At 59.9% G+C, this 55,528-nt stretch carries 59 protein-coding genes (1 of these 59 cut by a window edge); 39 read left to right on the forward strand and 20 right to left on the reverse strand.

Annotation, left to right across the window (positions count from 1 at the left end):
* Positions 1-323 precede the first annotated feature (323 nt).
* The 4 genes from F451_RS0108040 to F451_RS0108055 all read right to left on the reverse strand — a co-directional run bounded on the left by F451_RS0108040 (position 324) and on the right by F451_RS0108055 (position 6,711).
* Positions 324-1,826: a CoA-acylating methylmalonate-semialdehyde dehydrogenase gene (locus F451_RS0108040; protein WP_020680846.1), complete on the reverse strand. Its 1,503-nt coding sequence runs from the start codon at positions 1,824-1,826 to the stop codon at positions 324-326.
* Between the two features lie 47 nt (positions 1,827-1,873).
* Positions 1,874-2,773: a myo-inosose-2 dehydratase gene (gene iolE, locus F451_RS0108045; RefSeq protein ID WP_020680847.1), complete on the reverse strand. Its 900-nt coding sequence runs from the start codon at positions 2,771-2,773 to the stop codon at positions 1,874-1,876.
* 132 nt (positions 2,774-2,905) lie between these two features.
* A complete protein-coding gene (gene iolD, locus F451_RS0108050; protein WP_026291603.1) occupies positions 2,906-4,756 on the reverse strand; it encodes a 3D-(3,5/4)-trihydroxycyclohexane-1,2-dione acylhydrolase (decyclizing) in 1,851 nt (616 codons plus the stop codon).
* Positions 4,757-4,776: 20 nt separating this feature from the next.
* Positions 4,777-6,711 (reverse strand): bifunctional 5-dehydro-2-deoxygluconokinase/5-dehydro-2-deoxyphosphogluconate aldolase, encoded by a 1,935-nt coding sequence (locus F451_RS0108055; RefSeq protein ID WP_020680849.1) that lies wholly within the window; start codon positions 6,709-6,711, stop codon positions 4,777-4,779.
* Positions 6,712-7,867: 1,156 nt separating this feature from the next.
* Between F451_RS0108055 and F451_RS0108060 the strand changes: the two genes are divergently transcribed.
* The 3 genes from F451_RS0108060 to F451_RS0108070 all read left to right on the forward strand — a co-directional run bounded on the left by F451_RS0108060 (position 7,868) and on the right by F451_RS0108070 (position 10,873).
* Positions 7,868-8,710 carry a MurR/RpiR family transcriptional regulator gene (locus F451_RS0108060; RefSeq protein WP_020680850.1) on the forward strand — a complete coding sequence of 281 codons (843 nt, stop codon included), beginning with the start codon at positions 7,868-7,870 and terminating at the stop codon, positions 8,708-8,710.
* Positions 8,711-9,007: 297 nt separating this feature from the next.
* Entirely contained in the window at positions 9,008-9,814 is an 807-nt protein-coding gene (iolB, locus tag F451_RS0108065) for a 5-deoxy-glucuronate isomerase (protein WP_020680851.1), read from the forward strand.
* Between the two features lie 315 nt (positions 9,815-10,129).
* Positions 10,130-10,873: a dienelactone hydrolase family protein gene (locus tag F451_RS0108070; protein WP_020680852.1), complete on the forward strand. Its 744-nt coding sequence runs from the start codon at positions 10,130-10,132 to the stop codon at positions 10,871-10,873.
* A gap of 99 nt (positions 10,874-10,972) precedes the next feature.
* Here F451_RS0108070 and F451_RS0108075 read toward each other — a convergent pair whose 3' ends face one another.
* The 3 genes from F451_RS0108075 to F451_RS0108085 form a co-directional block, all read right to left on the reverse strand.
* Positions 10,973-12,586 carry a BCCT family transporter gene (locus tag F451_RS0108075; protein WP_020680853.1) on the reverse strand — a complete coding sequence of 538 codons (1,614 nt, stop codon included), beginning with the start codon at positions 12,584-12,586 and terminating at the stop codon, positions 10,973-10,975.
* A gap of 236 nt (positions 12,587-12,822) precedes the next feature.
* Positions 12,823-13,239 (reverse strand): universal stress protein, encoded by a 417-nt coding sequence (locus F451_RS0108080; RefSeq protein WP_020680854.1) that lies wholly within the window; start codon positions 13,237-13,239, stop codon positions 12,823-12,825.
* 201 nt (positions 13,240-13,440) lie between these two features.
* On the reverse strand, positions 13,441-13,737 hold the full coding sequence (locus F451_RS0108085; RefSeq protein ID WP_020680855.1) for a SemiSWEET transporter: 297 nt from the start codon (positions 13,735-13,737) through the stop codon (positions 13,441-13,443).
* Positions 13,738-14,068: 331 nt separating this feature from the next.
* Here F451_RS0108085 and F451_RS0108090 point away from each other — a divergent pair, with 331 nt between their 5' ends.
* The 4 genes from F451_RS0108090 to F451_RS0108105 all read left to right on the forward strand — a co-directional run bounded on the left by F451_RS0108090 (position 14,069) and on the right by F451_RS0108105 (position 16,998).
* Complete coding sequence (locus tag F451_RS0108090) at positions 14,069-14,521, forward strand: NfeD family protein (protein ID WP_020680856.1); 453 nt, start codon at positions 14,069-14,071, stop codon at positions 14,519-14,521.
* A gap of 35 nt (positions 14,522-14,556) precedes the next feature.
* A complete protein-coding gene (locus tag F451_RS0108095; RefSeq protein WP_020680857.1) occupies positions 14,557-15,417 on the forward strand; it encodes an SPFH domain-containing protein in 861 nt (286 codons plus the stop codon).
* 126 nt (positions 15,418-15,543) lie between these two features.
* Positions 15,544-16,440, forward strand: a complete 897-nt coding sequence (locus tag F451_RS25065) for a LysR family transcriptional regulator (RefSeq protein WP_083928380.1) — start codon at positions 15,544-15,546, stop codon at positions 16,438-16,440.
* A gap of 96 nt (positions 16,441-16,536) precedes the next feature.
* Positions 16,537-16,998 carry a methyltransferase family protein gene (locus F451_RS0108105; RefSeq protein ID WP_026291605.1) on the forward strand — a complete coding sequence of 154 codons (462 nt, stop codon included), beginning with the start codon at positions 16,537-16,539 and terminating at the stop codon, positions 16,996-16,998.
* A 155-nt stretch (positions 16,999-17,153) separates the two neighbouring features.
* Here F451_RS0108105 and ptsP read toward each other — a convergent pair whose 3' ends face one another.
* The 3 genes from ptsP to F451_RS0108120 form a co-directional block, all read right to left on the reverse strand.
* Positions 17,154-19,562 (reverse strand): phosphoenolpyruvate--protein phosphotransferase, encoded by a 2,409-nt coding sequence (gene ptsP / locus F451_RS0108110; protein ID WP_020680860.1) that lies wholly within the window; start codon positions 19,560-19,562, stop codon positions 17,154-17,156.
* A 244-nt stretch (positions 19,563-19,806) separates the two neighbouring features.
* Positions 19,807-20,865, reverse strand: a complete 1,059-nt coding sequence (locus F451_RS0108115; protein WP_020680861.1) for a PA0069 family radical SAM protein — start codon at positions 20,863-20,865, stop codon at positions 19,807-19,809.
* Positions 20,866-21,465: 600 nt separating this feature from the next.
* Positions 21,466-22,185 carry a Crp/Fnr family transcriptional regulator gene (locus F451_RS0108120; RefSeq protein ID WP_020680862.1) on the reverse strand — a complete coding sequence of 240 codons (720 nt, stop codon included), beginning with the start codon at positions 22,183-22,185 and terminating at the stop codon, positions 21,466-21,468.
* Between the two features lie 293 nt (positions 22,186-22,478).
* On the opposite strand from F451_RS0108120, the gene F451_RS0108125 reads away from it, so the two are divergent.
* Positions 22,479-22,697: a glycine zipper 2TM domain-containing protein gene (locus F451_RS0108125; protein WP_020680863.1), complete on the forward strand. Its 219-nt coding sequence runs from the start codon at positions 22,479-22,481 to the stop codon at positions 22,695-22,697.
* 250 nt (positions 22,698-22,947) lie between these two features.
* On the opposite strand, the gene F451_RS27130 is transcribed toward F451_RS0108125, so the two are convergent.
* From F451_RS27130 to F451_RS0108140, 3 genes are all read right to left on the reverse strand, one after another.
* Entirely contained in the window at positions 22,948-23,112 is a 165-nt protein-coding gene (locus F451_RS27130) for a DUF1328 domain-containing protein (protein ID WP_020680864.1), read from the reverse strand.
* Positions 23,113-23,174: 62 nt separating this feature from the next.
* Complete coding sequence (locus F451_RS0108135) at positions 23,175-23,486, reverse strand: BON domain-containing protein (RefSeq protein ID WP_020680865.1); 312 nt, start codon at positions 23,484-23,486, stop codon at positions 23,175-23,177.
* 248 nt (positions 23,487-23,734) lie between these two features.
* Positions 23,735-24,448: a Crp/Fnr family transcriptional regulator gene (locus F451_RS0108140; protein WP_020680866.1), complete on the reverse strand. Its 714-nt coding sequence runs from the start codon at positions 24,446-24,448 to the stop codon at positions 23,735-23,737.
* A gap of 614 nt (positions 24,449-25,062) precedes the next feature.
* Between F451_RS0108140 and F451_RS25070 the strand changes: the two genes are divergently transcribed.
* The 19 genes from F451_RS25070 (at position 25,063) to F451_RS0108230 (ending at position 40,129) form a co-directional block, all read left to right on the forward strand.
* Positions 25,063-25,617, forward strand: coding sequence for a glycine zipper 2TM domain-containing protein (locus F451_RS25070; RefSeq protein ID WP_020680867.1), 555 nt, complete (start codon positions 25,063-25,065; stop codon positions 25,615-25,617).
* A gap of 122 nt (positions 25,618-25,739) precedes the next feature.
* Positions 25,740-25,919, forward strand: a complete 180-nt coding sequence (locus F451_RS0108150; protein ID WP_020680868.1) for a hypothetical protein — start codon at positions 25,740-25,742, stop codon at positions 25,917-25,919.
* Between the two features lie 94 nt (positions 25,920-26,013).
* Entirely contained in the window at positions 26,014-26,154 is a 141-nt protein-coding gene (locus F451_RS27135; RefSeq protein ID WP_205623991.1) for a hypothetical protein, read from the forward strand.
* Positions 26,155-26,288: 134 nt separating this feature from the next.
* Complete coding sequence (locus tag F451_RS0108155) at positions 26,289-27,083, forward strand: transglutaminase domain-containing protein (protein ID WP_020680869.1); 795 nt, start codon at positions 26,289-26,291, stop codon at positions 27,081-27,083.
* A 47-nt stretch (positions 27,084-27,130) separates the two neighbouring features.
* The gene (locus F451_RS0108160; protein ID WP_020680870.1) at positions 27,131-27,976 is read left to right on the forward strand and encodes a transglutaminase family protein; all 846 of its coding nucleotides are present in this window, start codon (positions 27,131-27,133) and stop codon (positions 27,974-27,976) included.
* A 522-nt stretch (positions 27,977-28,498) separates the two neighbouring features.
* On the forward strand, positions 28,499-28,678 hold the full coding sequence (locus tag F451_RS0108165; protein ID WP_020680871.1) for a hypothetical protein: 180 nt from the start codon (positions 28,499-28,501) through the stop codon (positions 28,676-28,678).
* A gap of 94 nt (positions 28,679-28,772) precedes the next feature.
* On the forward strand, positions 28,773-29,093 hold the full coding sequence (locus F451_RS25075) for a hypothetical protein (RefSeq protein ID WP_026291607.1): 321 nt from the start codon (positions 28,773-28,775) through the stop codon (positions 29,091-29,093).
* A gap of 146 nt (positions 29,094-29,239) precedes the next feature.
* Positions 29,240-30,721, forward strand: coding sequence for a F0F1 ATP synthase subunit beta (gene atpD, locus F451_RS0108175; RefSeq protein WP_020680872.1), 1,482 nt, complete (start codon positions 29,240-29,242; stop codon positions 30,719-30,721).
* Positions 30,711-31,103, forward strand: coding sequence for a F0F1 ATP synthase subunit epsilon (locus F451_RS0108180; protein ID WP_020680873.1), 393 nt, complete (start codon positions 30,711-30,713; stop codon positions 31,101-31,103). Before atpD ends, F451_RS0108180 begins: the two co-directional genes overlap by 11 nt.
* Positions 31,093-31,428: an AtpZ/AtpI family protein gene (locus F451_RS0108185; protein WP_020680874.1), complete on the forward strand. Its 336-nt coding sequence runs from the start codon at positions 31,093-31,095 to the stop codon at positions 31,426-31,428. Before F451_RS0108180 ends, F451_RS0108185 begins: the two co-directional genes overlap by 11 nt.
* Positions 31,421-31,735 (forward strand): ATP synthase subunit I, encoded by a 315-nt coding sequence (locus F451_RS0108190; RefSeq protein ID WP_020680875.1) that lies wholly within the window; start codon positions 31,421-31,423, stop codon positions 31,733-31,735. Before F451_RS0108185 ends, F451_RS0108190 begins: the two co-directional genes overlap by 8 nt.
* Positions 31,725-32,432: a F0F1 ATP synthase subunit A gene (locus tag F451_RS0108195; protein WP_020680876.1), complete on the forward strand. Its 708-nt coding sequence runs from the start codon at positions 31,725-31,727 to the stop codon at positions 32,430-32,432. Before F451_RS0108190 ends, F451_RS0108195 begins: the two co-directional genes overlap by 11 nt.
* Positions 32,433-32,455: 23 nt before the next feature.
* Entirely contained in the window at positions 32,456-32,737 is a 282-nt protein-coding gene (locus tag F451_RS0108200; protein ID WP_020680877.1) for a F0F1 ATP synthase subunit C, read from the forward strand.
* Positions 32,738-32,740: 3 nt separating this feature from the next.
* The gene (locus F451_RS25080; RefSeq protein WP_020680878.1) at positions 32,741-33,613 is read left to right on the forward strand and encodes a F0F1 ATP synthase subunit delta; all 873 of its coding nucleotides are present in this window, start codon (positions 32,741-32,743) and stop codon (positions 33,611-33,613) included.
* The gene (locus F451_RS0108210; RefSeq protein ID WP_020680879.1) at positions 33,610-35,256 is read left to right on the forward strand and encodes an alternate F1F0 ATPase, F1 subunit alpha; all 1,647 of its coding nucleotides are present in this window, start codon (positions 33,610-33,612) and stop codon (positions 35,254-35,256) included. The genes F451_RS25080 and F451_RS0108210 overlap by 4 nt, the downstream gene beginning before the upstream one ends.
* Complete coding sequence (locus F451_RS0108215; protein ID WP_020680880.1) at positions 35,253-36,140, forward strand: F0F1 ATP synthase subunit gamma; 888 nt, start codon at positions 35,253-35,255, stop codon at positions 36,138-36,140. The genes F451_RS0108210 and F451_RS0108215 overlap by 4 nt, the downstream gene beginning before the upstream one ends.
* Before the next feature lie 124 nt (positions 36,141-36,264).
* Positions 36,265-36,639 (forward strand): SpoIIAA family protein, encoded by a 375-nt coding sequence (locus tag F451_RS0108220; protein ID WP_020680881.1) that lies wholly within the window; start codon positions 36,265-36,267, stop codon positions 36,637-36,639.
* Between the two features lie 12 nt (positions 36,640-36,651).
* Positions 36,652-37,887: a cardiolipin synthase ClsB gene (clsB, locus tag F451_RS0108225; protein WP_205623993.1), complete on the forward strand. Its 1,236-nt coding sequence runs from the start codon at positions 36,652-36,654 to the stop codon at positions 37,885-37,887.
* A 403-nt stretch (positions 37,888-38,290) separates the two neighbouring features.
* Positions 38,291-40,129: a PHA/PHB synthase family protein gene (locus F451_RS0108230; RefSeq protein ID WP_020680883.1), complete on the forward strand. Its 1,839-nt coding sequence runs from the start codon at positions 38,291-38,293 to the stop codon at positions 40,127-40,129.
* Positions 40,130-40,219: 90 nt separating this feature from the next.
* Here F451_RS0108230 and F451_RS0108235 read toward each other — a convergent pair whose 3' ends face one another.
* Positions 40,220-40,411: a Thivi_2564 family membrane protein gene (locus F451_RS0108235; protein ID WP_020680884.1), complete on the reverse strand. Its 192-nt coding sequence runs from the start codon at positions 40,409-40,411 to the stop codon at positions 40,220-40,222.
* 143 nt (positions 40,412-40,554) lie between these two features.
* Positions 40,555-41,115, reverse strand: coding sequence for a lipid-binding SYLF domain-containing protein (locus F451_RS0108240; protein ID WP_020680885.1), 561 nt, complete (start codon positions 41,113-41,115; stop codon positions 40,555-40,557).
* A 400-nt stretch (positions 41,116-41,515) separates the two neighbouring features.
* Here F451_RS0108240 and F451_RS0108245 point away from each other — a divergent pair, with 400 nt between their 5' ends.
* Positions 41,516-41,719, forward strand: coding sequence for a CsbD family protein (locus F451_RS0108245; protein WP_020680886.1), 204 nt, complete (start codon positions 41,516-41,518; stop codon positions 41,717-41,719).
* A 186-nt stretch (positions 41,720-41,905) separates the two neighbouring features.
* On the opposite strand, the gene F451_RS27140 is transcribed toward F451_RS0108245, so the two are convergent.
* Positions 41,906-42,232 carry a transposase gene (locus F451_RS27140; RefSeq protein WP_083928381.1) on the reverse strand — a complete coding sequence of 109 codons (327 nt, stop codon included), beginning with the start codon at positions 42,230-42,232 and terminating at the stop codon, positions 41,906-41,908.
* A gap of 154 nt (positions 42,233-42,386) precedes the next feature.
* Between F451_RS27140 and F451_RS0108255 the strand changes: the two genes are divergently transcribed.
* Positions 42,387-42,590 (forward strand): CsbD family protein, encoded by a 204-nt coding sequence (locus F451_RS0108255; RefSeq protein ID WP_020680888.1) that lies wholly within the window; start codon positions 42,387-42,389, stop codon positions 42,588-42,590.
* 110 nt (positions 42,591-42,700) lie between these two features.
* Positions 42,701-42,892, forward strand: a complete 192-nt coding sequence (locus tag F451_RS28790; RefSeq protein WP_420835273.1) for a SpoIIAA family protein — start codon at positions 42,701-42,703, stop codon at positions 42,890-42,892.
* A gap of 59 nt (positions 42,893-42,951) precedes the next feature.
* On the opposite strand, the gene F451_RS0108265 is transcribed toward F451_RS28790, so the two are convergent.
* The gene (locus tag F451_RS0108265; protein WP_338040025.1) at positions 42,952-43,224 is read right to left on the reverse strand and encodes an SPL family radical SAM protein; all 273 of its coding nucleotides are present in this window, start codon (positions 43,222-43,224) and stop codon (positions 42,952-42,954) included.
* Between the two features lie 24 nt (positions 43,225-43,248).
* Positions 43,249-43,593, reverse strand: coding sequence for an APC family permease (locus F451_RS0108270; protein WP_020680891.1), 345 nt, complete (start codon positions 43,591-43,593; stop codon positions 43,249-43,251).
* Here F451_RS0108270 and F451_RS27655 point away from each other — a divergent pair.
* The 7 genes from F451_RS27655 to F451_RS25095 all read left to right on the forward strand — a co-directional run bounded on the left by F451_RS27655 (position 43,580) and on the right by F451_RS25095 (position 47,425).
* Positions 43,580-43,732 carry a hypothetical protein gene (locus F451_RS27655; protein ID WP_020680892.1) on the forward strand — a complete coding sequence of 51 codons (153 nt, stop codon included), beginning with the start codon at positions 43,580-43,582 and terminating at the stop codon, positions 43,730-43,732. The two genes, F451_RS0108270 and F451_RS27655, sit on opposite strands and share 14 nt — an antisense overlap.
* Positions 43,725-43,979 carry a helix-turn-helix domain-containing protein gene (locus F451_RS25085; RefSeq protein WP_083928383.1) on the forward strand — a complete coding sequence of 85 codons (255 nt, stop codon included), beginning with the start codon at positions 43,725-43,727 and terminating at the stop codon, positions 43,977-43,979. The genes F451_RS27655 and F451_RS25085 overlap by 8 nt, the downstream gene beginning before the upstream one ends.
* A gap of 75 nt (positions 43,980-44,054) precedes the next feature.
* On the forward strand, positions 44,055-44,372 hold the full coding sequence (locus tag F451_RS25090; protein ID WP_240476457.1) for a VOC family protein: 318 nt from the start codon (positions 44,055-44,057) through the stop codon (positions 44,370-44,372).
* Positions 44,324-44,521 (forward strand): VOC family protein, encoded by a 198-nt coding sequence (locus F451_RS28370; protein ID WP_240476458.1) that lies wholly within the window; start codon positions 44,324-44,326, stop codon positions 44,519-44,521. Before F451_RS25090 ends, F451_RS28370 begins: the two co-directional genes overlap by 49 nt.
* A gap of 55 nt (positions 44,522-44,576) precedes the next feature.
* On the forward strand, positions 44,577-45,557 hold the full coding sequence (locus F451_RS0108290; RefSeq protein ID WP_051103920.1) for a Vgb family protein: 981 nt from the start codon (positions 44,577-44,579) through the stop codon (positions 45,555-45,557).
* A gap of 174 nt (positions 45,558-45,731) precedes the next feature.
* On the forward strand, positions 45,732-45,944 hold the full coding sequence (locus F451_RS0108295; RefSeq protein WP_020680896.1) for a hypothetical protein: 213 nt from the start codon (positions 45,732-45,734) through the stop codon (positions 45,942-45,944).
* Positions 45,945-45,946: 2 nt separating this feature from the next.
* Positions 45,947-47,425, forward strand: coding sequence for a purine-cytosine permease family protein (locus tag F451_RS25095; RefSeq protein ID WP_020680897.1), 1,479 nt, complete (start codon positions 45,947-45,949; stop codon positions 47,423-47,425).
* Positions 47,426-47,795: 370 nt separating this feature from the next.
* Here the strand turns inward: F451_RS25095 and F451_RS25100 are convergent, their stop codons facing one another.
* Positions 47,796-48,752 (reverse strand): LysR family transcriptional regulator, encoded by a 957-nt coding sequence (locus F451_RS25100; RefSeq protein WP_020680898.1) that lies wholly within the window; start codon positions 48,750-48,752, stop codon positions 47,796-47,798.
* A 254-nt stretch (positions 48,753-49,006) separates the two neighbouring features.
* On the opposite strand from F451_RS25100, the gene F451_RS0108310 reads away from it, so the two are divergent.
* A complete protein-coding gene (locus F451_RS0108310; RefSeq protein WP_020680899.1) occupies positions 49,007-52,435 on the forward strand; it encodes an adenylate/guanylate cyclase domain-containing protein in 3,429 nt (1,142 codons plus the stop codon).
* A gap of 288 nt (positions 52,436-52,723) precedes the next feature.
* On the opposite strand, the gene betA is transcribed toward F451_RS0108310, so the two are convergent.
* The gene (gene betA / locus F451_RS0108315; RefSeq protein ID WP_020680900.1) at positions 52,724-54,403 is read right to left on the reverse strand and encodes a choline dehydrogenase; all 1,680 of its coding nucleotides are present in this window, start codon (positions 54,401-54,403) and stop codon (positions 52,724-52,726) included.
* A gap of 358 nt (positions 54,404-54,761) precedes the next feature.
* Between betA and F451_RS0108320 the strand changes: the two genes are divergently transcribed.
* Positions 54,762-55,528 carry the 5' portion of an aldehyde dehydrogenase family protein gene (locus F451_RS0108320; RefSeq protein WP_020680901.1) on the forward strand. It continues 745 nt past the right edge of the window, so the window shows 767 of its 1,512 coding nt (coding positions 1-767); it begins with the start codon at positions 54,762-54,764; the stop codon falls past the right edge of the window.

The following is a 55,528-nucleotide window of genomic DNA, read 5'->3' on the forward strand; positions in this document are numbered from 1 at the left end:
AACGGTTGATGCATCGTTGGGCTACGCCCCTTCGGGCCTGCGCCCAATCGACCAATCACGCCCGCGGCATACCGTACATCCTGTACATCGCCGCTCCTGCGCATCCCTGCGCCCGCGGCATACCGTACATCCTGTACATAAACCCTGCTCACGTGCATCCATGCACTCGCAGGATAAGTACCTCCATGTACAAAAAAGGGAGCCGCGAGGGCTCCCAAGTGGGTCTCAGGAAGCAACCGCCTGAGTTCATGCGCACTTGAGCCCTGTTAGCGCATCTGCATGCGATAACAGGGCCCAGGGTTCGGGGCCCCTGCAGTGTTTTTTTACTTCATCGTCGGCATCGAGAACTCGGAGCCGGCGCGCAGGCCTGTCGGCCAGCGTGCAGTGATGGTTTTCATTTTGGTGTAGAAACGAACGCCATCCGGGCCGTGCATGTGCAGCGGGCCAAACAGGGAGCGCTTCCAGCCACCGAAGCTGTGGAACGCCATGGGAACAGGGATGGGCACGTTCACGCCGACCATGCCCACCTGGATCTCTTCGCAGAACTGACGGGCGCTGTCGCCGTCACGGGTGAAGATAGCCGTGCCGTTGCCGTATTCGTGCTCGTTGATCAGTTTGACTGCATCTGCGTAGGACTTGACCCGAACCACGCACAGTACCGGCCCGAAGATTTCCTCGTCGTAAATACGCATGCCGGGGCTGACCTGGTCGAACAGGGTCGGGCCAACGAAGTAGCCGTTCTCGTGATTCTTGGCGACAAAATCGCGGCCGTCGACCACGAGCTTCGCACCCTCTTCGACACCGGAGTCAATGTAGCTTTTTACCTTGGCGGCGTGTTCCTTGGTGATCAGCGGACCCATGTGTGCTTCTTCAGGCAGGCCGATACCGGGGCCGACGCGCATGGTGGCGATTTCTTCACCCAGGCGCTTGATCAGGTTGTCTGCAACGTCGTCACCAACACAGACCGCTACCGAGATCGCCATGCAGCGCTCGCCGGCAGAGCCGTAGGCCGCGCCCATCAGGGAGTGAACCACCTGCTCGGGGTCGGCATCCGGCATCACGACCATGTGGTTTTTGGCGCCGCCCAGGGCCTGTACGCGCTTGCCGTGCTCGCTGGCTGTTTTGTAGATGTACTCGGCAATGGGGGTCGAGCCGACAAAGCTGACTGCACCGACACGCTCGTCGGTCAGCAGTACGTCGACGGCTTCCTTGTCGCCGTTAACGATATTGAACACGCCCTTGGGCAGGCCGGCTTCGGCCAGCAGTTCCGCCAGACGGTAAGTGGTGCTCGGGTCCTTCTCGGACGGCTTCATGACAAAGGTGTTGCCGCAGGCGATGGCGACCGGGAACATCCACATCGGCACCATGGCCGGGAAGTTGAACGGGCTGATACCCGCACAGACGCCGACCGGCTGCATTTTGGAGTAGCTGTCCACGCCGCGGCCGACGTTCAGGCTGTGCTCGCCCTTGAGCAGGTGCGGAATGCCGCAGGCAAATTCGACCACTTCCAGACCACGGGTCAGTTCGCCCTTGGCATCGGAGAACACCTTGCCGTGTTCGGAGGTGATCATGGCAGCCAGTTCGTCGGCATGCTCTTCGACCAGCGCCTTGAACTTGAACATGACGCGGGCACGGTTCAGCGGGGAGACCTTGCTCCAGGTTTTCAACGCTTCTGCGGCCGATGCGATGGCATCACGGGTTTCGTCGGCGCTGGAGAGCGCGACGTTCATGCTCGGCTCGCCGGTGGCCGGGTTGTAAACGACAGCGGTACGGCCGCTATTGCTGGCGACCGCTTCGCAGTTGATGTAGTTACCCAGAGTTTTCATGCTGTTTCCTCGTGAATCTTGTAATTGAATGCTCGGTCCGTGCGCGATCAGGCGCGGATTTCGAGTCCGGCGCTATCGCAAAAGCGCTGCAGGTGAGTGCGGCCCAGGGTTGCGTAAGTGAGCGGGTGCGCCACGGTTGGATCCTGCTCGGCCTCGACCACCAGCCAGCCTTCGTAGCCGCTGGCCTTGAGGGCCTTGAACAGGGTTGTATAGTCGATAAAGCCATCGCCGGGCACGGTGAAGACGCCGCTGAGCACCGAGTCGAGAAAGCTCATGTCGCGATTTTTCACGTCTTGCATGATGGCGGGACGAATATCCTTGCAGTGCACATGACAGATGCGATCGGCATGGCGCTGCTGGATCGCCAGCGGATCACCGCCTGCAAAAGTCAGGTGACCGGTGTCCAGCAACAGGCCTACGGCATCCGTGGTACCGGCCATCAGGCGGTCGATTTCCTCTTCGGTCTCGATCACGGTACCCATGTGGTGGTGATAGGCGATGCGAACACCCTGATCCAGGCAGTACTGGGCGACGCTATTGAGACGCGGCAGGAAGACTGCCCACTGTTCTTCGCTCATGACCGGACGCTTGGTGACCGGCGTTTCGCGCTGGCCATGTACGCAGCCGGTGACTTCGCAAAACACCATGACCTTGGCGCCCAGCGTCTTGAGCAGGTGCAGGTGGCCCTGAATGGCTTCGATTTCTTCTTCCGCCGTGCGGTTAAGCAGCTCACTGCTGTACCAGCCGGACACCAGACTCAGGCCATGGCTATCCAGGATCGGGCCCAGGGCTTCGGGGGTGCGGGGAAACTTCTGGCCCAGTTCGAAGCCGGCGTAGCCGGCCTGCTTGCCTTCGGTCAGACAGGTTTCCAGTGAGGTTTCTGCACCCAGCGCCGGCATGTCGTCGTTGGTCCAGGTCAGCGGGTTGATGCCAATTCTTACACTCATCTTGTTCTCCAAATACGTAATAAAGGTCTGTTATCGAGTGCGTTAGGGGCCTGTTGAACTTGACCGGTCGTAGCGAGGGAATGGCCAAAATCGGCGTTTCCGCAGCAGATCAGTGTTAAGTCCAACAGGCTGCTATATGTTCTGTAGCTGGCGGGCCTTGAACGACTCGTAGCGACGACGGGCTTCCACCACCTGGGAACGCTCGGAGACCTCAGGCACCGCCACATCCCACCAGGAACCGCCTTCTTCAGCCACGTTGACGACGTCGGTATCCAGCGTGATCAGGTAGCTGATCGGTGACGCTTTGGCACGCTCCAGCGCGGCTTCCAGCTGCTGAATGTTGCCAACCTTCTCGGAACGGGCGCCCAGGGCGGCGGCATGGGCCGCGAAGTCGGTTTTGGGTGCACCACCTTCGACGGTCAGGCAGTCCTCCAGCATGTTGTTGAAGCCGGGGCCGCCGCAGAACTGCTGCAGGCGATGGATGCAGCCATAGCCGCGGTTATCCAGCACCACCATGACGATCTTCTGGCCGAGCATCACCGAGGTGGCGATTTCGGAGTTAAGCATCAGGTAAGAGCCATCGCCGACCATGACGAACACTTCGGAATCCGGTTTGGCCATCTTGGCACCCAGGCCGCCCGCCAGTTCGTATCCCATGCAGGAATAGCCGTACTCCATGTGGTAGCCCTTGTCGAAACGGGTACGCCAGAGCTTTTGCAGTTCGCCCGGCAGACCGCCGGCGGCGCAGACCACGATGTCCTTTTCGCCGGCAGCACGGTTTACCGCACCCACCACTTCCGCATCGGTGGGCAGGTCAGTGCCGCGGTCGGTGGTGGCGATATCGACGGATTTGTTCCACTGAGTGCGCAGTTGGGCGGCTTTCTCGATCCAGCTGCCTTCAGGCTGCCAGCCGGCCAGGCCAGCCGTCAGCTGTGGCAAGGTGAGCTTGGCATCGCCAACCAGCGGCTGGCCCTTGTGCTTGACGGCGTCGAAGGAGGCAACGTTAAGGCACAGCAGGCGCGCGTTCGGGTTGATCAGTGCGCGGGAGCCGGAGGCAAAGTCACCCAGGCGGGTGCCCACGGCGATAATCAGGTCCGCCTCGGCGGCCAGGGTATTGGTGGAGGCCGCGCCGGTAACACCGATGGTGCCCATGTTGTGCTGATGGTCCCAGGGCAGCGCGCCCTTGCCGGCCTGCGTTTCGCCGACCGGCAGGCTGCAGGCGTTCACCAGCGCATCCAGTTCGTTGATGGCGCCGGAGTAGTGCACGCCGCCACCGGCGATGACCAGCGGCTTTTTCGCCTGGCGGATCAGCGCGATAGCTTCTCCCAGCTCGACTGAGTCGGGGGCCTGGCGGCGCAGGCGGTGAATCTTCTGGGCGAAGAACTGTTCCGGGTAGTCGTAGGCCATGGTCTGCACGTCCTGCGGCATCGCCAGGCATACCGGCCCGCATTCAACCGGATCCGTCAGTACGCGCATGGCCTGCGGCAACGAGGTCAGCAGCTGCTCGGGGCGGGTAATGCGATCAAAGAAGCGGCTGACCGGCTTGAAGCAGTCGTTCGATGTCAGGGTGTGGTCGTGAAAGTTCTCCACCTGCTGCAGCACCGGGTCCGGCAGACGGGTGGCAAAGGTATCCCCTGGCAGGAACAGTACCGGCAGGCGGTTGACATGGGCCACGGCAGCCGCGGTCACCATGTTCACGGCGCCGGGGCCTGCGGACGCGGTACAGGCCATCATCTGCTGACGGTTCAGTGTCTTGGTGTAGGCGATGGCCGCGTGGGCCATGCCCTGTTCGTTGTGGGCACGGTACGTCGGCAACTCATCCTGCACGTGGTAGAGAGCTTCGCCGAGCCCGGCCACGTTACCGTGTCCGAAGATCGCCCAGACACCCGCGAACATCGGCTTGAGTTCGCCGTCGATCAGTACTTTTTGGGCCGTCATATAGCGCACAACGGCCTGTGCCATAGTCAGTCTGATTGTTTTCATTCTTGTCTCTCCGACCTCAATTAGCTGGCCTTGCGCGCGCGCCAGTGCCGAATCAGTTGTAGATAGTTGTTGCTGACGCTGTTGACCAGGCCTTCATCGTCGATCTCGCCGGCCAGCCACTGGCGGCTTTCCTGCGCCCAGAGCGTGCGGCCGATGGTGAAGCCCTTGCAGATATCAAAGCCGGCGGTGTTGTCGAAGCCTTGTTTGATTTCATCAATGGGTGCATCCAGGCCCAGCAGTACGACGCCGCGGCAATGCGGTGCCCGTGCCTTGATCAACTCGCTGATCTCGCTCCAGGCGGCACGGCTCGGCGAAGGCAGTTTCCACCAGTCGGGCCGAATGCCGAGATTGTAGAAACGTGCAATGGAGCGTACCAGGGTGCTGTCGTCCTGCGGCATGTCCTTGGGCGGAATCAGCTCCAGCAGCAGTTCATGGCCGGAGGCGCAGCAGGCCTTGTACAGTTCCATGGCCTGACGTTCCTGGGCCAGCCGGGTTTCGATGGCATGATCGGGGTGATAAAAGATCAGGCACTTGACGACATGTTCGCGGGGCCACTCTTTCAGCCGGGAGCCAATGGAACGGCCGCCTTCGAGTTCGATCGGCATGGAAGAGGGCAGTTCCACCGGACGGCCGATCCACCAGCCGCGGCCGGTAACGTCGTTCAGTGCATCCTGGCCATAGGTATCGTCGATCAGCACGCCCACGTTGCCGTTCAGGCCGGCCTGTTCAGCGCCGCGTTCGGCGGCGTTGACCAGCAGGCGCTTCAGCGTCTTGATGCGGGCAGGATCGGTACCGACGTCCTTGGCCATGTCGAATAGCTGTTTGCGGTGGTCGAACGCCAGGCCGAAGATCTCGTTCCACTCGCCGACACTGCGTGTCGTCACGCGGTGCAGATAGTTCAGTTCGGTATCCTGGTCCGGACGCGGGATCGACTCGGCACGTTCCAGGTAATAATCCAGCTCTTCGGCGCTCGGGATCGCCGGGGCGCAGCCATGGCGCGATACCACCAGGGCGCCGCACGCATTGGCGTACGCGCAGCAGCGTTCGGGGCTTGCGTCCTGCAGCCAGCCGCGCAGGTAGCCGGACATAAAGGCATCGCCGGCACCCAGTACGTTCATCACTTCAACGCGTACGCCGGTGAAGACATCGAAGTCATCCATGCTGGCGGGAATGTCACCTTCCAGCACGGTGCAGCCGAGCGCACCCAGCTTCAGTACGATGGTGGCATCGCTCAGTGCGCGGATTTTCTTCAGTGCATCGATCGTGTCAGTGGTGCCACCGGCGATATGCACTTCCTCTTCGGTGCCAACAATCAGGTCGCAATAGGGCAGCACGGTTTGCAGGTGCGCGCTGACGCTGTCGTCGGACACGAAGCGGTTCTCGCCTTCACCAATACCGGTGAGGCCCCAGAGTACCGGGCGGTAGTCGATGTCCAGAACCACCTTGGTGCCGGCCGCACGGGCATACTCCATCGCGGTTTTGCTGGCTTCATAGGTCTGGGCGGTGGAGAAGTGCGTGCCGGTAATCATCAGCGCCTTGCTGGAGGCAATGAATTCCGGTGAAAAATCGTCCCTGGAGATGGCCATGTCGGCGCAATCGCGGCGGTAGAAAATCAGCGGGAAGGTGTCCTTGTCCTTGATGCCCAGGATAACCAGACCGGTAAGGCGGTCGGGGTCGGTGATGACATGGCTGGTATCGACACCGGCATGACCCAGTTCTTCACGCACAAAGCGTCCCATGTGCTCATCGCCAACGCGTGTCAGCATGGCGGACTTGAGGCCCAGGCGGGCGGTACCAAAAGCGATGTTGCCGGAAGAGCCACCGAGGTATTTGGCAAAACCGGACATGTCTTCAAGACGGCTGCCGATCTGCTCGCCGTACAGGTCCACTGCTGCTCTCCCAAGACAGATAACGTCCAGTGGCCGGCCTGCGCTGTTGGCGCTGAAGTTGCTCATAAGGTTATGCTCCTGGGCCGTGAGTCACACGGCGATTGTGCTTATTGTCGTATGTTGAAACCGTTCATTCCAAAATCAGCGACCGGCGGATCGATATCGAGTGTGACCGTCGTTTTTGACGTAAGGCTCGCTGCGCGGTACCACCAACAGATGTTTCAACCTGTCAGTGGTGAGTGTCTGGGTCGAGAATAGAATAAAAATTCCATAACAGCAACAGAATGGAAAATATTTTTTATTTCATGTTCTGTAATGGCTCCTTGGCCACTGCGATATGACGCCGCTGCGGGGCTTGTCAGCCCGAGGGGCCTGTCCATGACGAGGACCTGCTGAATCGCTGGCTATCTGTTTATAGGGCCATGGCGAGAAGGCGCTCCGCAACCTGTCGGACTTAACACTGATCTACTCGGCTCGGGCATCCTGCTTCGCCCTACCTCCTGCATCCATGCCGTCGTGCGGAAAGGCCGATTTCCTCCGGTAATGAGGGGGCATTTTGTGTGCTCTTTATTATTAATCTGACCTGAAAATAGGTTCATTTATATCGCTATTCAGGGGGTAGGAGGCCGGTCTCCGGGCGAATCGGGTGCCCACCCAAGCCCTGTTCGCCCGCGGAGCGGGCTCCTACAGATTTTCTGCACCCCTGCGGTTGGCAATGTATTTGTCAGCCGGATCAATAAATAGAACCACCATTTGCCTCAAAAGAGCTCAAAAACTGCCGCAAGTCGGACTTTCCCTCGTTACGATCGGCCAAACCTGTGCTGTGTACATCACGGGCACGTCAGGCGGGGCACCTATCAGGCGGGGCACCTAATTGTTCACCGGGCTAATTCACCGGGGCTATTCACCTGGATATTCACAGGGGTAAGAGTGCCATGGCGTCTGAGCGCCTCTCTTTACATAGGGCGCTACAAAGGGCGCTGCAAAAGACACTGTAAAGAACACGCCAGGTTACCTTGTTACAGTTATCTCATTATGGAATAAATATTCTGAAAATGTTGCGATAGGAACAAAAATTCCTTATGGTTTAGCTGTCGTGCGGTGCTGAAAGGGTTTGGCTGCAGCGGTGAAACGGAAATGAGACTGCATTTTTGGAAATTTTATTCCAATTCCGTGATGTGGGGGTTATAAGGAACCCTGAACACTGGAGGACAGCATAACCATGAATGCAGTACCGCAAACACTGGCCGATCTGAAGTCCGCCATCGCCGAGCAGCACTCAACGCTGAGCAAACGCCTGCGCCAGGTCGCGCAGTATGTTATGGACAATCCCAACGCGATCGCCTTTGGCACCGTTGCCGTGATTGCCAAGGATGCGAGTGTGCACCCCTCGACTCTGGTGCGCTTTGCCAACGCTTTCGGCTATAGCGGCTTCAGCGAGATGCAGCGTCTGTTTCAGCAAAAGCTGATACAGGAATCGCCCAGCTATACAGAACGCATCCGCATAGCGCGTGAAGAACTGGGCGATGACAGCGGTGATACGCCCCTGCAGTTGCTGTCGCAGTTTGCCGGCGCCAGTTCGGTGGCACTGGAGGAGCTGTGCGAGAGCATTAGCGAACGGGATCTGGAACGGGCGGTGGATATATTGGCCGCCGCTGAATCAACCCATGTGGTGGGCGTGCGCCGAGCCTTTGTGGTGGCGACGTATTTCGCCTATGCGTTGCGCCATATTGATCGTCGGGCCTACCTGATTGATGGTGTGGGCGGCATGTATAACGAGCAGGCCGGCGCCATTGGCGACAAGGATGCGATCATCGCCACCAGCTTTCATCCCTATGCGCCGGAAACCCAGAATGTGGCCAAGGCGGCGGTTGAGCGCGGTGTGCCGCTGATTCTGATTACCGACAGTCAGTTGAGCCCGCTGGCCGCCTGCGCCTCGGTCTGTTTTGTGGTGCGTGATGCCGAAGTGCACGGCTTTCGCGCCCTTGGCTCCACCCTCTGCCTGGCTCAGGCGTTGTCGATCAGCCTGGCGTACCGGGTCGACAAGCAGCGTGTAAGCGTCTGAAGGCCGGCGGATCGGGACAAGGGGTTATCGCTATCATTTTTCAACGCTATTGACCCAGAAGGGTTAATAGGTTCCGCAGGGATACTTCGTCTTTGGGCCTTGCTAACTGCAACAGCCCAATGCGGGCCCTGCGAAAACCGGCCTGTTTCGCGCGTGTGCCCGTTTAAGTGCGCTGGGCGCTTAAATGCATCGAGGTGTGTGCGGCAACCCGTACTTTCTGTCGATGCAGATTGCGTGCACACAGGTAATGAGCCGGTTTGTCCACCAGGTCAATAACTCCAAACAAGGTGAAATTTCATGTCCAAGCTCCTGTCCCGTCCGACCGCGCCCGATGATCAGGGTTGTATTCAGCGCATCACTCCCGCCTCTGCCGGCTGGGAGTATGTGGGCTTTGAGGTTTATCAGTTGCAGCCGGGGCAGGTACTGGAGCAGGCCACCGGCGATCAGGAAGTCTGTCTGGTGCTGGTGAGCGGACTGGCCGATGTTGCGACTGCGCAGGAAAGCTGGACTGGCCTGGGCGAGCGCATGAGCGTGTTCGAGCAGAAGGCACCCTTCAGTGTTTATGTGCCGCCGTCTGACACGTTCAAGGTGACCGCCACGACGGCGCTGGAGCTGGCCGTGTGCAAGGCGCCCGCAAAGGGCGAGTATCCCGCGCGTCTCATTACGCCAGCCGATACCCGCTACGAAACCCGCGGCGAAGGCACCAATCAGCGTCATGTCTGCAATATCCTGTTTGGCAACATGGCGGCAGAGCATTTGCTGGTATGCGAAGTCTTCACGCCAGGTGGAAACTGGTCCAGCTACCCGCCGCACAAGCATGACCGTGATGCGGCACCGGCGGAAACGCAGCTGGAGGAAACCTACTACCACCGCATCAATCCGCCCCAGGGATTTGCCTTCCAGCGTGTCTATACCGATGACCGCAGCCTGGATGAAACCATGGCGGTGGAAGATCACAACGTGGTCATGGTGCCTGAAGGCTATCACCCGGTGGGCGCCCCGCATGGCTATGACCTGTATTATCTGAATGTCATGGCCGGCCCCGAGCGTACCTGGATTTTCCACAATGATCCTGACCATGAGTGGCTGCTGCAAAAAGACTGATCAGCGCCTTCTGCCTGTATATTCGGCCGTGATCTTCTTCGCGGCCGGATAGCGCTCAGTAGCCGTACCGTTTACCGCTTTGCGTTGCCAACTGTAGTCTTTAAATCCAGGCGATCTGCTCACTGCTCACTGGTTTCTGCGCCGCGTTTTATTGTCTTGCGCTGCATGTGTTTCTACTCAGCAGGTCAGCTGGAAGCTGCCATTTCATTGCAAGTCACCCCGCTGTCTTTCCTTGGCCTATAGTTATCCGACAGGCGAGTCGGGCTGTACTTGGGTACAGATGGAATGATTTCAAACTGTCCATGGAGGCAATGTATGCGCGCATTACTGGGAGTTCTTAGTCTGAGTCTGGCATCCGTTGTGGTGTTGGCCGAGGGTAAATCGGTGAGCTACACGGTCAACGGTCAGGAATATGAGGGCTACTACGTGAGCCCGTCTGCGGATGCGCCGCTGGTGCTGTTGGTGCATGACTGGGATGGTTTGACCGACTATGAAGTGAAACGAGCAGAAATGCTGTCCGATATGGGTTACGGGGTTTTTGCCGCCGACCTGTTTGGCGCAGGTGTGCGCCCCACTGCACTTGAGGATAAACGTCAGCACACCGGAGAGTTGTATCAGGATCGGGAAAAAATGCGGGCATTGATGAGTGGTGCCCTGGATGCAGCCCGTGCGCAGGGCGCGCAAACTGAAAATGTGGTCGCGGCCGGTTACTGTTTTGGCGGGGCTGCGGTGTTGGAACTGGCACGCTCAGGTGCACCCCTGCAGGGGTTTGCAACCTTCCACGGGGGGCTCAGTAAGCCTGAGGGCCAGGACTACAGTGCGGTCAAGAGCAAGGTGCTGGTTATGCATGGCTCTGCGGATACGGCAATCAGTCTGAGCGATTTTGCGGGCCTGGCTGCTGAGCTGGAATCGGCTGGCGTCTCCCATGAGATGATTACCTACAGCGGTGCTCCCCATGCGTTTACGGTATTCGGTGCGGACAGTTACCGCGAAGAGGCGGACCAACAGTCCTGGAAGCGCTTTAGCGCTTTTCTGCATGAGCAGCTGGAAAACGAGTAGCTGTAACTAACCCCGTTGCGCCGTGCAGATGTACGTGCAGATGTAAAAGAGGCCCCGAACGGGGCCTCTTTTTTGTCGACGGGTTTAGCCAGTGGAGCCCTAGCGAGGCTCGCTCATCAGTCCCTTGACGATGGCAACGCAGGCAATTAATAGCACGATGGTGAAGGGGAACCCGGTGGAGACTGCCATGGCCTGCAGCGCACCCAGGCCGCCACCGAGCAACAGGGCAATGGCCACCAGGCCTTCGAACACGCACCAGAACACCCGCTGGGGTGTCGGCGCGTCAATCTTGCCGCCGGCGGTGATGGTGTCGATGACCAGGGAGCCGGAGTCCGACGAGGTCACAAAGAATACGATGACCAGCACGATGCCCAGGAAGGAGGTTATCTGGGTCAGCGGCAGTTCCTGCAGCATGGCAAACAGCTTCAGTTCCAGTGGTGCGCTGGCAACCGTCTGGACGCCATCGGTGACCAGCTGGCTGATAGCAGTGCCGCCAAAGGCTGTCATCCAGAAAACGCAGACCACTGAAGGAATCAGCAGTACACAGGTGATGAACTCGCGCACGGTGCGACCGCGGGACACACGGGCAATAAACATGCCGACGAACGGCGACCAGGAAATCCACCAGGCCCAGTAGAATGCGGTCCAGCCCTGGCTGAAGTTGGCATCGCTGCGACCCACGGGGTTCGACAGCGCTGGCAGGTTCTGCACATAGGCCACCAGGTTATTGAAAAAACCACTCAGGATGGCGATGGTCGGGCCCACGATGACCACGAACAGCAGCAGCAGGACTGCCAGGACCATGTTGATCTCCGACAGCCGCTTGACGCCGGCATCAAGCCCTGCCACCACGGACAGCAGTGCAATACCGGTGATACCGATGATCAGAAATACCTTGGTGGTTTCGGTCGCCGGCAGTCCAAACAGGAACTCGAGACCGGCGGCGGCCTGTTCGGCACCGAAACCCAGTGACGTCGCCAGTCCGAACAGGGTAGCGAATACGGCCAGTATATCGATGATGTGGCCAGTCAGACCCCAAATGCGCTCGCCGAAAATCGGGTAGAAAATGGAGCGCATGGTCAGTGGCAGACCCTTGTTGTAGGAAAACAGCGCCAGTGCCAGCGCGACAATCGCGTAGATTGCCCAGGGGTGCAGACCCCAGTGGAAGATGGTGGCGGCCATGCCTAAGCGCGCGGCGGCCTCCGCATCACCCGGTGCGCCGCCCAGAGGGGCCCAGCTGTCCGGTGTGCCTGCATTATCTGCAAAGGATGACGAGAAATGCGATAACGGCTCCGATACGCCGTAGAACATCAGGCCGATGCCCATGCCGGCGGCGAACAGCATGGCGAACCAGCCGCTGTAGGAGTAATCCGGTGTGGCATCGGTACCGCCCAGGCGTACGCGGCCCAGCGGCGAGACGACCAGCACCAGGCAGAGAATAACGAAGACATTGGCCGAGGCGATAAAGAACCAGTCCAGGGTCGAGGTCAGCCAGACTCTCATGGCATTGAACATGGGTCCCGCGCTGTCCTGGAACGCGAGGGTAAAAAAGACAAAGGCGACAATGCACAGTCCCGAGATCAAAAAAACCGGGTTATGTACATCAAGGTTGAAGGGTCCTATCTGGGTGCTGATATTGTCCTGACCGATTTCATAGTCGGTCTCAATCAGCGTGGAGTCTCCTTCAGGGCTAATATCTGTGGGTTCAGTCATGCTTTTCCCTTGTGTTGGACTGATAGGTGGCTCAAGGCCTTTGGCAAGCGGTACGCAGCATCGGCCTGTATCGCCAAGGCCGCGTTAGTCTGTGATCGCTGGCGAGCCCGGTTAAAGAACCCCGGCTATTTCAAGTCGTTGGGCTTTTGCGATTCATTTGATGACGCCCCCGTTGCTGTTAACAGTTGCGCCATCAATTACGAACACCATGCTGTGGTTAGGCTGCGAGCGGACTCTTAGCGGACAACCAGAACGGACATTTTGGAAAAGGATGCAAAGTAGCCTGCATTGGATGCGAAAACGTGCTCAAGCAAACCGGGTACATGGGATGCCATGACAACCAGGTCGGTGCCGGTATCGGTAGCGGCTCGCATGAGGGTATCGTCGAGGTCCACAGCGGGGTCATGGCTAATGTAGGACGCACTGCGGACGTCGGAAAGGTCATGTTTAATGGCCTGTTCCTGACCGAATTGCTCCATTTTTTTGGAAAACTCTTCCGGGGTATGAGCGACACTGCTCGGGGTGCTGGCGGTGACGCCGACATAACAGATGGAGGCCTGGTAAAGTTTGGCCAGATCGGCAGCGCACTGCAGCGCTTTCTCAAGTTTATCTGCGTGGGCCAGATCGACTGGCACCATGATATGACTGTACATGTGTTTTTCTCCCTGCGGGTGGCAAGTAGCACTTTTGAGATTGAGCTTACAGCTGCAAGTATTGCAGATGCTTGAAGAATAAGGGGGATTCTTAAAAAATCAAACGGGGAGTTGGTGAAACTGGAACCTGTACGGGGTCCCTTGAATGCAAAAAAGCCGGCATGGGCCGGCTTTTTCAGTCAGGGAGTGGTCACCCGAGAGTCAGGCTTGGGGTACTGTGCCGACCAGGTTGCGACGCTTCTGAAAGCGCTTGCGCAGGGTCAGCGCGAGGACCGAGGATGACAGTATGAAGGTCACCAGGTTGGCCAGAAACATCGGCAAATCATGCAGAATGATGCCGTAGGTCAGCCACAGGGCGACACCGAATGTCAGGATCGAATACATGCACACTGAAATGCCTTCGACATTGCCGGTCTTTAGAATTTGCAGTACCTGCGGCACGAAGGCAGCGGTAGTGCAAACGGCAGCAATCATGCCGATCAATGTCGTGTTATCCATCTGTGCAATCCTCGACATCATACCCAATGGCGGATCACGCCTTGCGTAACGTCGGTCATAAAAATTTAGGGTAGGTTGGCTATCATGCCGTGATTCAGGTGGCTGCGAGCGCAGAAGGTGAATCACGATTGAAGAAGCACGCGATTGTAATCAAGCACAGAGCGGTCTTTCAAGTGACCAAATCGAAACGCAGGCGTTAGATTTATTCATGTATTATGCTGCTGGTCAAATCGACCGAAAGTGACTGATCAGGCACGATTTTTTTGCGAGCAGGCTGTCGTGATTCCGGCTTTTGGGTTACCGTAATTTGCAGTGTTTACAGGAGAGATCCATGGAGTTTGTAATTCAGGACTGGCACTGGCTGGCATTTGGCATGTTGCTGGTGATGGCAGAGGTGTTTATTCCCAGCTTTACCATCTTCTGGTTTGGGCTGGGTGCCGTGATTGTGGCGGCCATTCTCTGGTGGGTGCCGGATTTCGCATTCAGCTGGCAATTGGTTGTCTGGGCCTTGTCGTCAAGCCTGTTTGCCGCGCTCTGGTTTCGCTTTTTCAAGCCGCTCATGGTGGATCGAACCAAGGCGGGTATTGCCCGCGAAGCCATTTGTGGAGAAAGCGGGCAGGTGATCAAAGTGCCGCAGCCGGGTGGGCGCGGTGTAGTGCGTTTCACCACGCCGCTGCTGGGGGATGATGAATGGGATTTTATTTGTGATAGCGAAGTTGCCCTCGGAGACCGGGTGCATGTCAAGGATGTGTCGGGCAACACCCTGATCGTGGAAAAACGTTAAGTCTGAAGTTCTGAAGTTCTGAAGGAGTAGCACTTATGATGATTGATGGAATCGTACTGGCCGGTATTTTTCTGGTGCTGGTGATTGTTACGGTGGCGCTGGGGGTCAAAACTGTACCCCAGGGCAGTAAGTTTGTGGTGCAGCGTCTGGGTAAATTCCATAAGACGCTGGGGCCCGGGCTCAATATTATTTTCCCGTATATCGATGCGGTAGCCTATAAAATCACCACTAAGGACATAGTGCTGGATATTCCGTCCCAGGATGTGATTACTCGGGATAATGCAGTGATCATCGCTAATGCGGTGGCCTACATCAATATCGTCTCGCCGGAAAAGGCGGTCTACGGTGTTGAGGATTACAATATTGCCATCCAGAACCTGGTGCAGACATCGTTGCGTTCGATCATCGGCGAGATGGATCTGGACGATGCATTATCCAATCGCGATGCCATCAAGGCCAAGCTCAAGGGCGCCATTTCCGACGATATCTCGGACTGGGGCATTACCCTGAAGACCGTCGAGATTCAGGACATCAATCCGTCAGAAACGATGCAGCATGCGATGGAAGAGCAGGCTGCTGCCGAGCGTGGCCGGCGCGCCACCGTGACCCGGGCTGATGGGGAAAAGGCCGCGGCTATTCTTGAGGCCGAGGGGCGGCTGGAGGCTTCGCGCCGCGATGCCGAGGCGCAGGTGGTGCTGGCCCAGGCGAGCCAGACGGCGATCGAAAAAGTTACCGCGGCGATTCAGAATAACGAGTTGCCGGTGATGTACCTGCTAGGCGAGCGCTACATCGAGGCAATGAAGGATCTGGCCGCGTCCGACAATTCCAAGACGGTCATTCTGCCGGGGGATATTCCGGCTGCAGTACGCGGCATTATGGGCGGATTTGGCAAGTGATGTTCGGCAGCGGGGCTCCACAGGGGCACCGCTGCATTCTTCCTGCCGTCGTGTTTCTGCCACGCAAAATGAAGGGTGTCCTGCGCATGACCGGCTTTTGGTCCTCGGCGGGTCCGGTCCGGAGGCATGATGGGGTTCAGTATTGAACAGTTGCAGGCCTTTGTCGCGGCGGCGGAGCAGGGGTCGTTTTCTGCAGCCGCAAGGCACTTGGGCAAGGCGCAATCGGTGATCAGTGTGGCAGTGAGCCACCTGGAAATTGACTGTGGTGTTGATCTGTTTGATCGCAGCGCACGCATGCCGGTGCTGACCGCACAGGGGCGTGCACTGTTGCGTGATGCGCAGGCGATCCTGCAGCGTTGCGATGAGATGCGCGCCAGTGCCGCGGGTCTTAGCCAGGGGATTGAGACGCGCCTGAGCGTTGCGGTGGATGCCGCCATCGCACTGGAATCACTGCTGCCTCAGCTGAGCGCCTTTGAACGGGCATTTCCCCACCTCGAGCTTGAACTGCTCAATCCCACCAGTCAGGACGTTGCTGAACTGGTCAGCAGCGGCCGCGCGGATTTGGGTGTGATGTTCGAGCAGGAGCTATACCCAAGGGCGTTTCATTTTTCCGGCATTGCCCATGTTGAAGTGATTGCCCTGGCCGGTCCCGATCACCCGCTGTGTCAACAGGAGCAGGTGAAACTGACGGATCTTGAACAGCACCGCCAACTGATGGCCTCCACGCGTACAACCGGGTTCCGCCAACTGGATGAGCTCAGTGGCGGACGCTGTTGGCGGGTGGAAAGCCAGTATGGCATCCTGGCGCTGGTGCGGGCCGGGTTCGGTTGGGCTTACCTGCCGCGCCACTTTGTACAGGCAGACCTGGCCCATGGCCGGGTCAAACAGCTGCCGCTCGATTTCCAGCAGGTGGATATCCAGACCGGTATCGATCTGATCTGGAGTCGTGACCGGCCCCTGGGGCCCGCTGGCCGCTGGTTGACCGGGGCACTGTCCAAAGGCGACGCTGCCGATCGTTCCTGAGCGACGGTGTCGAAGATGGCCAGGTTGTTCTCTATACCCTCTGGGCGCGACAGCGCGCTTGCCGTCAGTACCCTATTCAGGGCAGAAAGGAAGAGTATGAAAAGCCTGGAACTGAAAGTACCGCCATTAATAATCGCATGTCTTTGTGCTCTGGCCATGTTTGGTATTTCAAGGTTTTTTGAAAAGCAGCGTTTTTTGGCAGGGCTTGGCGATGTGATTGGTTTTGTATTTGTTGTTACGGGAATCCTTGTCGCGGTAGCGGGCATTGTCGCTTTTCGCAAGGCCAGAACAACAGTCAACCCGTTGCGTAATGGCAATATTTCCGCGCTGGTCACAAGCGGTATTTACTCGATGACAAGGAACCCAATGTACGTGGGGATTTTACTTCTGCTGACAGGTTTTGGGTTGTTGCTGTCAAGTCTGTATTCATTGGTCATGTGTGTCGTGTTTGTACTTTACATTGATCGTTTTCAGATTCAGCCAGAAGAAAAAATGCTCGAGGCGATCTTTAAAAATGACTATGTGTTGTACAAGGCCAGGGTACGCAGGTGGGTGTGAGCAGTTAGACTCTGCGGGAATTAAACCTCTGCTAAAAACGTAACGCTCATTCGCTTTGATGTCATGCTTTTTGCCAAGACAGCCAGCGGCTGCCGCTGGCTGCGGTTGGGTTTACTTCAGCCAGAGCATCAGCTGCGCAGCGCAGAATTACCCTTTCAGTTTCCCGGATGTACCAGTGCCCCCAGGCCTGCTTCGGCAAGGGCGCGCAGTAGCATCGCGCGGATAACGCTGGCCTGTTCCAGCTCCAGCGCACGGGTCAGCAGTTCCTCGCCCTGCTGACGGCTAAAGGAGCGGATAACCCATTTGATACGTAAAAGATCACCTGCGCTCAGACTCAGGCTCTCGATGCCCATGCCCAGCAACAGCAATGCAACGGCGGGATCGCCGGCGGCTTCGCCACAGACGCAGACGGGTTTGCCATAGCGCCGGCCCGCTTCCGCCACCTGGATCAGAGCGCGGATGACCGCCGGGTGCAGGGCATCGAACCAGCGCGCCACGCGCTCGTTGTTGCGGTCCACTGCGAGCAGGTACTGGGTCAGGTCGTTGGTGCCTACACACAGAAACTCAACCCGCCGAGCCAGTTCCTGTGCCTGATAAACGGCGGCGGGTACCTCGATCATGACGCCCAGCGGCGGCATGGTAATGTCTTCCTCGCGGTCTTGCAGATCATGGCAGGCCCGGTTGATCAGCACAATTGCCTCATCGAGGTCTTCAACACGGCTGATCATTGGCAGTAACAGGCGAAGATTGCCAAGCCCTGCATTCGCCTTGAGCATGGCGCTAATTTGCGTGAGAAAAATCTCGGGATTGTCCAGGGATATGCGAATGCCGCGCCAGCCCAGGTAGGGATTTTCTTCCTGTACCGGGAAGTAGGTCAGCGCCTTGTCGCCGCCGATGTCCAGGGTTCGAAGTGTCACGGGGCGGGGGTGGAAGGCTTCCAGTACCTGGCGGTACAGCACGTACTGTTCATCTTCGGTGGGAAAGCTGTCGCGCACCATAAAAGGAAACTCGGTGCGGTAGAGGCCAATCCCTTCGGATCCGCGGAACAGTGAGTGTTTAAGGTCAGACAGCAGGCCTGCATTGGTATAGAGCGGCAGGCGGACACCATCGAGGGTTTCGGCCGGCAGGTCACGCAGATTCTGCAGGTCCTGGCTCAGCTTTTCCTCCTGGCGCTGTACACGTCTGAAGTCCTTCTTCAAGGCTTCGCTGGGATCCAGGTAGATGCGGCCCTGGTAGCCATCCACGATCAGGCTTCGGCCATGAAGTTCACTTAAGGCAATATCGCCGACGATCCCCATGATGGCGGGGACTTCCATCGAGCGCGCCAGGATGGCCAGGTGGGACAGGCTTGAGCCGTGTCCCGAGATAACGCCGGCGAGCTTCTGCGCCGGCACGGCGGTAAGGTCAACGGGGCTCAGGTTCTCACCGATCAGGACAGTGTCTGCTGGGTAGTCGATTTCGCCATCTGTGTTGGCGGACTGCAGCCGGGCCAGCAGTCTGCGCCCTATATCAAGGATATCGTGGGCTCTTTCGCGCAGATAGGGATCGTCCATGGCTTCAAACATGCGCACATGTTCCAGAATACTTTCGCGCAGGGCTCCCGGTGCCCAGTTGCCCTGACGGATGCGGCGTACCGTGGCTTCGAACAGTTCCTCGCTGCGCGCGATCATCGCATAAGCACGGAACAGGGCACGGTCTTCAGCGCCAAGCCCCGAATCGAGCCGTTCGGCGAGGCGCTCGAAATCCTTTGACACGCTGTCGATGGCCGCCTGCAATGCGCTTATTTCAGCCTCGCTGTCGTCTGTTGTTCGGTCCGGTACATGATTGAGATCCACTGGTGAAAACACCAGCATGCCCGTGCCCATTGCGATGCCCGGAGCACCGGCGCCACCTTCATACTGGGTGGGCTTGCTGTTCTGGGCGGTGGCGTTGCCAGGCAGGGCGCTCTGGTTGAGAGACAGTGCGAGGGTGCCGGCCAGTTGTGCCGCCAGGGTTGCCAGGAATGCCTGCTCGGATTTTTTGAAGCGGCTTTGTGCAGTGTGCTGCGCGACGAGTACGCCGAGCAGCTCCTGGCGGTGAATAATAGGAACGCCGAGAAATCCATGGTATGGCTCCTCGCCGGCATCCTGCAGATGACAGTAGCGAGAATGGGTCGGCGCATTACGTATATTCACCGGCGCGCGGCGCTCTGCCACCAGGCCCACCAGTCCCGTGCGCTGTTTCAATCGCACATTCCCTACGGCTTCCGGGTTGAGGCCTTCACTGGCCATGAGTACATAATGACGGTGGGCCTGATCGCTCAGGTACACGGAGCAGGCGTCGGTGTGCAGGGTGTTGCGTACGCCTGTGACGATGGCCTGAAGGGCTGCCTGTAGCGAGTCTGTTCGGCTGACCTTCTCGACAATCTGGTGCAACTGGGTGAGTTTCTTCAGCGGGCTGGTGGAGTGTCGCGCGGGTTTTTCCGATGCAGTTAATGCGCTATCCGGGCGGTCACTCTGGGGGGGCACGGCGCTGTTTAGCGTGCTGTCTTTTGCGTTTGTGTGCAGTGGATTCTTGTTAGACATGATTGCTCCTTTTGGAGAGCCAGAAGCCTGTCGCAGGAATGATCCGTGCAAACAGGTAACTGTTTAGTCTTCACTCTATAAGTCTGAATGACGCTTGTCATTGTCGGTGCAAAATTCACCTGAATGTTCCAGCCAGAAGATGTGCGCTTGTGTATGGGTATGGCCAGCTGTTGAAAGGCGTTGGTGCAGCCGCGGGCACAGACGCAACACCGTGCAGTAGCGTTGATCGTTTTTCAACGGCTTGCTAGAGCAAAGACAACTGGTCGCCGGTCTGGGGAGGTACGCTAAACAGGTCGGTCCGCAGCCTCAGGCTCTCTCGCTGGCCCAGACCGTACTTGTTCAACGCCAGTCGAAAACGCTGGGCAATCATTTCTGCAAAAAGCCCCTCGCCGCGCATTCGGTTGCCAAAGCGACTGTCGTTCTCGCGTCCATCCCGGCTTTGGCGTATCAGGCTCATCACGTGTTCTGCGCGTTCGGGGTAGTGACAGTCGAGCCATTCGCGGAACAGGTCTTTCACTTCGTGGGGCAGGCGTATGAAGACGTAGTTCGCCGAACGGGCGCCGGCCGTGGCGCTTGCTTCCAGGATTGACTCGAGTTCCCGGTCATTGACCATCGGAATCAGCGGTGCAACCAGCACACCCACCGGTACGCCGGCGTCGGTCAGCGCGCGGATGGCGTTGAGCCGGGTACGAGGCCCGGCGGCACGCGGCTCCAGCGTGCGTTTGAGCTGCGGGTCCAGCGTGGTCATGCTGATCATCACCGAGCAGAGCTGCTGTGCGGCCATGGCGCCAAGAATATCCAGGTCACGGGTGATCAGCGCGCCCTTGGTGATGATCGAAAATGGATGGCGGAAACGGGCCAGTACCTCGAGCAGTTCGCGGGTGATGCGCCGCTGCTGTTCCAGTGGCTGGTAGGGGTCGGTGTTGGCACCCAGGGTAATCGGCCTGCAGCGGTAGCTCCTGGCCCGCAGCTCGTGCTCCAGCCGTTCGGCAGCGCCCTCCTTGCAGATGATATGGGTCTCGAAATCAAGCCCCGGCGACAGGTCCCAGTAGGCATGGCTGGGGCGTGCGTAGCAATAGATGCAGCCGTGCTCGCAGCCGCGGTAGGGATTGATCGACTGCTCAAAGGGCACGTCGGGTGACTGGTTGCGGCTGATGATGGTCTTCGGCCGTTCCTCGATCTGCACTGTGGCGATGCGGGCGGGCATTTCGCCGTCGTCGACCGGATCGATCTCGCTGCGGGTCGGCGCGAAGCGGTTGGCCGGATTGGAAAGGGCGCCGCGACCCTTGAGCGGTTTGGACATGGCGGACTACTGCTGTAAATGAGTACTGTTTAAATATACAGTATTTTGCCAGCAAGGCGAATCCCTGTTGCACTTCGCAGCTAGCAGCCTGTCGGGCTTGGCCGATCGTAGCGAGGGAAAGTCCGATTTGTTCAGCACATCCCTGTGCTTCACCCCTTCGGTGTTTGCACGTTCAATCGTTCCCGGCGATTGAATGAGGCAGTTTTTGAGCTCTTTTGAGAGCCAATAGCGGTTCTAATTTGTTGACCACTACATACATTGTCAGCCGCAGCGGTACCGAAAATCTGTAGGAGCCCGCTCCGCGGGCGAACAGGGCTTAGGCAGGCACCCGATTCGCCCGGAGACCGGGCTCCTACCCCCTGAATTGAGATATGAATGGACCTATTTGCAGGTCAGATTCAAGACAATAAAGAGTACATAAAATGACCCCTCTTTACCGGAGAGAAGCGGCTTTTCCGCACAATTGCATGGATGCAGGAGGTAGGGCGAAGCAGGATGCCAGAGCCGAGTAGACCCGTGCTAAGTTCCACAGGCTGCTAGGCATCGAGGACGCATGGCCAGACCGGTATTCAATGCAAAGCGTCCAGTCCGGGCGCCGGATTATGTATCGGCGATCTCCGGCAGCAGGCGGTCGTATTCGCGTTTGACGACCGCATAGCATTCGCAGGACCTGGCCTCCAGTCCGGCCCGGTCCACGACGGTGATGCGGCCACGGTGGTAGTGGATCAGACCGGCTTCCTGCAGTTTGCCGGCGGCCTCGGTGACGCCCTCGCGGCGTACCCCGAGCATGTTGGCGATCAGCTCCTGCGTCATCAGCAACTCGTCCGACGACAGCCGGTCGCGGCTCAGCAGCAGCCAGCGGCAGAGTTGCTGGTCAAGGCTGTGATGCCGGTTGCACACCGCCGTCTGCGCCATCTGGGTCAGCAGTGCCTGGGTGTAGCGCAGCAGCAGATGCTGCAGCGCGATCGAGTCCTGGAACGCCTGCTTCAGCAGTTGCCCCGGCAGCCGGTAGGCGTGGCCGGCGCTCTGCACGACGGCACGGTTGGGCATGGTTTCGCCGCCCATGAACAGGGCAACGCCGATGATACCCTCGTTACCAACCACGGCGACTTCGGCCGAAGCACCATCGAGCATGACGTAGAGCAGGGAGACGATGGAGTCGGTCGGGAAATACACGTGGCGCAACTCGCGGCCGGACTCGTAGAGCACGTGACCGAGCGGCAGCGGGACACTTTCCAGATGCGGACTGATACGTGCATATTCATCCGCCGACAGGGCGGCGAGCAGGTGATTCTGGAGTGGATCATCAATGGGAAGCACGGCCGATCTCCTGTTCCGGTTACACGCCACGCACACAGTCCCCTGCCTGACAGGACTTTTTCGATGCCTGACGTACCGCCACAAATATAGATTATTTGTTCCGGCCAGGCAGCCGTTCGCGGCCGCCGTGGCCGCCGCAATGCGCACTATGAGCGCTAGCGTACAGAACTTTGCCGGCAGCTGCGAGATGATACATACAAGGATCGGCGTTGGAATTGGAAACTGCCTTGGTAACGGGGTCGTGGAAGCCTTAACGGCCCGTCCCGTACAGCCACTGAGATAGAGGTCATACAATGAAAACGCTACAAAATATTGCACTTGGCGCCCTGGTCGCCGGTATGTTGCTCGGTCTGGCGGGGTGTTCCGGCATGTCGCAGCGGGATTCCAATACCGCCATAGGTGCCGGCGTCGGCGCCGTCGGCGGTGCTGTACTCACCGGTGGCAGCGCGGTCGGTACCGTGGGTGGTGCCGCAGTCGGTGGCATCATCGGCCACGAAATCGACACCAAATAGGGCTTGTCCATTTAGGCTTGTCCACGCAGGTTTGCCGCGCCCGCCGCTTTGAGCGGGCGCGGCATTTTTACGTCGGTGCCGCCAGAGCGCGTTAGGCACAAAAAAAACCGGTTCCCTGCTAAAAGGACACCGGTTTTTTGGGTCTTGTAAGGAAATCTATCTGCTCGGTCATGGCGACAGCCAGCCCGTGCCAGCGGCCTCTTGGCGCTGGCGGGGCTCCTTATCACCGGCAGGTTTCACTGGCCCTAGTTTACCGGCGCCGGCTCAGGCCCATGACCAGTGAAATGACAAACAGCACGATAAAAACCAGGAACAGGATTTTGGCGATTTCGACGGCGCCGGCTGCGATACCGGTGAATCCCAGTACCCCGGCGACCAGGGCGACAATGAAAAATACCACGGCATAATGCAGCATCTTTGTTTCCCTTCTCTAGTTACGGTCAGTGGGCCCGGATGCAAACCGGCGCCATGCTGGCGTTACTTGATCCGCATGTCATTTTTGACCGATCTTACGCCCTCGACGTGTCGGGCCAACTCGACGACCTTGTAGATATCGGCCCGTGAACTGACGAAACCGCTCAGTTGCACCACGCCCTTGAAGGTCTCGACGTTGATCTCGGCGGATTTCAGTGTGGGTTCATTGAAGATCGCCGCCTTCACTTTGGTGGTTATGACGGTGTCGTCAATATACTCGCCGGTTCCTTCCTGCTGGGCGGTGGATGCGCAGCCCACGAGCAGGGCCAGCATGGCAACGAGGAAAAAGGCGGGAAAACGTCTAAGTAATGGCATGATCTGGTACTCCGGATAGGCAGGGGACTGGCAGTCTGATTTGCTTTGGACTGCACTGGCGAGCAGCACGCACAGGTGTACGTGCCCCCGTCATTGCTCTAAATGGTCGTTTAATTCGGTGCCGGCGTCTGTGCGCAAGCGCACATTGCGGCGGTTGGTTGCGGATTACGGCCACTGGCCATTGCGGGCGTCACCGGCGGCCTGGCCGCTAGCACATGCCGGTGATCAAATTCTGGGTCGGATTGCTATCACGAGGATTGTATGATTTGGGCGTAAAGCGAGTTGTCGCTTTTGAAACAGCTGCAGGCTGACGCCTCCAGGCCGCTGCGGTCGAGGATCCTGATGTCCCCGCGGTGGTAGCGGATCAGTTTGCGGTTTTGCAGCGTGCCGGCCGCCTTGGTGATGCCGACACGGCGTACGCCCAGAATCCGGGACAGGAGTTCGTGGGTGACATGAATACGGTTTGAGTGCGCCCGATCCTCTGCCATCAGGAGCAAGCGGGCAAGACGTGCTTCCAGCAGGTGGAAGCGGTTGCAGGCCGCGGTCTGTGCCAGCTGGCCCATCATCACATAGAGATAGCGTTGCAGCAGACTTCGACATGCAGCGCTGAGTTCGAGTTCGCGGCAAAACTGCGCGCTCTCCATGCGCAGCGCCTGGCCCGGACCCAGTACGCTGGCATGCATAAGAGACCGATCCAGGCCGAGTAACAGCGAGATACCCAGCATCCCTTCATTCCCGACCAGCATCACTCCGAGGCGGGCGGGCCCGTTCATCATTGTCGTCAGGGAAATGAAACTATCCGTCGGGAAGTAGACATAACGCAGGGGGGGGCCAGGTTTCGCCAGCACCTCGCCGAAGGTCAATGTGACCTGCTCGCAACCGGCCAGAAAGCGCTGGCGCTCCGGGTCTGGCAAGGCCGCAATCAGTCGATTGACGGCAGCGACAGGTTTCGTAATCGGCATAATGATTTTCCTTGTGTGGAAAATACAGCAAGCGGTACCGGTTACGGTCGATATGTCACGCCGACACTGCCCCTGACGCTGATGCGTCCACTTAAGCTTGAAGCGAAAGCGGGAGGCTGTCTGGACGCTAGCGCACATAGGGCCCCGGCATTTGGCCGCTATGAGCGCTAGCGTACAGAAGCCCCTGTCGAAAGTGGGCGATGATAGCAATGACGATCGACGCAGACTTTCGGATCGCACCGTCGCGCACGCGGTACCGGTGCACGGAATTCCTCGGTGGTCATCATCGTTACGCGGGATCGTTACGCGAGCGCTATGCTCGTTCGAACGACGGCGATGCCGGCCTCCAGCAGCCTGTCTGGCTTGGCCGGTCGTAGCGAGGGAAAGTCTGTTTTGAGGCAGTTTTTGGGCTCTTTTGAGGCGAATAGTGGTTCTATTTAACAAAAAAGAGTACGAAAAATGACCCCTCTTTGCATAAGAGAAGCGGCTTTTCCGCACGACTGCATGGATGCAGGAGGTAGGGCGAAGCAGGATGCCAGAGCCGAGTAGATCAGTGTTAAGTCCGACAGGTTGCTAGGGCTTGCACCCTCTTCACGTTAGGCAGGAGACTTGTCATGAAATTGATGTATGGATTCGGTTCGGCACTGGCGCTGCTGGCAGTGCTGATGCTGGGCGGTTGTGAAACCATGAACAACCGGTCCAACAGTTCCGGTTACGGCACGTCCGACAACAGATCCGATTACGGCAGAACCGACTACAGATCTTCCGACAACAGGTCATCGGATTACGGTGCCGATAATCAGACCACTATCTATTCGGGTTACGGTGTCGTGCAGTCGATCGAACTGGTGCGACAGGAGAGCAGTGCTAACGGTAGTGGCGGTGTGGGTATGGGCACCATCGCCGGAGCCGTTGTCGGGGGCGTGGTCGGAAGCCAGGTGGGGTCCGGCCGCGGCAGCACGGCGGCGACAATCATTGGTGCGGCTGGCGGCGCCTATATCGGCCATGAGCTGGAAAACCGGCAACAAACACAGCAGGTCACCGATGTATACAGCGTCCGCGTGCGTATGGAGAACGGTGTCACTCAAACGCTGTTGCTGAGCAACAACCCGGACCTGCGTGTGGGTGACCGGGTCAGAATAAGCAACGGCGTCATGGAGCGGTACTGAGCAGGAGTCTGGTCCGGCATCATCCCGCCGGCGAAGCGTCGATCCCGGTTGCCCTGCAGGGGCGGCCGGTAAGAGTCCGCCGGGTTCCCTGGCGGATTGCGAATCAACAAGAGGCATTCATCATGAAAGGGCTCAAGACCGCCGGCACGCTACTGTTTACGGCAGTGTTGCTGGCAGCATTATCTGGCTGCGAGAAGGAAGGACCGACAGAGCAAACCGACAAGGAGGTCGACAAGGCGATGGAGGAGGCCGGTGAGCAGATTGAACAAACCGGCGAAGATATCAAGGAGGCGGCCAAATAGCATGAGTGACGGGTACCCGGCCACTGGCCAGCCGCGGGGCTGTTGTCATGGGTGATCGACTGAAGTGTCTTATTCATCGTATCCGGGAGCGGCTGTGGGAACTGTCATTCAATATCGCTGTGCTGTCCGTCGCCTGGAGTTGATCTCACTGCCTCTGGGGAAGAGCCTGTACGAATCCGGCGAGATCCTGTGCCATGTGTATTTTCCCACCGGCTCGATCATCTCTGTGCTGTAAACGATGGCATCCGGTGCATCCTGCTGCATGTGGGCCCAGGCATGGCAGAGCATCGGCGAGCCGCTGTTCGAGTCCTTCTCCGCCCGTGAGAGCGGACGCTGGTGCTCGATGCTGGTGCTCGATGGAGAGAGGATATGTGGTTACGTGCCAGTTGTGACTTGACGTTCGATATCACGGTAGCGACCCCGTTTATTCTCATGTTGCGGCCGCGCAGCGGCGCGAATCAATGGGTTTCGCGCGAAGAATACAAGATCGAACCCGTTGTGCCGGTTTTCGAATTCACCGATGGCTACGGAAACCTGTGCCAGCGGCTGGTCGCTCCGACGGGAAGGTTTTCGGTCCACACAGTGGCTGACATGATGGTCGCTGACGGTGTCGACAGGGCGCCCGGCGCCCCTTTCGTGAATGTGCAGAATCTGCCGGATGGCGTGCTCTGTTACCTGTTGCCGAGTCGTTACTGCGAGTCCGACCATTTCAACGAGATGGCCGCCGAAATCACCTCGGGGCAGCTGTTGGGGTACGATCAGGTTGCGGCGATCGAGGCCTGGTTGCGCAGCGCATTCAGTTATGTACCGGGCAGCACCAGCGCCACCTTGTCCGCCGTGGAGGTGAACGCCAGGCAGGTCGGTATATGTCGTGATCTGGCGCATCTCGGCATCGCCTTGTGCCGCAGTCTCAGCATTCCGGCGCGCATGGTGGTGGGTTATCTCCATCACTTGGAACCCATGGATCTGCACGCCTGGTTCGAGGCCTACGTGGGCGGCCGCTGGTATACCTTCGATGCCACGCAGGCAGCGTTAAGAGGCGGGTATGTGGCGCTTGGCTACGGGCGGGATGCCGCCGATGTCGCGGTCTTCAATCAATTCGGCCCCGCCTCTTTTGCCACGGCGCAGACGGTGCGGGTCGAACGCATCCATGACTCGCCCTGAGCAGGAATCAGGAAACCTTCAACCATCTGCCGACGAGGATCGCCCGCTTGCTTTTCAACATCCAACATCGTACCCGCTATGACTATTCTCAACCGGTGCGGTTGAGCCCGCAGCAGCTGCGCTTTTACCCGCGCAGCGATGGCTCGCAGCGTGTCGTCGCCCATCGGCTCAATATCAGTCCCGCGCCGCACGGACAGAATGAACATCTCGATCTGGAAGGCAATCGCGTCACTCAAGTCTGGTTTGAGGGCGAAACCCGACATTTCGAGATCGAGGTCGACATGCAGGTCGAAACACTGCGCAAAAACGCTTTCGATTTCATGTTGGCGCCGGAATCAATGCGGTTGCCGATCGACCACGAGCAAGATGCAATCTGCGCCAGGGCCTATCTGGATCGCAACCGAGCGGATGACGCGGTGACCGCCTTTGCGGCGGAACTCAGCCTGGGCGTCAATCGTGATACCTTGCGATTTCTCGATCGCCTCAATCGGCAGTTGTACGATGAATTTACCCAGATCCACCGTCACTCAGGCGCGCCGCAGGCGCCGGCGTTCACATTGCAGAGCCGGCGCGGTGCCTGTCGCGATCTGGCGGTCTTGTTCGTCGACTGCTGTCGGGCCGAGGGCATAGCGGCGCGTTTTGTCAGTGGCTATCAGAAAGGCGACCTGCAGAGCGATCGTCGGGATCTGCATGCCTGGCCGGAGGTGTATCTGCCGGGTGCCGGTTGGCGCGGATTCGACCCGACCCATGGTCATGCGGTCGCCGATACGCATGTGACCATCGCGGCGGCGGCGCACGCACGCGATACCCTGCCCGTCATTGGTGTTTTTGTCGGTGGGGGGGCGAGAAGCGCGCTAGACTTCGCGGTGCAGATCCAGGTCTTGGACCTATAAGCGGTGATTCCGCCTGGTGAACCAAGACCTGAGCTTATGACCCTGGGCTTCCAGCAGGCTGAGCAATATGGGTAATCAGGAAACATTTTCAGCGTCACGGATCATTTTAATCACCGATATCATGGTTCGATTCTCCTGATGGGTACCTGGCTGTTGAGCAGCGTGCAAGCGGACCCGGCGGATGGTGCCGCCCTGGATCGAAAGTGGTCAGTAAACCGATCGCTCCTGTCGCTGGCTGCTTCGATCCGGCTGTGAGTGTGCACGGCGTGTCGGAGCCGTCGGCGAGGCAAAGTTCGAGTTCCTTTGATTCAGTGCGCGCCTATGAGCGCTAGCGTACAGAAGCCCCTCCCGAAAGTGGGCGATGATGGTCATGATGATCGACGCAGCTCCCGGATGGAGCGGTCATGTACGCGGTACCGGGGCATGGAATCTCTGTTCGGTCGCTATCATCGTTACGCACGCGGAACACAACCCCGGCTTCCGAGTAAGCGGCCGGGTCCGAATCAACCAGAGGTATGGATCATGAAAGGGCTCAAGACCGCCGGCACGCTACTGTTTACGGCAGTGTTGCTGGCAGCATTATCTGGCTGCGAGAAGGAAGGACCGGCAGAGCAGGCCGGCAAGGAGGTCGACAAGGCGATGGAGGAGGCCGGTGAGCAGATTGAACAAACCGGCGAAGATATCAAGGAGGCGGCCAAATAGCATTACTGACGGGTACCCGGCCACTGACCAGCCACGGGGCTGTTGTCATGGGTGATCGACTGAAGTTTCCTATTCCTTGCATCCGGGAGCGGCTGTGGGACCGGCCATTCATGACCGCTGTGTTGTCCGTCGCCGCCGTGTTTCCTGCAAAGGCGGCGGACGATCATGGCAGCGGCCGGCCAGTCATGGCGATCAACCAGGCTTCGATCGAGTCACTGCTTGCCATTATATCGGCCAGCATGCTGCTGATATTGCCACCCTTGCCATCGCATCGATGGTGTCCGCCTGGGCGTCAGCCAGCAGCAATGCAAGGCTGCACGCCTATTCGCTGGTTATTTCCGACTATATTTCCCAGAACGCGCTCTCGATCTTTGTGGGCGCCGTTATCTTCAGCATCGTTGCGCAGCTGCCTTGAAAAACGGTTATTCCACAGAGTGCCGGGCGCTTCGCTTTGTTCATCATCACCGGGCTGATACTTGCCATGGTGGTCATTTCGTTCGTCGGCCGGGTCGACAGCATTGCGCCCCCAGAGACGGGGTGTCAGGTCTAGGGAGTACTCAGGTGGTAGCGAGTCAGGATCCAGAACAGAGCAGCAGCTTATCCAATACCGGCCTGGTGGTTTCGGTGCGCGGCAGTGTCGTGGATATCCGCTTCGACCGGTATCTGCCGCCGATCTACTCGCTGCTGCGCGCGGGCGATGAACAGCAGATCGTGATCGAAGTGCTGGCTCAGCGCGATGCCTGTCATGTGCGCGGTATCGCCCTGACGCCGACCCAGGGACTCGCCCGCGGGATGACCGTGAATGACACCGGCGGGCCGCTGCAAGCGCCCGTGGGCAAAGGTATTGTGTCGCGCATGTTCGATGTGTTTGGCAATACCATCGACCGCGAAGGGGCCTTGTCCGATGTTCAGTGGCGTTCGGTGCATCGGTCGCCGCCGCCACTGGCGCGACGCTCCACCCGCGCTGAAGTGTTCGAAACCGGCATCAAGGTAATCGATGTGCTGCTGCCGCTGGAGCGTGGCGGCAAGGCGGGCCTGTTCGGTGGTGCCGGTGTGGGCAAGACGGTACTGCTCACCGAGATGATCCACAACATGATCGGGCACCAGGAGGGCATCAGCATCTTCTGCGGTATTGGCGAACGCTGCCGCGAAGGCGAGGAACTCTACCGCGAGATGAAGCAGGCGGGGGTGCTGCAGAACATGGTGATGATCTTCGGCCAGATGAACGAGCCTCCGGGCAGCCGTTTTCGCGTGGGCCATGCCGCACTGACCATGGCCGAGTATTTCCGCGACGATGAACACCGCGATGTGTTGCTGCTCGTCGATAACATCTTCCGTTTCATCCAGGCGGGCATGGAGGTGTCCGGCCTGATGGGACAGATGCCCTCGCGCCTGGGGTATCAGCCCACCCTGGGCACCGAACTCTCGCAACTGGAGGAGCGTATCTCCAATACCGACACCGGCGCGATCACCTCGATCCAGGCGGTGTATGTGCCGGCGGATGATTTCACCGATCCGGCCGCCGTGCATACCTTTTCCCACCTGTCCTCCTCCATAGTGCTGTCGCGCAAACGGGCGAGTGAGGGGCTCTATCCGGCCATCGATCCCCTGCAGTCCAGCTCCAAAATGGCCACGCCGGGTATCGTCGGCGAACGGCATTACCTTCTGGCGCAAGAGATTCGCCGCACCCTCGCGCAATACGCTCAACTCAAGGACATTATCGCCATGCTTGGCCTGGAACAGCTGTCGTCGGAGGATCGCAAGGTGGTTGCCCGCGCCCGGCGGCTGGATCGGTTTCTTACCCAACCCTTTTTCACCACCGAACAGTTCACCGGCCTGAAAGGCAAGCTCGTCAGCCTGGATGAGGCTCTGGACGGATGCGAGCGCATCCTGCACGACGAGTTCGAAGACTACCCGGAGAGTGCGCTGTACATGATCGGCACGGTAGACGAGGCGAAGCGGAAAAAAACCACCGGCGCCGCACCGGCCGCTGCTGCCCCGGCACCGGAAGTGGAACAGGGCGCCGATGCCGATGAATCTTAAGGTACTGCTGCCGTACGGTATTTTCGCCGAGGAAACCGGCGTGTCACGCATCGTGGCGGAAACCCGGGCTGGTGCCTTTGGGCTCCTGCCGCATCGCCTAGACTGCGTAGCGGCGCTGGTACCGGGGATACTGATATACGAAACCGCTGCGGACGGCGAACGGTTTGTCGCGGTGGATGAGGGCGTGCTGGTCAAGGCAGGCGCCCAGGTGCTGGTTTCAGTGCGCCGGGCCCAGGCCGGAGCGGACCTTAAGCAGTTGCGCCACCAGGTGGAGCAGGAGTTTCTGACCCTGGACGCACAGGAGCAGAACCTGCGTTCGGTCATGGCAAAACTGGAAAGCGGCTTTGTGCGCCGTTTTGCGAGCCTTAACCATGACCGATAAGCCTGAAAAAGAGGGGCAGAAAGCGCCGGATTTCGCCACCGAGGTCGGTGCCAAGGCGGCGCGCAAGCTCAAGGCCCGGCGCCACGCCACGCCGGGAATCTGGTTTGGCCTGGGCATGATGGGCCTGATCGGCTGGTCCGTGGTGGTGCCGACGCTGCTGGGTGCCGGCATCGGTTTCTGGTTGGACAAGCACAGTCCCGGCCAGTATTCGTGGACGCTGGCGCTGCTGATGGCGGGTCTGACGATCGGCTGTCTGAATGCCTGGCACTGGGTTGCCAAGGAGGATCAGGCAATGCGCGACGAACAGGAGGATACGGATGAGTGAGATGCTGATACTGGTCATGAGCGGTGCCGCCGGCTTTGGTCTGGGCGTGTTTTTTTTCGCAGGCCTGTGGTGGACGATTCGCCGGAGTTTCTCGGCGCGACGCCCCGCGTTGCTGTTACTCGGCAGTCTGCTGCTGCGCATGGGGATCGTGCTGGGGGGGTTCTATCTGGTGTCCGACGGCGACTGGCAGCGCTTGCTGGTGTGTCTGCTGGGGTTCGTCATCGGGCGTTTTATCCTGACACGTTTCGCCGGCCCGCCACTGGAGCAGTCGCCTGCTGCAGCAAGGGAGGCCGGTCATGCCCCTTAGTCCCGACGAGATCGTGCTCTGGCAGTGGGGCATTGTCCAGCTCAACGCCACCATTGTGTATACCTGGCTGCTGATGCTGGTGCTGGCCATCGGTGCCAAACTGATCACCCGCAAGCTCAGCACCGGGCTGACCCGTTCCCGCTGGCAAAATCTGCTGGAGATCATCGTGACCGCGATCGTGAAACAGATCGAGGAGGTCGGCCTGTCCCATCCTCGGACCTATCTCAGTTTCCTCGGCACGCTGTTCCTGTTCGTCGCCACCGCCAGCCTGTTTACCGTTATTCCTGGCTACCAGCCGCCGACCGGTTCCCTGTCGACCACCGTGGCACTGGCGCTGTGCGTGTTTGTGGCGGTGCCGCTGTTCGGCATCGCGGAGCAGGGACTGGCCAACTACCTGCGGTCCTATGTGCAGCCGACCTTCATCATGTTGCCGTTCAATCTCATCAGCGAATTGTCGCGCACGCTGGCCCTGGCGGTCCGTCTGTTCGGCAACATGATGAGCGGCGCGATGATCATCGGCATTTTGCTCAGTATTACGCCGTTCGTCTTTCCGATCGTGATGACGCTGCTCGGCCTGCTCACGGGCATGGTACAGGCCTACATTTTCAGCATCCTGGCCGCGGTTTATATCGCCGCCGCCACGCGGGTGCGCGCCCGGAGCAGCGGACTTGAGGCGCAGCTCAGCCCCGAAAAATAACCTGATTAAACTAAGGAGATCCTATGGATAGCATGACCCTCATTGCCCTGGCCTCGATACTCATCGCCGGTCTGACCACCGGTTTCGGCACCATGGGCCCGGCGCTTGCGGAAGGCCGGGCGGTGGCGACGGCACTCACATCGCTGGCGCAGCAGCCCGACGCTGCCGCCACCATTACCCGAACCCTGTTTGTCGGTCTGGCAATGATCGAGTCCACGGCGATCTACTGCTTCGTGGTCTCGATGATTCTCATTTTTGCCAATCCGTTCTGGAATTACGCCCTCGCTCAGGCCGCAGGACGCTAGACCATGCTCATCAATTGGTTCACCGTCGGTGCCCAACTGCTCAATTTTCTGATCCTGGTGTGGTTGATGAAGCGCTTTCTGTACCGGCCCATCCTCGATGCCATCGACGCACGGGAAAAACGGATCGCCGCTGAGCTGGCCGGCGCGGCGGCGAAACAGGCCGAGGCCGAGCAGGCGCGTGATGAACTGCGGCGCAAAGATGAGTCTTTCGACCAGCAGCGCGCCACGCTACTGAGTCAGGCGGTGGACGCGGCACAGGAGGAACGCCAGCGGCTGCTCGAAGAAGCGCGAAAGGCGGCCGATAGCCTGAGTGTGAAACGCCGGGAAGCGCTGAGTCAGGAACAACAACACCTGAGTGATGAACTCGCCCGCCGCACCCGGGACGAAGTCTTTGCCATTGTGCGCAAGGCGCTGGCGGATCTGGCCGGAATCGGTCTGGAGGCGCGCATGAGCGAGGTGTTCGTGCAACGCCTGCGCGATCTGGACAGCGCCACCCGTGACCATCTCGTCAGCAGCCTGACGCCCGGGTCCGATCCGGTACTGGTTCGCAGTGCCTTCGATCTGCCACCGCCGCAACGCAGTGCGATACAGGCGGCGCTTGAAGATCTCTTTGCAGCCGAGATCCAGGTCCGGTTCGAGACCGCGCCGCAACTGATCAACGGTATCGAACTCAGTGTCAACGGACGCAAGCTGGGCTGGAGCATCACGGACTATCTGGCGGCAATGGAAAAAAGCGTCGGCGAACTGCTGACGGTGTCCGCTGGCCCCGACGCTGAACCCGCAGCCCTGGCTCCAGCTCAAACCCGAGCTCCTGAGTCCGAGTCTGAATCCGAATCTGAGTCGTCCGGACAGACCGAGCCGGAGCCGCGCGGATGACCGCGCCAGCCGATACCCTGCAGGGCGCATTCGACCGCGCCTTTGCCAGTCTGCGGCAGGGACGCGAAGCCTTCAGCCCGCAATTGACGGCACAGGAGGTGGGCAGGATCACCGGCCTGTCCACCGGCATCGCACGGGTCAGCGGTCTGCCCGGCGTAGGGTCCGATGAGCTGGTCAGCTTTGGGGACGGCGTGTTCGGCATCGCGTTCAACGTGGACGAGGACGAAATCGGCGTGGTGCTGCTCGGCGAATACTGGCGTCTGCAGGCCGGCGACGCCGTCGAGCGCACCGGCCGGGTCATGGACGTGGGGGTAGGGGACGGCTTGCTGGGGCGCGTTATCGACCCGCTCGGCCGGCCCCTCGATGGCGCAGGCCCCGTCGTCACCAGCGCACGCCTGCCCATCGAACGCCCTGCGCCGCCGATCATGGACCGCGCGCCGGTCACGGTACCGCTGCAGACCGGCCTGAAGGTGATTGACGCGCTGATTCCCGTCGGTCGCGGTCAGCGCGAACTGATCCTCGGCGACCGCCAGACCGGCAAAACCGCCATTGCCATCGATACCATCCTGAATCAGCGTGGCAAGGATGTGCTCTGTGTCTATTGCGCCATCGGCCAGCGTGCCTCTGCCGTGGCGAAGGTCGTGGCCACCTTGCGGGAGCAGGGGGCATTGGAATACTGCGTCGTGGTACTGACCGAGGGCAACGACCCGCCGGGCCTGACCTACATCGCCCCCTATGCCGCCACCAGTATCGCCGAGTATTTCATGGCCCAAGGCCGCGATCTGCTGATTGTTTACGACGACCTGACCCACCACGCCCGCGCCTATCGCGAGCTGTCTTTGCTGCTGCGCCGTCCGCCCGGTCGCGAAGCCTTCCCCGGGGACATCTTCTATATCCATTCGCGATTGCTCGAACGTTCGACACGGCTGCGGCCGGAATGCGGTGGCGGCTCGCTCACCGCGCTGCCGATCATCGAAACCGAAGCGCAAAATATCTCCGCCTACATCCCCACCAATCTGATCTCCATTACCGACGGCCAGATCTACCTGTCGCCGTCGCTGTTTGAGCTGGGGATGCTGCCAGCGGTCGATGTCGGCAAATCTGTTTCCCGCGTCGGCGGCAAGGCGCAACGGGCGGCGTACCGGGCCGTGGCCGGGGATCTCAAACTCGCCTACGCGCAGTTTGAAGAACTGGAAACCTTTGCCCGCTTCGGCGCCCGCCTGGACGAAGACACCCGCAAGGTAATCGAGCATGGCAGGCGTATCCGCGCCAGCCTCAAGCAGGCCGAATTCTCGCCGGTGCCCATGACCGCGCAGATCACCGTGCTGCTGGCGCTGGTCGAGGGGCTGTTTGATCCGGTGCCGCTGGAACGGATGGCAGAGGCGGAGTCTGGGGTGAGCACGGCAGGCAGTGAGATGGCGAACGAGGTCGGTGCACGACTGGACAGCGCCGACAGCCTCAGCGATGCCGATCGCGCCACCCTCCTCGCGCAAGCCCGAGCGGCCCTCGACGCCTTAGCGCCTGAACCCGAGCCATCGCCATCCGAGCCCCTTCAAGTCGAGCCGGGAAAACCAGTGCCCGAGAAACCCGAGCCCCTGCAACTTGAGCCCCCGCAACCCGAGCCAACCGGAGAAAGGGAGTGAGCAATACCACGGGAAGCCTGCGCCGCAAGATCGATAGCGCCACGGAGCTGCAGTCCGTGGTCCGCACCATGAAGGCGCTGGCAGCGTCGAGTATCAGTCAGTACGAGCAGGCAGTGCGTGCGCTGGGGGAGTACGCTCGCAGCGTGGAGCTGGGGTTGAGCGTCTGTTTTCGCGGCTCCGATACCCTGCAATCGATGACAACCGAAGCCGTCAATGCCAAAGAGCGCGCGTTGGGGGCTGTGGTCTTTGGCTCCGACCAGGGACTGGTGGGGCAATTCAACGACGTCGTCACCGATTATGCCCGCCAGACGCTGGCGTCTCAGCCAATTCCACCGTTGGTCTGGGCGGTCGGCGAACGCGTGCATGCACGCCTGGAGGATGCGGACCTGCCGCTGGCCGGCGACTTCAGCGTGCCGAACTCGGTCAAGGCGATCACCCGGCTGGTCGGGCAGATTCTGGTCGAAAGCGAGGCGCGGCTGAGCCGGGGCGAGATCAGCGGACTCTGTTTGTTCTACAACCGCCCCACGTCCGGGGCGATCTATGCGCCGGTCAGTCAGCGGTTGTTACCGCTGGATGCCAACTGGTGCCGCCAGTTGGCCGAACGGCCCTGGCCGACGGGAAACCTGCCCGAGGCGATCGGCGCGGGAACGATAACGCTGCAGGCGTTGATCCGGGAATATCTGTTCATCTCGCTGTTCCGGGCCTGCGCCGAATCCCTGGCCTGCGAGAACGCGAGCCGCCTGGCGGCGATGCAGCGTGCCGACACCAACATCGGCGAACTGCTGGACGAGCTCCACCTGACCTTCCACCGCGTGCGTCAGGGCGGCATTGACGAGGAGCTGTTCGACGTCATCTCCGGCTTCGAAGCGCTGCCCAAGCGCTAGGCGGCGCTAGCAGGCGTATGTACGCCAGCGTACAGAGGCATCCACCGAAAGGGTGCAAACTGATGTACAAGCGGGTAGCCAGGCCGTCGCGAAGATGACCTGATACGAACCCAAGGAGTCCGAAATGTCCATCCAACTGCATGAAGAAAACGGCGGCACGATGATCATCGTTCAGGTTAGCGGCAAGCTGGTAAAGGCCGACTACGAACAGTTTGTCCCTGAGTTCGAGCGACTCGTTCGGGCGCACGGAAAACTGCGCCTGCTGTTCGACATGTCGGGGTTCCACGGCTGGGAGGTCAGTGCGGCCTGGGAGGACCTGAAATTCGGCGTCAAACATTTCGCCGACATTGAACGACTGGCGATGGTCGGGGAAAAAAAGTGGCAACAGGGTATGGCCACGTTCTGCAAGCCGTTCACCAAAGCCCAGGTCCGTTACTTCGATCACAGCGATGCCGCTGAGGCACGCAAATGGCTTGAAAAAGAGAACCGTACTGACTGAAAGGCCGGCAGGGTGATTGACCTGCCTCAGGGGACACCGCACCGCTGGCGGCGTCAAGCACAACGGTTGGCGGGTGGGTCCGGATTCGTTGCCGGCAATCAGCTGACCCTGTTGCAGAACGGCGATGACTATTTTCCTGCCATCGAAGCCGCGTTTGACCAGGCCAGGCATGAAATTCATCTTGAGACCTATATCTACGAGGACGATGCCACCGGGCAGCGGATTGCTGCGGCACTGGCACGGGCGGCCCTGCGCGGTGTAAACGTCTGTTTGCTGATCGACGGCTATGGCTCCAGAAACCTGCCACCCGACAGGATCGCGCGCCTGCGATCCGAGGGGGTCAAGGTGCTGGTCTACCGGCCCAGGATATCGCCCTGGACATTCCGGCGTAAGCGCCTGCGCCGCCTGCACCGAAAAATCGTGGTGGTGGATCGGCAGATCGTCTTTATAGGCGGGATCAATATTATCGCGGATTGTGCGGCCGCCGACCTGGCCCCTCGCCATGACTACGCGGTAGCCGTGGAGGGGCCTCTGGTGGAGACGATTCTGCGCTCAACCTCGCGGCTCTGGTCAAGGGTGGCCTGGTTTTCCTTGCGCAAGGACTGGGCCCACCGGAGCGAGGTGCCGCACCCGACCGCCACCGGGGGATCCGTGAGCGCGGCTTTTTTGACCAGAGACAATGTCCGCCATCGCCGCGACATTGAGGCCGCCTACCTGCAGGCGATCCGGCAGGCGCGATCCGAGATCATTCTTGCCCATGCCTATTTTCTGCCTGGGCGCGAATTCCGCCATGCACTGGTCGGTGCGATCCAGCGCGGGGTGCGGGTGGTTCTGCTGTTGCAGGGAAAAGTGGAATATCGTCTCGAACATTACGCCGTACGGGCGCTCTATGGCACTCTCCTTGATGCGGGTATCGAGATTTACGAATACCACAAGAGCTTTCTCCACGCCAAGGTGGCGGTGATCGACGCCCATTGGGCGACCATAGGGTCTTCGAATATAGATCCGTTCAGCCTGTTGCTTTCGCTCGAGGCCAACCTGGTCGTTGACGACGAGGCCTTTGGCGGCAACTTTGCCCGGATACTGAAAGAGACCGTCAAAACCGATGGCTGGCGGATACTGTCGGAAAGCTGGAAGCAGCAGCCCGTCTATTTACGCTTCTTCAGCTGGTTCAGCTACGGACTGCTGCGTTTGATGAGAGGACTCAGTGGTTATGCGCGTGAAATCGACCGGGCCAGGAACGAGTAAATGTCTGGCAGCCTGTCGGACTTAACACTGATCTACTCGGCTCTGGCATCCTGCTTCGCCCTACCTCCTGCATCCATGCAGTCGTGCGGAAAAGCCGATTTTGGTCATTTTCTGTACTCTTTTTCGTTAAATAGAACCACTATTCACAAGCTACATCCCTGTAGCTTGCCCGGTGGGCAGCTAACGCTGTGCAAATCGGCAATCCTGCCGATTTATCGCCTCAAAAGAGCCCCAAAATTGCCTCATTCAATCGCCGGGAGCGATTGAATGTGCAAACCCCGAAGGGGTGAAGCACAGGGATGTGCTGAACAAAACGGCCATTCCCTCGCTACGATCGGTCAAGTCCGACAGGCTGCTAGGGCGTTAATAGTCGAGACTCCGGGTGACCGGAGCAGGAGAAAACATGACTAAAAAACCTAAAACAAAATCCCACGAAGTTCCAACGCCAGCGCCAAATGAAACGGCAACGGCTCAAAATACGTTCTGCGGCCCGCATCGCAAACTGCCGCCCGTTAAGGCGCTGGCCGATGAAGATGTGCCGCTGCTCGACCGCCTGCTGCATGCAACCATGGGGCGGGTATATGGCCTGTCTCCGGCGGCGCTGGGCCTGACCTATGCCGACTGGCTGACCCATCTCGCGCTTGCCCCTGGAAAGCAGGCTGAACTGGCCGGCAGTGCAACGGACAAGATGACGCGTCTGGCGGATTTTATTCTGCGGCAGTCGTATGGATCGCAGCCCATGGAATGTTGCGCCGAGCCGCTGCCGCAGGATCGCCGCTTTGTCGATCCGGGCTGGAATGAATGGCCCTTTAACCTGTACCAGCAGGGTTTCCTGCTAACCGAGCGGTGGTGGCAGGAGGCCACTAATGTGCGAGGCATGAGCCAGCACCATGCTGCTGTGCGGCCCTTTATTGCCCGGCAGATTCTGGATATGTGGTCGCCGCTCAATTTCCCCCTGACCAATCCGCGGATCATGAAAGCCGCCGCGGAGCAGGGCGGGCTTAACTTCCTCCGGGGCGCTCAGAATTTAATGGATGACTGGCAGCGGCTTGTTGCGAAGCAGCCTGCCGCCGGGATGGAGGCCTATGAGGTGGGCGAGAACATTGCCGTGACCCCAGGCAAGGTTGTTTATCAAAACCGCTTGATTGAACTGATCCAGTATGCGCCGGCCACATCTGATGTGTATGCCGAGCCGTTGCTGATTGTTCCGGCATGGATCATGAAATACTACATTCTCGATCTTTCGCCGGAAAACTCGCTGGTGAAATATCTGGTCGACCAGGGACATACTGTTTTCATGATTTCATGGAAAAATCCAGGCTCGGAGGACCGTGATCTCGGCAACAGGGATTATCGAGAGCTCGGTATCATGGATGCCCTAGAAGCGATTAATGCGATCGTGCCGAAGCAGAAAATCCATGCCGTCGGGTACTGTCTTGGCGGCACGTTGCTGTCCATTGCGGCGGCGGCGATGGCGCGGGACGGCGATGATCGGCTGAAGAGCGTCACGCTCTTCGCGGCCCAGGTCGACTTCGAGGAAGCCGGAGAGTTGCTGATGTTTATCGACGAAAGCCAGCTTGCATGGCTTGAGGACACCATGTGGGAGAAAGGCTATCTCGACCGTCGGAAGATGACGGGCACCTTCCAGCTGTTGCGCTCGCGCGATCTGTTTTGGTCGCACATGATCGAGAACTACCTGCTGGGAGAGCGCACGCCGCCAAACGATATGATGGCCTGGAATAGCGACGCGACGCGCATGCCCTTTGAAATGCACAGCGAGTATCTGCGCGAGCTGTTCCTGAATAATGACCTCGCGGAAGGGCATTTTCGCGTCGGCGGCCGGCCGGTCGCCCTGACCGATATCCGTGTGCCCATCTTTGCCGTCGGCACGCAACGGGACCATGTCGCGCCCTGGCGTTCGGTGTACAAAATCAACCTGCTTACCGACACCGATGTGACCTTCCTGCTGACCAGTGGCGGCCATAATGCCGGCATTGTCAGCGAGCCGGGCCATCCGCACCGTACCTATCAGGTCGCGACCCTGAACAGCCTGGAAAAATTCGTCTCGCCCCAGGAGTGGTGTGACCGTACACCGTCGCTGGAGGGATCCTGGTGGCCGGAATGGAATGCCTGGTTGACCAGGCAATCGGACGGAAAATCCAAACCGCCTGCCACCGGCGCACCGGGCAAGGGTTATTCTGGCCTGCGCGATGCGCCGGGCGAGTATGTGCTGATGAAGTAGCATATTGCGGTACAAGAGCGGCGTTACGAAAGCGCCGCGCCGCTCTATTCCCTTTGTCAGAGGACACTTGATAGAGCACGGTTCCCGAAATCAGCTGCCGATACGTATGCTGTCCAGCGACCCCAGCACGCCGAACACCTGTAGCAGCCAGAGCACCACGGCGATGACGACGATGATATTGAGGATGTTCTTGATTTTTCGGTCCATGGGTATGTAGTTGTTGACGAGCCAGAGCAGTACGCCAACCACGATCAGGACGATGACCAGATTAATCAGGGGCATGTGGATTCTCCTTCAGCCTCATTGTTCGGTAGCGCAGCCGGATATTCAGGTACGGTTTGATGATTCAGCATCGCTGCCGTTGTAACCGACTCAGGCTGCCGGCGAATCAGGACAGACGCCGGTCGCGTCTGTCCTTTGCGGGTTTAGCGGTTGATTCGGGAAATTTTTGTGCCCTCGATGCTGATGCCCGCCATCAATCCCTGCTGGCTGAAAATGAACGCATAGGCGTCATCCTTCAGCGTGGATGTCGAGAGGTTCCGTGCGACGCCTTCGTCAACCAGAACGACGGTTGGACCGACGCCAAGTTCCCAGCCGTTCGACTCTTCGAGATAGCGGACCGCCTCGTCTGTCATCAGGAAAACGGCATAGCCATAGGACTGGGCACCAATTTGCAGGCCCCAGGACCCGGTAACGGAGCTGTAATAGTCGGCGACGGTCGAGCCTTTGAGCAAGACGCCTTCGCCATAGCTGCCGCCGAATACGAGGCCGGCCTTTACGATATTTGGAAATACGAGAATGGCCCTGGCCGTCTTCGAAAGGGTTTGCGCAACAGGTTCTGTCTTGTAAAGGGTCTGCAGGGCTTGCTGTGAATCCTTGTCCAAATCCGCGGCGGTTGCCGCGCTGGCCTGATTCATCACCCCCATCGCGACCATGGTGACCGTCGCGAGTATGAGCGCGAGGAAGTGGCGTTGTATGCTGTACATGTTAAATCTCCTCCCGGGTTGGGATCTTGTTCATACGCCGGCTGATGGAGAAGTCCATCACGCGCCTTCATGTCGCAACCGGTCTTTCGCTGCACGGCATCCTGTGCAGTGACAGTCTGGAGCACATTGATAGAGGCTCCGGATGTCACAATAACGCTAGCCTTCTGAGGGGGGGGCAGTCTGTACGCCAGCGCACACAGCGCCACGAGCGGGCCTGCCAAGGGTAGCGTATCGGCGAGCAAGCTCCGATATCGGCTCGCTGTCCCGGTGGTACCGGAATGAAGATACCTCTATGTGCGTCGCCGTACCGACGGGGGCCTGTCACCCGACTAGGCTTGTACCGCTACAGGAGAAATCGATTGGCGATTTCTCCTTAGATCCGGAACAGGAGGCGTTGGATATGAACTGGGATATCGTTGAAGGCAACTGGAAGCAGTTCAAGGGCAAGGTGAAAGCTCAATGGGGCAAGCTCACCGACGATCATCTAGACGAGATTGCCGGCAAGCGTGACGAGCTGGCGGGCAGGATACAGGAGGCATACGGCGTATCGAAAGACGAAGCCGAAGAGCAGATCAGGCGGTTTGAAGAGCAAACCAAGGATTAACCGGCATCCGTCAGCCGGGGACCGGGCCGCGTCCGTGAAATCATGTCCATCCCCGGTGCCGGACATCGGCTGAGGCACCGCCTCAGCACCCGCTGCAGCGCTGGAACGGGCAGACCGTGCCGCGCAGCCCCGTTGCGAGTAGGAGCGCGAGGATGTGGTGTTGTATCCGTACCTGTTACAACGGGTTCATCGCGCTTTGCCGGGAAAGGTATCCTTGATCTTCAGGAAGAAGCAGGCCTTGTCCCGGTCACCGTAGCGCATCCGCTTCAGCACTTTGATCTTGTTGTGCATCCCTTCCAGAACACGGGTGTTCAGTCGATCGCTGGCACTCGAGACGATGCCTTCAAGATAATGGGCGCAGCGTCGCTGGGCCGGGATACCACTTTCTTCTGCCATGACACGCCAGCATGTCAATCGAACTCTCGCCGTTGCCTCGTCGGGGGCATACCAGCGCGCTTTGAGTTGCACCTTAAGGAGGTAGACGGTTGTTGATGGCGCGCAACAGGCCCCGATATCGGCTCCTGTCCCGACGGCGCCGGCATGAAAGTGCTTCTGCGTGCGTCACCGTACCGACGGGGGCTGGTTATCTGATTAGGCTTGTACGGCTACAAATGGAGACATCGATTGGTGATTTCTTCCCCGAGATCCGGAACAGGAAGCATGCGATATGCAGTTCAAAATCATTGAAGGCAACTGGAAGCAGTTCAAGGGCAAGGTGAACGCACAGAGGGACAAGCTCACCGACGATCACCTCGACGAGATTGCCGTCAAACGTGCCGAGCTGGCGGGCAGGATCCTGGAGGCTTATGGCGTATCGAAAGACGAAGCCGAACAGCAGATCAGGCGGTTTGAAGATCAAACAAAGGATTAACCGGCATCCGTCACCCGGGAAGCGGCCCGCGTACGTGGAGTCATGTCGATCCCCGTTTTGCCCAGGCCGTGGCTGCCCTCCCAAGGCTGCGGCGGGTCTGCGCCGCGGCCGTGGTAGGGCAGTTAGTTGCGGGGACTGAAGGCCTGAAATTCGGCGTCAAACATTTCGCCGACATTGAACGACTGGCGATGGTCGGGGAAAAACAGTGGCAACAGGGTATGGCCACGTTCTGCAAGCCGTTCACCAAAGCCCAGGTCCGCTACTTCGATCACAATGATGCCGCCGAGGCACGCTCGGGGTAATGGCAGTCCAGCCACTCGCGGAACAGGTCTTTCACTTCGTGGGGCAGGCGTATGAAAATCTAGCTTGCCGAACGGGCGACGGCCGTGGCACTTGCCTCCAGAATTGACTCGAGCTCCCGGTCATTGACCATCGGAATCAGCGGTGCAACCAGCACACCCACCGGTATGCCTGCATCGGTCAGCGCGCGGATGGCGTTGAGCCGGGTGCGAGGCCCGGCGGCACGGGGTTCGAGCGTGCGCCTGAGCTGCGGGTCCAGCGTCGTCATGCTGACCATCACCAAACAGAGCTGCTTTTGCGCCATTTCGGCGAGGATATCCAGATCGCGGGTGATGCGCCGATGCTCTCCCGAGTGGAATCAGCCTTCTTTCATGTCCAGGCTGAGCTGGCGGCCGCTGGCAACCAGGTAGCCAAGGTAGGCGGCGCCAACGGCGAGCCAAATGCCGCCGAGCAGGACAGCATTTTCGTCTAGGCTGACCAGCAATTTGAGCACGCAGAGGGCACCGACGGTGGGCATTATCAGGTGGCTTAGTTTGGTGCTCAAGGTACGGCTTGTGGCCGGCAGGCGGAAATATTCGGCGATGACGCACAGATTTACAAAGGTAAAGGCGATAAAGGCGCCGAAGTTGATAAATGAAGTGGAGGTGGTGACGTCCATTTTCAGTGCCAGCAGACCAATGGCGCCAACAATGAAAATGGTCACGTACGGGGTGTTGAAGCGTGCGGTCGCCATCGCCAAAATCGATGGCTATGTCCTCAAGCGCGACGCCGCCGATGATCTGGTGAACGCGATCCAGGGGGCCTGCCGCGGGCAGCGCTTCGTGAGCCCATCCATTGCGTAGGAGCTCGCCTGGCGTGCCGACGGACCCCCTGAGCGAACGGGAGCGCGAGGTGCTCGTGCTCGTGCTCGTGGCCGAGGGGCTGGGCAGCGACGCCATCGCCGCACGCCTGACTATCAGCAAGCGCAGGGTTGATAACCACCGCGCCAATATCCGCAGGAAACTCAATCTCAACAACGCCGCCGAGCTGACGCGTTACGCCATCGAAAACGGCCTGCTGGGGGATGCCGGGGGGCGCTTCACGCCCTGAGGTCGGCTACCCGGGTGCCGCATTGGGGCTACGCTTTAGCTGCAGTCATTCCAATGTTACGCAGGAGCACAGATCATGAGCGTCAAGACGATTCCCGAGGGCTTTCATACCGTGACACCCTACCTCGCGATCAAGGGTGCGGCGCAGGCGATCGAATTCTACAAGCAGGCATTTGGCGCCACGGAGCGCTTTCGCCTGAGCATGCCGGACGGTGGCGTCGGCCACGCGGAAATTTGCATTGGTGACAGTAACATCATGCTGTCGGACGAGTGCGGCGAATCCCAGTTTCACAGCCCCGCAACCCTGGGGGGGCCTCCTTTGGCATCCACCTGTATGTGGAGGATGTGGATGCCCGTTTTGCCCAGGCGGTGGCGGCCGGTGCCACCGTGTTAAGCCCGGTGAAGGATCAGTTCTACGGTGATCGCCTGGGCAGCCTCAAGGACCCTTACGGCCATGTGTGGTTCCTGTCGACACACATCGAGGATCTGAGCGAAGCACAGATCGCCGCGCGGGCACAGAATCTGTTCGCCCAGGAAGGCTGATTGATGTTTGTCGGCGGGTTTTCAAATGACACAGCAGGAACAATGGGAGGTCATCATGCATGGCTTGACAGGGCGCACCGCCGTCGGGTTCTGGGCGCTGACCATGATCAGTACGCTACTGCTGGGCAGTGTGTCGGCGCTGGCGCAGACGCGGGTCTACGCACTACCGGCGGGCTCGAGGCCCCATGATGTGGCGCCGGCACCGGATGGCAACGTCTGGTATACGGGGCAACGCCGGGGCGTGCTCGGGATTCTGAAGCCGGAGTCCGGGGCGGTGCGCGAAGTGCCGCTGGGAGAGGGTTCGGCCCCCCACGGTGTGATTGCGGGGCCGGATGGCGCGGCCTGGATCACCGATGGTGGCCTGAATGCCATAGTGCGCTATGACCCCGCCAGCGAGGCGGTCACACAGTACCCGTTACCGGCGAACCGGGCGCGGGCCAACCTCAATACCGCGGCCTTTGATGGCGACGGCAAACTCTGGTTTACCGGGCAAAACGGTATCTACGGCCGGCTCGACCCCGGCAACGCCGAGATGCAAGTCTGGGATGCACCCCGGGGGCGAGGGCCCTACGGCATTGCGGCTACACCCGAGGGTGAAATTTACTACGCCTCCCTGGCCGGCAGTCATATCGCCCGTATCGATCGCAGCACGGGTAATGCCATCCTGATTGAGCCGCCGCGGGCGGGGCAGGGGGCGCGCCGGGTCTGGTCGGACAGCAGCGGGCGCATCTGGGTGTCTGAGTGGAATTCAGGCCATCTCAGCCGGTTCGATCCGAGGGACAATAGCTGGGCGAGCTGGAAGTTGCCCGGCGACAGGCCCCAGGCCTATGCCGTTTATGTTGATGCGCGGGACAGCGTTTGGGTCAGTGATTTTGGCGCCAATGCCGTGCTGAGTTTCAACCCGCAAACGGAAACCTTTATCGCCTACCCGGGCAGTGCCCCCGGTGCCAATGTACGGCAGATTCTCGGCCGCCCCGGGGAAGTCTGGCTGCCGGAGTCCGGGCTCGACCGGCTGGTGCTGATCCGTACCGACTAGCGCGCCCGGGCCTGGCGGCACCGGGAGCGGAGCAACCGCCGCCTTTATACATTACTGCTGGCGAAAGTATGTATTGATACCGCGATATTGTTCAACCTAACCCCGCTTTACATACTTCAGGCAGGAGGGGTTTGCGGCCTCTCTGTGATAACTATAAAAAGCCAGGAGAAAAAGATGGCAACACAGACTAGCGATCGACCTGTATCGCCCCCGGGAACTGGGGCCGGAGATGCGGAACGCGACCAGGATCTGGAACGGCGCATACGCGTGTATGAGGAGCTGGAAGCCAGCGGTAACTGGCCGGGTGCCCTGGGTGCCACGGACTACACGGCGATAGCCCTGCTGACGATCGGGCTGTTGATCACGTTCTTTGTGTGGGGGTACTGAGCATGTCATCGACGCAAAACGCCGAGCGTAAACTGGCCGCCGAGCGCGGCGACACCCCACTGCTGCCCAGCGAGCGGATGTGGGGTTTTTGGGAGTTCACCTACGCCAACTCCGCCCTGGCCATCGCCACCTGGGCATTCCTGATTGGCGGCGCCACCGCACTCTTTGTGGGGGTTCAGGCGGGTATCGCCGCCATTATCATTGGCAACATCCTGGGTGTGCTGATCATGGCGCTGTCGACCTGCGTCGCCAGCGGCAAATACGGTACCGAGCAATTTACCTTCCTGCGAAGCATGTTCGGTGCCAATGGCAGCCGGCTGGTCTACCTGCTGGCGGTGGTCTTTCTGACCATGGGCTGGCTGGCGGTGCTGGGCCTGATGTTCGGGCGCTCCATCGACAGCCTGACCGGGATGGTTACCGAGCGGGCGGCAGAACCCCAGGGGCTGCTGGTCTACCTGGCGGCCTTTTTCGCCATTGGCCTGACCGCCTTTATCGTCGCCAGGGGGCCGACCTCGATCAAGGTGTTCAATACCATTCTCGCGCCGACGCTGGTCATCATCATGGGCGTGATGCTGTACCTGATTTTTAGTAACAGCAGCTTTGCCGAACTCATGGCCTTGCCCGCGCTGGATGCCCCCTTCGAGGACAAGCAGCTGAACTTCATGATCGCGGTGGAAGTGAACATGGCGGCGGGTTTTTCCTGGTGGCCCTATATCGGTAACCTGGCACGCCTGAGCAAGAACCAGCGCACCGCCTTCTGGCCGAACATGATCGGTGTGTTCGGTGCGGCGGTGCTGGGTGAAGTGGTGGGCTTGCTGGCGGCGGCCCGGTTCGGCAACAGTGATCCGACGGTCTGGATGACGCAGATTGGCGGTTTTGCCTTCGGTATCGTGGCGCTCGGTTTTGTTGCCTTCGCCAATGTCACCAGCATGGCCAATATCCTGTACACCTCGATCGTGGGGCTGAGGCAGGTGGTCGGGTCACGCCTGCGGGCGCTGAAATGGGAACTGCTGGTGGTGCTGTTCTGCGTCGCGCCGGTGGTCATCATTTTCACGCTGCCCGGTATCTATGACGGCTTCTTTATCTTCCTGGTCTGGACCTCGGCACTGAACAGCGCGCTGGCCGGTATCGGCATCGCCGACTACTTTATCCTGCGCGGCCAGCGGGTCAGCCTGCGGCATATCTTTGCCCCGGCGCCGCAGTCCGCTTTTCGTTACTGGCACGGCTTTAACCCTGCGGCCCTGCTGGCGCTGGTGGCAGGCTTTGTCGTTTACGTGCTGATCTTCAATCCGCAGACCCTGGATAACGCGGCGGTCTTCGCCCTGGTATCGGCCTCCCTGCCGTCCTGCGCGCTGGCGGGCCTGGTGCATGTCGTCTTCACGCGGTTTTTCGTTGCCCGCACCGGCTGGGGTGACTATCCCAGGAGAGTGACTGAAACGCGTGAGCCCGCAGACATGCAGTCGGCGGTGAGGGCTGAGTGATGGGGCGTCCGTCGTGAGCCGTGAATGCTGAGCCGTTATTAGTGAGGCGTGTTTAGAAATGACTAATTAGTGAGCAGTACAAAAGGGTGGCAGCGGTCTTGCGGACGTTGCCACCCTTTCTTGCTAGTAAGCTGGACGACGAATGACAGCCGGGTCAGCGATGTTTAGGACGGTGTAACCCATTATCGATATTATCAGCGCAGCAAGCGCACCCGGAAAATCTGATGGGTTACGCGGCGTTCGGGCCTCGCAATATTCGTTTTATTTCAGAAGATTACGCCACTTCACCCATCCTACGCACAACGTACCTGAATTGGCCCGGGGAGGCGACCCTACAGTGACCTGTTCGCTTCGGTGGCGACGCTAGTGGTCAGGTTTGAAGGTCTCGCAACCCAGCATCTGTCTCCGTCTCGGTTTCCATCTGCTGGCGTATGCACCGGGCGAAGGCCTGGGCGGCACGGTTGCGTTCGCTCTTGCGATACGCCAGGTAAAACTGTTCGTGGTAGGAGAGGGTATATTCGAGCAGGGCCCGCATCTGACCGGCTTCGACCCAGCGGGCGGCGTAATGGGAGGGCAGGTAGCCGAGGTAGCCGCCGGACAGAATCATCAGGGCGATGCTCTCCATATGGGAGGCGGTGGCCTGGTGCCTGAATTCGATTTCCTGCGGCGGTTGCCAGTCGCGCATGTAGGATCGGCCGGCATAGGCGTGCTGGCTGATGCTGTCGGTGCTGAGCTCGCGCTCTGGCAGCTCGAACAGCGGGTGGCCTGCGCCGCAGTACAGTGTCTGCTGCTCGCGGAAGGTGGGAATAAAGCGCACGGAACTGTGCAGCCGGGACATGGGCGAGAGGATCACGTGGTAGTGCTCCTCCATCAGCCCCTGCAGCAGCTCCTGGGGGGATGACAGGTTGATATGCAGCTTCACTTCGGGCGCGAGCTGAGCAAAGTCGCCGATGCCCTGGTGCAGGTTGATCTCCTGGTTGCTGGCGATGGCATCGACGATGCCGAAGTGAACCTCGCCGATCAGCTGACCCCGGGTGCTGCCCACCATGCCGCGGAAGTTCTCGACCGCGCGAAACAGGCTCAGCGAGGCCTCGAACACGATCTGCCCTTCTTCGGTCAGGTGGAATCCCTTGCGGCCGCGTTCGCACAGGCGCATGCCCAGACGATCCTCCAGCTGGCCGATCTGGATGCTGATCGTGGATTGGGAAACCCCCAGCTCGTCCTGCGCCGCGGCGAAGCCCTTGTTGTGCACGACAGCATGGAAAACACGCAGCAGTCGCAGGTCGAAGTCTGCCAGGTTCGGCAGGCTGTGATGGCGGGCGGTCATATGCTTTTGCTCTTACCAAAGTAACTGTCAGTACAGCATTATTGCTCAATGTTATGCGTTCAGCCATCGTGGCCTGATTGGCATCGGTTGTGGCGTCTGACAGGTCATGTTCGTACCGTCGACGCCGGCGCGATTCAGCGATGCCCCGGGACAGGCGGGCTATGCTGTTAATTGTTAATAACGGCCGCAACCCTCTGTCGACATCGACTGGGGCTTTGTGGCGTCTATGGCAGCAAACCAATTCGGGGGGGCCCATGCGCTGTGCCGGCTGCGGGTTCGAAAATCCCAAGGGAGCCAGGTTCTGCAATCAGTGCGGTGGCGCCCTGGCGCTCAGCTGCCCCAGCTGCGGCCATACACTGAGGCCGACGGCCAAGTTCTGCGACGAGTGCGGAACTGGGCTGGCACAGACCGACGTCAGCGTGGTCGCGTCCGCGGATACCCTGGCGCCGATTCACTACACACCACAGCACCTGGCCGAACGCATCCTTGCCGAGCAGGCAGCACAGCGGATGCGGGGCGGCAGCGGCGGTGAACGCAAGATTGTCACCGCGCTGTTCGCTGACATGGCCGGTTCCACCGCACTGATCCAGAACCTCGATCCGGAACAGGTGCGAAACCTGATCGATCCGATACTGGCGCTGATGATGGAGGCGGTCCATCACTACGAGGGTTATGTCGCCAAATCCCTGGGCGATGGCATTCTGGCGCTGTTCGGTGCGCCCATCGCGCACGAGGATCACCCGCAGCGGGCGCTCTATGCCGCGTTGCGCATGCAGGAAGCGATGCACCGGTATGCCGACCGCGTGCGTCTGGAGCAGGAGATACCGCTGCAGATCCGTGTCGGTATCCATACCGGGGAAGTGGTGGTGCGCTCCATCCATACCGAGGATCTGCGTGCCGACTATGAACCGGTCGGGCAGTCCATTCACCTGGCTTCGCGCATGGAGGGGCTGGCGACACCGGGTTCCATTGTCGTCAGCGAGGCGACCCACCGCCTGGCCGAAGGCTATTTCGAGTTCAAGGCCCTGGGGGCGATCCCGGTCAAGGGCGTTGCCGAACCGCTCAGTGTGTACGAAGTACTGGGCAGCGGTCCGTTGCGCACCCGGCTGCAGATCGCCGCCCGCCGCGGCCTGGCACCTTTTGTCGGCCGCCAGCCAGAACTCGAGCAGCTCTCCAAGGCGCTGTCGCGGGTTCGGGACTCCCGTGGCCAAGTGGTCGGGGTGGTGGGGGAGCCGGGCGTGGGAAAATCACGCTTGTTCTACGAGTTCAGGCCCCGCGCACAGCAGGACTGCCTGGTACTGGAAACCTTCTCGGTCTCCCACGGCAAGGCCTTTGCCTATCTGCCGTTGATCGAGCTGCTCAAGGCGTATCTGCAGATAGTCCCCCAGGATGACGAGCGTCTGCGCCGCGAGAAAGTGACCGGCAAGGTGCTGACGCTGGACCGACGGCTGGAAGACAGCCTGCCCTATCTCTTTTATTTGCTGGGTCTGGCCGACGCGAACGCATCGCTGGCGCAGATGGATTCGCAACTGCGCCGTCAGCGCACCTTCGAGGCGATCAGGCAGCTTCTGATGCGGGAGAGCCTCAACCAGCCGGTGGTGGTTATTTTCGAGGACCTGCAATGGCTGGACAGCGAAACCGGCCTCTTTCTTGATTATCTGATCGAGGGTATCGCAAGTAGCAGGCTGCTGTTGCTGGTCAATTATCGCCCCGAGTACCAGCACGACTGGGGAGGTCGCAGCTATTATACCCAGCTGAGGCTGAACCCCCTGGGGCGGGCCGAAGCCGAAGAACTGCTCGCATCCCTGCTGGGCGATGACCCGACGCTGGCCGCCATCAAGCCGCTTATCATGGCGCAGACCGAAGGCAATCCGTTCTTCCTCGAAGAGGTGGTGCAGACCCTGGTCGAAGAGGGCGGACTGCTCGGCGAGCCCGGCCATTATCGGCTAGAACAGGCCCCTGAAACGTTGCATATCCCGACCACGGTACAGGGCGTGCTGAGTGCCCGTATCGACCGCCTCGCCGCGGACGAAAAAGAACTGCTGCAGACGCTGGCGGTGATCGGCAAGGAATTTCCCTGGAGCCTGGTGTGCCAGGTAGTGGACCGGCCCGAGGACGAGCTGCGGCGACTGTTGTCTCGCCTGCAGACCGGCGAGTTCCTCTACGAGCGGCCGGCGTTTCCGGAAGTGGAATATACCTTCAAGCATGGCCTGACCCAGGAAGTCGCCTACGGATCGCTGCTGACAGAACGGCGCAACGCGCTGCACGAACGCAGTGCTCAGGCGATCGAGGCACTGTTTCCCGATCATCTTGAGGAGCGTTGCAACGAGCTGGCCCACCATTACAGTTGCAGCGGCAACGTCCTGAAAGCGGTGGAGTACCTGCAGCGTGCCGGCGAACAGGCGCTGCACCGCTCGGCCAATATGGAAGCGGTGGACCATCTGGGTTCGGCCCTGGAACTGATAGGACGTCTGCCCGATACGCCTGAGCGCCACGGTCAGGAACTGGGGCTGCAACTGGCGCTGGGCCCGGTCTGGATGGCCATCAGGGGCTATGCAGCACCTGAAGTCGAAACCACCTACAGCCGGGCGCTGGCACTCAGTCAGCAGTGTGGCGACGTGCCCGGGCAGTTCACCGCACTCTTCGGGCTGGATGCCTATTATCTGGTGCGGGGTGAACTGCAGGCCGCGCTGGATATCGCCGAGCCATTGCTGCAGCTGGCGGAGCGAGAGCAGGACAGTGGCCTCCTGCTGGAAGCCTATGGCAGTGTCGGCGCCGTGCTGATTCCGCTGGGCGAGCTGCTGTCGGCCCGGGACAACATGGAAAAGGGAATCGCCCTCTATGACCCCCGGCAGCACCGTTCCCATGCCTTCCTCTACGGTCTGGACCCTGGCGTGCTTTGCCTCTGCCTCCTGGCACTGACGTTTGAGCTGCTGGGGGAGTCGGACCAGGCACAGCGCCGAAGCGATGAGGCCCTGGCCCTGGCCAGGGAGCTGTCCCATCCTGTCAGCCTGGCATTCGCCCTCGTATACAGCGCCGAAAATCATCTGTTCCGGCAGGAGGGGGAGGACGTGCTGTCCCGTGCCGATGCGGCTGTGGAGCTGTCGAGGGAACTGGGATTCAAATACTGGCTGGCCCACGGGAACATTCTGCGGGGTTGGGCGCTGGCCGAACAGGGCGATCTGGACACGGGCATCGAGCTGATTCGCCAGGGGCTGGTAGACTATCGGGCGACGGGCGCCGAGATGTTCACGACCCATTTCCTCGGGCTGCTGGCCGATGCCCTCCTCAGAGCCGGGCAGGCCGGCGCTGCGCTGCAGGTACTCGATGAAGCGCTGCAGCGGGTGGGAAAAACCCAGGAACGGTTCTATGCGGTGGAACTCTACCGGCTCACGGGCGACTGCCTGCTGGCCGCGCCGGAGGCTCCTGAGTCCGGGGCCGCAGCACCCCAAACGCCCGAAGACTGTTTTCTCAAAGCGATCGACGTGGCACGCGGGCAGGGCGCAAGGCTGCTGGAGTGGCGCGGAATGCTGTCCCTGGCGCAGCTGCGGGTGCGGCAGAACCGGCCGGAGGAGGCGCAGGAGCTGCTGAAGGCCATCTGCAGCGCAGCGCCGGAAAACGACGACTCGGCCTGCGTCGGCGCCGCCAAAGCCTTGCTGGCACAACTGGACGGGGCGGGCTGAGTCCTGTTATCGGGGTTTGGGGTGGTGCGGGGGAGAGTGGATTGATGTCGGCACCTGGCGCGAAGCGGACATTGCAGGATTGGTTTAATGCCTGCCGTTGCCGGTGCATTTGTAGGTTGATGAAGATCCGAAGGAGCGTAATCCAGCTGCAAGGTTGCGCTCACCAATTGAATTCACAGTCGAAAGCGGAAGCTACTCTGAAACCAAAAAGGGCCGATGAGATAACTCATCGACCCTTCCTTACGGCTTACGGCTTACGGCTTACGGCTTTCAGCTTTCACCTATCGTTCAAACCTTGCGCACCGGTGTGCGGGGCCGCTGCTGGGTTTCCCAGCCGGGGACCAGGCCGACGTCGACGTCGGCGGGCGGCAGGGTGGGGCGGCCGCGAACCAGGTCTGATGCCCGTTCGGCCAGCATGATGGTGGGGGCATTGAGGTTGCCGTTGGTTTCGGTGGGGAATACCGAGGAGTCGATCACCCGCAGGCCGGCGATACCGTGCAGGCGCAGCTGTGAATCCACCACCGCCATCTCGTCTTCGCCCATCTTGCAGGTGCCGCAGGGGTGATAGGTGCTCTCTAAGTTGTCCCGCACGAAGGCGTCGATTTCCTCGTCGGTCTGCACCTGGGGGCCGGGGGCGATTTCGCCGTCGTTGTAGGCGTCCATCGCCGGCTGGCCGATGATTTCCCGGGTCAGGCGCACGCATTTGCGAAACCCCTCCCGGTCTTCCTCGCGCTCCAGGTAGTTGAACTGAATCGCCGGATGGACTTCGGGATCCGGTGAAACGGCACGCACGTGGCCGCGGCTTTTGGGCTTGTTGGGCCCGGTCAGTACCATGAAGCCGTGGCCCTTGATGGGGGCATTGCCGTCATAGCGCATGGCGGCCGGCAGGAAGTGGAACTGTACGTCCGGCCATTTCAGGCCCGCCTCTGAGCGGATGAATCCGCAGGATTCGAAATGGTTGGTGGCGCCCAGGCCATCCTTGCGCAGCAGCCAGCGGGCACCGATCAGCGCCTTGCTCAGCAGGTCCATCTTGCTGTTCAGCGTGATCGGCTGCTTGCACTTGAACTGGATATAGATTTCGGCGTGGTCCTGCAGGTTTTCGCCGACCCCGGGAAGGTCGTGCAGCACCTCGATGCCGGCCTCGCGCAACACGTCTTTGGGGCCGATTCCGGAGAGTTGCAGCAGGTGAGGCGAGCCGATCGGGCCGGCCGACAGCAGGACTTCGCGGTTGCAGTGCACGGTATGGGTGCTGCCTGCTCTTGAGTATTCGACGCCGCTGGCGCGCTTGCCATCCAGGATGATTCTGCGGGTCATGGCATGGGTGATTACGGTCAGGTTGGGCCTGCCCATGGCGGGGCGCAGGTAGGCATTGGCGGTTGACCAGCGCACGCCGTTCTTGACAGTCATGTGCATGGGGCCGAAGCCCTCCTGCATCTGTCCGTTGCAGTCGCGGGTCTTGATATAGCCGGCCTGTTCGCCGGCATCGACGAAAGCGCCGTACAGCGGGTTGGCCATGTTGTTGCCGTTGTTGGTGTGCAGGGGCCCGCTGTCACCGCGGTACTCATCGCCGCCAAGCTGCAGCGTCTCGGCCTTGCGGAAGTAGGGCAGGCAGCTCTGATAGCCCCAGCCCTTGGCGCCCAGGCTTTCCCATTCATCGAAGTCACAGGCATGGCCGCGAATGTACACCAGGCCATTGATCGACGAGGAGCCGCCCAGTACCTTGCCGCGGGGACAATGCACGCGGCGGTCGTTCAGGTGGGGCTCGGGGACCGTCTCGTAACGCCAGTTGTACTTTTTGGTGTTCATGGGCATCGAGAAGGCGGTCGGCATCTGGATAATCACGCTGCGATCGCTCCCGCCTGACTCCAGCAGCAGCACGGACGTAGCCGGATCTTCCGACATCCGGTTAGCCAGTACGCAACCGGCGGAACCGGCACCGATGATGATGTAGTCATACCGATTAGTCATGCTTGATACCCCTTTATTATGCTTGTTGGATGCCGGGCGTCCTGCCCTGGGCCTCTTGCCCTGCGCGATCGCAGCGGGTCCCGTGGACCCAGGTGCGCCGGCCTGTGCTGAGTTCCTATTCTTGATGAAGGGGTTTGGTTGATAAATATCGTTGTATCAATCGATAAATTTATATTGGTAAATGTATTTCCTCCCTTGATGCCCGCGTCGCCCGTGCCGCTACTGAAGGTTTTCTTGCATAAGCTTTTATCAATCCAAGTATTGATAGATCGATATTTTTAAATGTTTATGCCTTTCCGATACTGGTTGCCACAGGGTGAAGGCCCGGCCAATAACCAGCACAACGAGCGAGGCAACGATGGACACTACCGTTAAGGCGTATCTCGACAACTATCAGGTTTCACAGGCGACGCGGGACTTTCTCGCCAAAACACCCCGCATGTTTATCGGCGGCGACTGGGTCGCAGCCAGTGACGGCGCCGTCAGCGAGGTCATAGAGCCCTCCACCGGCGGACTGCTGACACGGATACCGGAAGGCACCGCTGAGGATCTGGATCGCGCCGTCGCCGCCGCCCGCCATCAGTTCGATGCGGGCGAGTGGAGCCGCCTGAAACCGCTGGAGCGCGAACGGCTGCTGCACCGGCTGGCGGATCTGCTGGAAGCCAATGCCCAGGAGCTGGCCGAAATCGAGTCCATCGACATGGGCAAATCGGTGGTGCAGGCGCTGGAGGTGGATATTCAGGGCACCATCGATACCTTCCGCTACTTCGCCGGCTGGGCCTCCAAGATCTATGGGCGCAGCGTTGAGCCGGCGTCCTTGCCCGGCAGCTACGTGGCCTATACCCGCAAGGAGCCGGTGGGCGTGGTGGCCTCAATCATTCCGTGGAACTTCCCGCTGCAGACGATGGCGTGGAAACTCGGCGCGGCGCTGGCGGTAGGCTGCACGGTGGTGGTCAAACCGGCGGAACTGACGTCGCTGAGCACGCTGCGCTTTGCCGAACTGGTGCAACAGGCCGGCATTCCGGACGGTGTGGTGAACATCGTCACCGGGCGCGGTTCGGTGGTGGGCGCGGCCATGTCCAGCCACCCGGGCATCGACAAGATCACATTCACAGGCTCCACCCC

It is taken from the genome of Marinobacterium rhizophilum DSM 18822, from assembly GCF_000378045.1.
GTDB classification, from domain to species: domain Bacteria; phylum Pseudomonadota; class Gammaproteobacteria; order Pseudomonadales; family Balneatricaceae; genus Marinobacterium_A; species Marinobacterium_A rhizophilum.

Excerpts from the sequence above, each read along its gene's own strand:
- F451_RS0108040 (WP_020680846.1), bottom strand. The coding sequence starts at position 1,826 with ATGAAAACTCTGGGTAACTACATCAACTGCGAAGCGGTCGCCAGCAAT.
- iolE (WP_020680847.1), bottom strand. The coding sequence starts at position 2,773 with ATGAGTGTAAGAATTGGCATCAACCCGCTGACCTGGACCAACGACGAC.
- iolD (WP_026291603.1), bottom strand. The coding sequence starts at position 4,756 with ATGAAAACAATCAGACTGACTATGGCACAGGCCGTTGTGCGCTATATG.
- F451_RS0108055 (WP_020680849.1), bottom strand. The coding sequence starts at position 6,711 with ATGAGCAACTTCAGCGCCAACAGCGCAGGCCGGCCACTGGACGTTATC.
- F451_RS0108060 (WP_020680850.1), top strand. The coding sequence starts at position 7,868 with ATGAATGCAGTACCGCAAACACTGGCCGATCTGAAGTCCGCCATCGCC.
- iolB (WP_020680851.1), top strand. The coding sequence starts at position 9,008 with ATGTCCAAGCTCCTGTCCCGTCCGACCGCGCCCGATGATCAGGGTTGT.
- F451_RS0108070 (WP_020680852.1), top strand. The coding sequence starts at position 10,130 with ATGCGCGCATTACTGGGAGTTCTTAGTCTGAGTCTGGCATCCGTTGTG.
- F451_RS0108075 (WP_020680853.1), bottom strand. The coding sequence starts at position 12,586 with ATGACTGAACCCACAGATATTAGCCCTGAAGGAGACTCCACGCTGATT.
- F451_RS0108080 (WP_020680854.1), bottom strand. The coding sequence starts at position 13,239 with ATGTACAGTCATATCATGGTGCCAGTCGATCTGGCCCACGCAGATAAA.
- F451_RS0108085 (WP_020680855.1), bottom strand. The coding sequence starts at position 13,737 with ATGGATAACACGACATTGATCGGCATGATTGCTGCCGTTTGCACTACC.
- F451_RS0108090 (WP_020680856.1), top strand. The coding sequence starts at position 14,069 with ATGGAGTTTGTAATTCAGGACTGGCACTGGCTGGCATTTGGCATGTTG.
- F451_RS0108095 (WP_020680857.1), top strand. The coding sequence starts at position 14,557 with ATGATGATTGATGGAATCGTACTGGCCGGTATTTTTCTGGTGCTGGTG.
- F451_RS25065 (WP_083928380.1), top strand. The coding sequence starts at position 15,544 with ATGATGGGGTTCAGTATTGAACAGTTGCAGGCCTTTGTCGCGGCGGCG.
- F451_RS0108105 (WP_026291605.1), top strand. The coding sequence starts at position 16,537 with ATGAAAAGCCTGGAACTGAAAGTACCGCCATTAATAATCGCATGTCTT.
- ptsP (WP_020680860.1), bottom strand. The coding sequence starts at position 19,562 with ATGTCTAACAAGAATCCACTGCACACAAACGCAAAAGACAGCACGCTA.
- F451_RS0108115 (WP_020680861.1), bottom strand. The coding sequence starts at position 20,865 with ATGTCCAAACCGCTCAAGGGTCGCGGCGCCCTTTCCAATCCGGCCAAC.
- F451_RS0108125 (WP_020680863.1), top strand. The coding sequence starts at position 22,479 with ATGAAAACGCTACAAAATATTGCACTTGGCGCCCTGGTCGCCGGTATG.
- F451_RS27130 (WP_020680864.1), bottom strand. The coding sequence starts at position 23,112 with ATGCTGCATTATGCCGTGGTATTTTTCATTGTCGCCCTGGTCGCCGGG.
- F451_RS0108135 (WP_020680865.1), bottom strand. The coding sequence starts at position 23,486 with ATGCCATTACTTAGACGTTTTCCCGCCTTTTTCCTCGTTGCCATGCTG.
- F451_RS0108140 (WP_020680866.1), bottom strand. The coding sequence starts at position 24,448 with ATGCCGATTACGAAACCTGTCGCTGCCGTCAATCGACTGATTGCGGCC.
- F451_RS25070 (WP_020680867.1), top strand. The coding sequence starts at position 25,063 with ATGAAATTGATGTATGGATTCGGTTCGGCACTGGCGCTGCTGGCAGTG.
- F451_RS0108150 (WP_020680868.1), top strand. The coding sequence starts at position 25,740 with ATGAAAGGGCTCAAGACCGCCGGCACGCTACTGTTTACGGCAGTGTTG.
- F451_RS0108155 (WP_020680869.1), top strand. The coding sequence starts at position 26,289 with ATGTGGTTACGTGCCAGTTGTGACTTGACGTTCGATATCACGGTAGCG.
- F451_RS0108165 (WP_020680871.1), top strand. The coding sequence starts at position 28,499 with ATGAAAGGGCTCAAGACCGCCGGCACGCTACTGTTTACGGCAGTGTTG.
- F451_RS0108180 (WP_020680873.1), top strand. The coding sequence starts at position 30,711 with ATGAATCTTAAGGTACTGCTGCCGTACGGTATTTTCGCCGAGGAAACC.
- F451_RS0108185 (WP_020680874.1), top strand. The coding sequence starts at position 31,093 with ATGACCGATAAGCCTGAAAAAGAGGGGCAGAAAGCGCCGGATTTCGCC.
- F451_RS0108190 (WP_020680875.1), top strand. The coding sequence starts at position 31,421 with ATGAGTGAGATGCTGATACTGGTCATGAGCGGTGCCGCCGGCTTTGGT.
- F451_RS0108195 (WP_020680876.1), top strand. The coding sequence starts at position 31,725 with ATGCCCCTTAGTCCCGACGAGATCGTGCTCTGGCAGTGGGGCATTGTC.
- F451_RS0108200 (WP_020680877.1), top strand. The coding sequence starts at position 32,456 with ATGGATAGCATGACCCTCATTGCCCTGGCCTCGATACTCATCGCCGGT.
- F451_RS25080 (WP_020680878.1), top strand. The coding sequence starts at position 32,741 with ATGCTCATCAATTGGTTCACCGTCGGTGCCCAACTGCTCAATTTTCTG.
- F451_RS0108210 (WP_020680879.1), top strand. The coding sequence starts at position 33,610 with ATGACCGCGCCAGCCGATACCCTGCAGGGCGCATTCGACCGCGCCTTT.
- F451_RS0108220 (WP_020680881.1), top strand. The coding sequence starts at position 36,265 with ATGTCCATCCAACTGCATGAAGAAAACGGCGGCACGATGATCATCGTT.
- F451_RS0108230 (WP_020680883.1), top strand. The coding sequence starts at position 38,291 with ATGACTAAAAAACCTAAAACAAAATCCCACGAAGTTCCAACGCCAGCG.
- F451_RS0108235 (WP_020680884.1), bottom strand. The coding sequence starts at position 40,411 with ATGCCCCTGATTAATCTGGTCATCGTCCTGATCGTGGTTGGCGTACTG.
- F451_RS0108240 (WP_020680885.1), bottom strand. The coding sequence starts at position 41,115 with ATGTACAGCATACAACGCCACTTCCTCGCGCTCATACTCGCGACGGTC.
- F451_RS0108245 (WP_020680886.1), top strand. The coding sequence starts at position 41,516 with ATGAACTGGGATATCGTTGAAGGCAACTGGAAGCAGTTCAAGGGCAAG.
- F451_RS0108255 (WP_020680888.1), top strand. The coding sequence starts at position 42,387 with ATGCAGTTCAAAATCATTGAAGGCAACTGGAAGCAGTTCAAGGGCAAG.
- F451_RS27655 (WP_020680892.1), top strand. The coding sequence starts at position 43,580 with ATGAAAATGGTCACGTACGGGGTGTTGAAGCGTGCGGTCGCCATCGCC.
- F451_RS25090 (WP_240476457.1), top strand. The coding sequence starts at position 44,055 with ATGAGCGTCAAGACGATTCCCGAGGGCTTTCATACCGTGACACCCTAC.
- F451_RS0108290 (WP_051103920.1), top strand. The coding sequence starts at position 44,577 with ATGCATGGCTTGACAGGGCGCACCGCCGTCGGGTTCTGGGCGCTGACC.
- F451_RS0108295 (WP_020680896.1), top strand. The coding sequence starts at position 45,732 with ATGGCAACACAGACTAGCGATCGACCTGTATCGCCCCCGGGAACTGGG.
- F451_RS25095 (WP_020680897.1), top strand. The coding sequence starts at position 45,947 with ATGTCATCGACGCAAAACGCCGAGCGTAAACTGGCCGCCGAGCGCGGC.
- F451_RS25100 (WP_020680898.1), bottom strand. The coding sequence starts at position 48,752 with ATGACCGCCCGCCATCACAGCCTGCCGAACCTGGCAGACTTCGACCTG.
- F451_RS0108310 (WP_020680899.1), top strand. The coding sequence starts at position 49,007 with ATGCGCTGTGCCGGCTGCGGGTTCGAAAATCCCAAGGGAGCCAGGTTC.
- betA (WP_020680900.1), bottom strand. The coding sequence starts at position 54,403 with ATGACTAATCGGTATGACTACATCATCATCGGTGCCGGTTCCGCCGGT.